Annotated in this window: 51 protein-coding genes (1 of these 51 cut by a window edge); 23 read left to right on the top strand and 28 right to left on the bottom strand. The window is 69.3% G+C overall.

Annotation, left to right across the window (positions count from 1 at the left end):
• The 11 genes from AC3WQM_RS26625 to AC3WQM_RS26575 form a co-directional block, all read right to left on the bottom strand.
• A protein-coding gene (locus AC3WQM_RS26625) for an alpha/beta hydrolase (RefSeq protein WP_492682971.1) crosses the window boundary here: on the bottom strand, positions 1 to 387 show its start. The gene continues 456 nt to the left of window position 1, outside the view; only the first 387 of its 843 coding nucleotides appear in the window; it begins with the start codon at positions 385 to 387; its stop codon lies beyond the left edge, outside the window.
• 6 nt (positions 388 to 393) lie between these two features.
• Positions 394 to 1,287 carry a 4-hydroxy-tetrahydrodipicolinate synthase gene (dapA, locus tag AC3WQM_RS26620; protein WP_492682969.1) on the bottom strand — a complete coding sequence of 298 codons (894 nt, stop codon included), beginning with the start codon at positions 1,285 to 1,287 and terminating at the stop codon, positions 394 to 396.
• A gap of 46 nt (positions 1,288 to 1,333) precedes the next feature.
• Positions 1,334 to 2,149, bottom strand: a complete 816-nt coding sequence (locus AC3WQM_RS26615; RefSeq protein ID WP_307590426.1) for an ABC transporter ATP-binding protein — start codon at positions 2,147 to 2,149, stop codon at positions 1,334 to 1,336.
• Entirely contained in the window at positions 2,146 to 2,547 is a 402-nt protein-coding gene (locus AC3WQM_RS26610) for a VOC family protein (protein WP_492682967.1), read from the bottom strand. The genes AC3WQM_RS26615 and AC3WQM_RS26610 overlap by 4 nt, the downstream gene beginning before the upstream one ends.
• A 56-nt stretch (positions 2,548 to 2,603) precedes the next feature.
• Entirely contained in the window at positions 2,604 to 3,374 is a 771-nt protein-coding gene (locus AC3WQM_RS26605; RefSeq protein ID WP_492682965.1) for an ABC transporter permease, read from the bottom strand.
• A gap of 58 nt (positions 3,375 to 3,432) precedes the next feature.
• The gene (locus tag AC3WQM_RS26600) at positions 3,433 to 4,005 is read right to left on the bottom strand and encodes a VOC family protein (RefSeq protein WP_492682963.1); all 573 of its coding nucleotides are present in this window, start codon (positions 4,003 to 4,005) and stop codon (positions 3,433 to 3,435) included.
• 17 nt (positions 4,006 to 4,022) lie between these two features.
• The gene (locus AC3WQM_RS26595; RefSeq protein WP_492682961.1) at positions 4,023 to 5,039 is read right to left on the bottom strand and encodes an ABC transporter substrate-binding protein; all 1,017 of its coding nucleotides are present in this window, start codon (positions 5,037 to 5,039) and stop codon (positions 4,023 to 4,025) included.
• A 68-nt stretch (positions 5,040 to 5,107) separates the two neighbouring features.
• Positions 5,108 to 6,046: a fumarylacetoacetate hydrolase family protein gene (locus AC3WQM_RS26590; protein ID WP_492682959.1), complete on the bottom strand. Its 939-nt coding sequence runs from the start codon at positions 6,044 to 6,046 to the stop codon at positions 5,108 to 5,110.
• A gap of 228 nt (positions 6,047 to 6,274) precedes the next feature.
• Positions 6,275 to 6,964 carry a GntR family transcriptional regulator gene (locus tag AC3WQM_RS26585; RefSeq protein WP_099793338.1) on the bottom strand — a complete coding sequence of 230 codons (690 nt, stop codon included), beginning with the start codon at positions 6,962 to 6,964 and terminating at the stop codon, positions 6,275 to 6,277.
• Positions 6,965 to 7,078: 114 nt separating this feature from the next.
• The gene (locus AC3WQM_RS26580; RefSeq protein ID WP_062478450.1) at positions 7,079 to 7,546 is read right to left on the bottom strand and encodes an Lrp/AsnC ligand binding domain-containing protein; all 468 of its coding nucleotides are present in this window, start codon (positions 7,544 to 7,546) and stop codon (positions 7,079 to 7,081) included.
• A gap of 143 nt (positions 7,547 to 7,689) precedes the next feature.
• Positions 7,690 to 8,145 carry a hypothetical protein gene (locus AC3WQM_RS26575; RefSeq protein WP_492682957.1) on the bottom strand — a complete coding sequence of 152 codons (456 nt, stop codon included), beginning with the start codon at positions 8,143 to 8,145 and terminating at the stop codon, positions 7,690 to 7,692.
• A 252-nt stretch (positions 8,146 to 8,397) separates the two neighbouring features.
• Here AC3WQM_RS26575 and AC3WQM_RS26570 point away from each other — a divergent pair, with 252 nt between their 5' ends.
• Positions 8,398 to 9,672, top strand: coding sequence for a Glu/Leu/Phe/Val family dehydrogenase (locus AC3WQM_RS26570; protein WP_070063824.1), 1,275 nt, complete (start codon positions 8,398 to 8,400; stop codon positions 9,670 to 9,672).
• 104 nt (positions 9,673 to 9,776) lie between these two features.
• Complete coding sequence (locus AC3WQM_RS26565) at positions 9,777 to 10,469, top strand: DUF2242 domain-containing protein (protein ID WP_492682955.1); 693 nt, start codon at positions 9,777 to 9,779, stop codon at positions 10,467 to 10,469.
• Positions 10,470 to 10,482: 13 nt separating this feature from the next.
• Here AC3WQM_RS26565 and rocF read toward each other — a convergent pair whose 3' ends face one another.
• Both rocF and AC3WQM_RS26555 read right to left on the bottom strand, forming a co-directional pair.
• A complete protein-coding gene (rocF, locus tag AC3WQM_RS26560) occupies positions 10,483 to 11,412 on the bottom strand; it encodes an arginase (RefSeq protein WP_487847372.1) in 930 nt (309 codons plus the stop codon).
• Positions 11,409 to 13,460 (bottom strand): prolyl oligopeptidase family serine peptidase, encoded by a 2,052-nt coding sequence (locus AC3WQM_RS26555; RefSeq protein ID WP_492682953.1) that lies wholly within the window; start codon positions 13,458 to 13,460, stop codon positions 11,409 to 11,411. The genes rocF and AC3WQM_RS26555 overlap by 4 nt, the downstream gene beginning before the upstream one ends.
• Before the next feature lie 246 nt (positions 13,461 to 13,706).
• Between AC3WQM_RS26555 and AC3WQM_RS26550 the strand changes: the two genes are divergently transcribed.
• The 5 genes from AC3WQM_RS26550 (at position 13,707) to AC3WQM_RS26530 (ending at position 18,191) form a co-directional block, all read left to right on the top strand.
• On the top strand, positions 13,707 to 15,401 hold the full coding sequence (locus AC3WQM_RS26550; RefSeq protein WP_492682951.1) for a WS/DGAT/MGAT family O-acyltransferase: 1,695 nt from the start codon (positions 13,707 to 13,709) through the stop codon (positions 15,399 to 15,401).
• Positions 15,402 to 15,546: 145 nt separating this feature from the next.
• On the top strand, positions 15,547 to 16,098 hold the full coding sequence (locus tag AC3WQM_RS26545; protein ID WP_159279676.1) for a hypothetical protein: 552 nt from the start codon (positions 15,547 to 15,549) through the stop codon (positions 16,096 to 16,098).
• 55 nt (positions 16,099 to 16,153) lie between these two features.
• Positions 16,154 to 16,666 carry a phasin family protein gene (locus tag AC3WQM_RS26540; RefSeq protein ID WP_492682949.1) on the top strand — a complete coding sequence of 171 codons (513 nt, stop codon included), beginning with the start codon at positions 16,154 to 16,156 and terminating at the stop codon, positions 16,664 to 16,666.
• A 30-nt stretch (positions 16,667 to 16,696) separates the two neighbouring features.
• A complete protein-coding gene (locus tag AC3WQM_RS26535) occupies positions 16,697 to 17,332 on the top strand; it encodes a TetR/AcrR family transcriptional regulator (protein ID WP_492682947.1) in 636 nt (211 codons plus the stop codon).
• Positions 17,333 to 17,417: 85 nt separating this feature from the next.
• Complete coding sequence (locus AC3WQM_RS26530) at positions 17,418 to 18,191, top strand: esterase/lipase family protein (RefSeq protein WP_095950078.1); 774 nt, start codon at positions 17,418 to 17,420, stop codon at positions 18,189 to 18,191.
• Positions 18,192 to 18,266: 75 nt separating this feature from the next.
• Here AC3WQM_RS26530 and AC3WQM_RS26525 read toward each other — a convergent pair whose 3' ends face one another.
• The 3 genes from AC3WQM_RS26525 to AC3WQM_RS26515 form a co-directional block, all read right to left on the bottom strand.
• Entirely contained in the window at positions 18,267 to 21,485 is a 3,219-nt protein-coding gene (locus tag AC3WQM_RS26525; RefSeq protein ID WP_492682945.1) for a bifunctional cytochrome P450/NADPH--P450 reductase, read from the bottom strand.
• A gap of 193 nt (positions 21,486 to 21,678) precedes the next feature.
• The gene (locus tag AC3WQM_RS26520) at positions 21,679 to 22,938 is read right to left on the bottom strand and encodes a branched-chain amino acid ABC transporter substrate-binding protein (RefSeq protein ID WP_492682943.1); all 1,260 of its coding nucleotides are present in this window, start codon (positions 22,936 to 22,938) and stop codon (positions 21,679 to 21,681) included.
• Between the two features lie 32 nt (positions 22,939 to 22,970).
• Entirely contained in the window at positions 22,971 to 23,660 is a 690-nt protein-coding gene (locus AC3WQM_RS26515) for a TetR/AcrR family transcriptional regulator (RefSeq protein ID WP_492682941.1), read from the bottom strand.
• Between the two features lie 85 nt (positions 23,661 to 23,745).
• Between AC3WQM_RS26515 and AC3WQM_RS26510 the strand changes: the two genes are divergently transcribed.
• The 4 genes from AC3WQM_RS26510 to AC3WQM_RS26495 all read left to right on the top strand — a co-directional run bounded on the left by AC3WQM_RS26510 (position 23,746) and on the right by AC3WQM_RS26495 (position 30,586).
• Positions 23,746 to 25,389 carry an AMP-binding protein gene (locus AC3WQM_RS26510; protein WP_492682939.1) on the top strand — a complete coding sequence of 548 codons (1,644 nt, stop codon included), beginning with the start codon at positions 23,746 to 23,748 and terminating at the stop codon, positions 25,387 to 25,389.
• Positions 25,390 to 25,402: 13 nt separating this feature from the next.
• Positions 25,403 to 28,699: a carboxyl transferase domain-containing protein gene (locus AC3WQM_RS26505; protein WP_492682937.1), complete on the top strand. Its 3,297-nt coding sequence runs from the start codon at positions 25,403 to 25,405 to the stop codon at positions 28,697 to 28,699.
• Positions 28,700 to 28,764: 65 nt separating this feature from the next.
• Positions 28,765 to 30,099, top strand: coding sequence for a GDSL-type esterase/lipase family protein (locus AC3WQM_RS26500; protein ID WP_492682935.1), 1,335 nt, complete (start codon positions 28,765 to 28,767; stop codon positions 30,097 to 30,099).
• Between the two features lie 112 nt (positions 30,100 to 30,211).
• Positions 30,212 to 30,586: a YXWGXW repeat-containing protein gene (locus tag AC3WQM_RS26495; protein WP_070063838.1), complete on the top strand. Its 375-nt coding sequence runs from the start codon at positions 30,212 to 30,214 to the stop codon at positions 30,584 to 30,586.
• 31 nt (positions 30,587 to 30,617) lie between these two features.
• On the opposite strand, the gene AC3WQM_RS26490 is transcribed toward AC3WQM_RS26495, so the two are convergent.
• Positions 30,618 to 31,859: a S1 family peptidase gene (locus tag AC3WQM_RS26490; protein WP_492682933.1), complete on the bottom strand. Its 1,242-nt coding sequence runs from the start codon at positions 31,857 to 31,859 to the stop codon at positions 30,618 to 30,620.
• Between the two features lie 29 nt (positions 31,860 to 31,888).
• Positions 31,889 to 32,746, bottom strand: a complete 858-nt coding sequence (gene purU, locus AC3WQM_RS26485) for a formyltetrahydrofolate deformylase (RefSeq protein WP_492682931.1) — start codon at positions 32,744 to 32,746, stop codon at positions 31,889 to 31,891.
• Between the two features lie 70 nt (positions 32,747 to 32,816).
• Here purU and aptA point away from each other — a divergent pair, with 70 nt between their 5' ends.
• Positions 32,817 to 34,151, top strand: coding sequence for an omega-aminotransferase AptA (gene aptA, locus AC3WQM_RS26480; RefSeq protein ID WP_492682929.1), 1,335 nt, complete (start codon positions 32,817 to 32,819; stop codon positions 34,149 to 34,151).
• A 19-nt stretch (positions 34,152 to 34,170) separates the two neighbouring features.
• Here aptA and AC3WQM_RS26475 read toward each other — a convergent pair whose 3' ends face one another.
• Positions 34,171 to 34,545 carry a VOC family protein gene (locus tag AC3WQM_RS26475; RefSeq protein ID WP_492682927.1) on the bottom strand — a complete coding sequence of 125 codons (375 nt, stop codon included), beginning with the start codon at positions 34,543 to 34,545 and terminating at the stop codon, positions 34,171 to 34,173.
• Position 34,546: 1 nt separating this feature from the next.
• Entirely contained in the window at positions 34,547 to 35,374 is an 828-nt protein-coding gene (locus AC3WQM_RS26470; RefSeq protein ID WP_492682925.1) for a ChaN family lipoprotein, read from the bottom strand.
• A 64-nt stretch (positions 35,375 to 35,438) separates the two neighbouring features.
• Between AC3WQM_RS26470 and AC3WQM_RS26465 the strand changes: the two genes are divergently transcribed.
• Positions 35,439 to 36,494 carry an AbrB family transcriptional regulator gene (locus AC3WQM_RS26465; protein WP_492682923.1) on the top strand — a complete coding sequence of 352 codons (1,056 nt, stop codon included), beginning with the start codon at positions 35,439 to 35,441 and terminating at the stop codon, positions 36,492 to 36,494.
• A gap of 69 nt (positions 36,495 to 36,563) precedes the next feature.
• On the opposite strand, the gene AC3WQM_RS26460 is transcribed toward AC3WQM_RS26465, so the two are convergent.
• Together AC3WQM_RS26460 and AC3WQM_RS26455 are read right to left on the bottom strand one after the other, a co-directional pair.
• Positions 36,564 to 36,845 (bottom strand): BTH_I0359 family protein, encoded by a 282-nt coding sequence (locus tag AC3WQM_RS26460; RefSeq protein WP_056577200.1) that lies wholly within the window; start codon positions 36,843 to 36,845, stop codon positions 36,564 to 36,566.
• A gap of 109 nt (positions 36,846 to 36,954) precedes the next feature.
• On the bottom strand, positions 36,955 to 38,127 hold the full coding sequence (locus AC3WQM_RS26455; RefSeq protein WP_492682921.1) for a DUF3108 domain-containing protein: 1,173 nt from the start codon (positions 38,125 to 38,127) through the stop codon (positions 36,955 to 36,957).
• Between the two features lie 118 nt (positions 38,128 to 38,245).
• Between AC3WQM_RS26455 and AC3WQM_RS26450 the strand changes: the two genes are divergently transcribed.
• From AC3WQM_RS26450 to AC3WQM_RS26440, 3 genes are all read left to right on the top strand, one after another.
• Positions 38,246 to 39,313 (top strand): fumarylacetoacetate hydrolase family protein, encoded by a 1,068-nt coding sequence (locus AC3WQM_RS26450; RefSeq protein WP_492682919.1) that lies wholly within the window; start codon positions 38,246 to 38,248, stop codon positions 39,311 to 39,313.
• Between the two features lie 167 nt (positions 39,314 to 39,480).
• Positions 39,481 to 39,744, top strand: a complete 264-nt coding sequence (locus tag AC3WQM_RS26445) for a helix-turn-helix domain-containing protein (protein ID WP_489062147.1) — start codon at positions 39,481 to 39,483, stop codon at positions 39,742 to 39,744.
• Positions 39,741 to 40,997: a HipA domain-containing protein gene (locus AC3WQM_RS26440; RefSeq protein WP_492682917.1), complete on the top strand. Its 1,257-nt coding sequence runs from the start codon at positions 39,741 to 39,743 to the stop codon at positions 40,995 to 40,997. Before AC3WQM_RS26445 ends, AC3WQM_RS26440 begins: the two co-directional genes overlap by 4 nt.
• 19 nt (positions 40,998 to 41,016) lie before the next feature.
• On the opposite strand, the gene AC3WQM_RS26435 is transcribed toward AC3WQM_RS26440, so the two are convergent.
• Positions 41,017 to 41,805, bottom strand: a complete 789-nt coding sequence (locus tag AC3WQM_RS26435) for a helix-turn-helix transcriptional regulator (protein WP_492682915.1) — start codon at positions 41,803 to 41,805, stop codon at positions 41,017 to 41,019.
• An 83-nt stretch (positions 41,806 to 41,888) separates the two neighbouring features.
• Between AC3WQM_RS26435 and AC3WQM_RS26430 the strand changes: the two genes are divergently transcribed.
• Genes AC3WQM_RS26430 through AC3WQM_RS26420 form a run of 3 tightly spaced genes read left to right on the top strand, consistent with a single transcriptional unit; the run spans position 41,889 to position 44,861 of the window.
• A complete protein-coding gene (locus AC3WQM_RS26430; RefSeq protein WP_492682913.1) occupies positions 41,889 to 43,649 on the top strand; it encodes an FAD-dependent monooxygenase in 1,761 nt (586 codons plus the stop codon).
• Positions 43,646 to 43,882 (top strand): hypothetical protein, encoded by a 237-nt coding sequence (locus tag AC3WQM_RS26425; protein WP_095746954.1) that lies wholly within the window; start codon positions 43,646 to 43,648, stop codon positions 43,880 to 43,882. Before AC3WQM_RS26430 ends, AC3WQM_RS26425 begins: the two co-directional genes overlap by 4 nt.
• Before the next feature lie 4 nt (positions 43,883 to 43,886).
• A complete protein-coding gene (locus AC3WQM_RS26420; protein WP_062482864.1) occupies positions 43,887 to 44,861 on the top strand; it encodes a Bug family tripartite tricarboxylate transporter substrate binding protein in 975 nt (324 codons plus the stop codon).
• A gap of 21 nt (positions 44,862 to 44,882) precedes the next feature.
• On the opposite strand, the gene AC3WQM_RS26415 is transcribed toward AC3WQM_RS26420, so the two are convergent.
• Positions 44,883 to 46,082, bottom strand: coding sequence for a toxin-antitoxin system YwqK family antitoxin (locus AC3WQM_RS26415; protein WP_492683112.1), 1,200 nt, complete (start codon positions 46,080 to 46,082; stop codon positions 44,883 to 44,885).
• A 2-nt stretch (positions 46,083 to 46,084) separates the two neighbouring features.
• Positions 46,085 to 46,498, bottom strand: coding sequence for a VOC family protein (locus tag AC3WQM_RS26410; RefSeq protein ID WP_062482861.1), 414 nt, complete (start codon positions 46,496 to 46,498; stop codon positions 46,085 to 46,087).
• 64 nt (positions 46,499 to 46,562) lie between these two features.
• On the opposite strand from AC3WQM_RS26410, the gene AC3WQM_RS26405 reads away from it, so the two are divergent.
• From AC3WQM_RS26405 to AC3WQM_RS26390, 4 genes are all read left to right on the top strand, one after another.
• Positions 46,563 to 47,819 (top strand): TraB/GumN family protein, encoded by a 1,257-nt coding sequence (locus AC3WQM_RS26405; protein ID WP_492682911.1) that lies wholly within the window; start codon positions 46,563 to 46,565, stop codon positions 47,817 to 47,819.
• An 11-nt stretch (positions 47,820 to 47,830) separates the two neighbouring features.
• Positions 47,831 to 48,202 carry a DUF2946 family protein gene (locus tag AC3WQM_RS26400; RefSeq protein WP_492682909.1) on the top strand — a complete coding sequence of 124 codons (372 nt, stop codon included), beginning with the start codon at positions 47,831 to 47,833 and terminating at the stop codon, positions 48,200 to 48,202.
• 120 nt (positions 48,203 to 48,322) lie between these two features.
• A complete protein-coding gene (locus AC3WQM_RS26395) occupies positions 48,323 to 50,611 on the top strand; it encodes a TonB-dependent receptor (protein WP_492683110.1) in 2,289 nt (762 codons plus the stop codon).
• Positions 50,612 to 50,643: 32 nt separating this feature from the next.
• Complete coding sequence (locus tag AC3WQM_RS26390; protein WP_492682907.1) at positions 50,644 to 51,573, top strand: copper chaperone PCu(A)C domain-containing protein; 930 nt, start codon at positions 50,644 to 50,646, stop codon at positions 51,571 to 51,573.
• Positions 51,574 to 51,591: 18 nt separating this feature from the next.
• Here AC3WQM_RS26390 and AC3WQM_RS26385 read toward each other — a convergent pair whose 3' ends face one another.
• The 3 genes from AC3WQM_RS26385 to AC3WQM_RS26375 form a co-directional block, all read right to left on the bottom strand.
• A complete protein-coding gene (locus tag AC3WQM_RS26385) occupies positions 51,592 to 53,313 on the bottom strand; it encodes a phospholipase D family protein (protein WP_492682905.1) in 1,722 nt (573 codons plus the stop codon).
• Between the two features lie 106 nt (positions 53,314 to 53,419).
• On the bottom strand, positions 53,420 to 55,327 hold the full coding sequence (locus AC3WQM_RS26380; protein WP_492682903.1) for an ATP-binding cassette domain-containing protein: 1,908 nt from the start codon (positions 55,325 to 55,327) through the stop codon (positions 53,420 to 53,422).
• Between the two features lie 261 nt (positions 55,328 to 55,588).
• The coding region (locus AC3WQM_RS26375) for a hypothetical protein (RefSeq protein WP_492682901.1) at positions 55,589 to 55,999 on the bottom strand (411 nt) is incomplete at its 5' end.

The following is a 55,999-nucleotide window of genomic DNA, read 5'->3' as shown; positions in this document are numbered from 1 at the left end:
CGCGGCGAGCCAGACTGCCGCGCTGCGCATCTGCGCGACGATGGTCTCCACGTCCACCGCCGGGCACAGCGCGTAGTTGACGACCGCGACCGCGTAGCCGGCCGCGGTGAAAGGCGGCGCGACCAGCGAGGCGTCCGACTTGTCGAGCGAGCGCCAGTAGCCGCCGTGGATGTACATCAGCGTGCCGCGCGGGCGGCCCTCGGGCAGGAACAGGTCGAGGCGCTCGGCCGCGTGCCGCCCGTAGGCGATGTCGAGCCGCGCGCGGGCGCGCTCGCGCACCGCGGCGGACGCGCGTGCCCAGCCGTCGAAGATGTCCTGGTAGTGCGGGACGGCCAGGCGCGCGTTGTAGCGGCGCTCGCCGTCGCCGGCCGTGGGGTTCGGCGGCATGGCGGGTTACGCGCTGGCGCCGATGCGCTCGACCACGGCCCGCAGGTCGGCGCGCACCTTCTCCGTCAGCGCGGCGACGGGCGGACGCGTCGGCCCGGCACTGCGGCCCGCGAGCGTCATCGCTTCCTTGATGACGACCGGGAACGAGCCCCAGGCCCAGGCCGCGCGCAGCGGCGCGAAGATGTTCGACACGCGCAGCGCCTCGTCGTGGCGGCCGGCGCGCAGCGCGTCGTACATGCGCACCATGAGCTCGGGGAACACGTTGGCGGCGGGCGAGATGGTGCCCTGCGCGCCGTGGAACATCATCGACAGCGCGATGGTGTCGCGGCCCGAGAACAGCAGCGCGGGGTGCGGCGCGGTCAGCAGGTACTCGATGGACTGCGTGAGGTCGCCGCCCGAGTCCTTCATGCCCACGATGTTGTCGGCCGCCTGCATGCAGCGCGCGAGCGTGGCGGGCAGCACGTTGACGGCGGTGCGCGGCGGGTTGTTGTAGAGCATCACCGGCAGCTTCGTCGCGCGCGCCACGGCGGTGTAGTGGGCCACCAGCTCGTCCTGCGTGGGCTGCACGAAGTACGGCGTGATCACCAGCGCCAGGTCGGCGCCCAGGGCTTCGGCGGCCTGCGTGAGCGCGATGGCGTCGCGCGTGGTGGCGCCGCCGGTGCCGGCGTACAACGGCACGCGGCCGTCGATGGCGCGCATCGACAGCTCCAGCAGGCGGATGTGCTCGTCGCGCTCCAGGGCAAAGAACTCGCCCTGGCTGCCGGCGACGGAAATGCCGTGCACGCCGGCGCGGATGTAGCTGTCGATCAGCTCGCCGACGCGGGCTTCGTCGAGCCGGTGGTCGGCGGTGAAAGGCGTGGCCATGGCGGGCACCACGCCGTGGAATTTCGAGAGGTTCAAGGCAGAGAGCTCCGGAAGAAGAACGAAGAGGGGGCGAAGGGCGGCGTCAGTCGACGCCCATCAGGTGGCCCAGCTGCACCACGTAGTGGCCGAAGGCGGCCGCTTCCTTGGTGGTGCGCGGGTCGCGCGGGCGCGGCAGGTCGATGCGGATGTCCTCGACGATGCGCCCCGGCCGCTCGGACATCACGAGCACGCGGTCCGAAAGAAAGACGGCCTCCGAGATGCTGTGGGTGATGAGGATCACCGTCTGGCGCATCTCCTGCCACAGGCGCAGCAGCTCGACGTTGAGCTGGTCGCGCGTGAGCGCGTCGAGCGCCCCGAAGGGCTCGTCGAGCAGCAGCACCTGGGGCCGCATCACGAGGATTTGCCCCAGCGCCGCGCGCTGGCGCATGCCGCCCGAGAGTTCGTGCGGGTAGTTGCGGCGGAACTTCTCCAGCTTGAGGATCGGCAGCAGCGCCTCCACGCGCTCGTCGATGTCCTTCTTCGGCAGCTTGCGCACCTCGGCCGCGAGGCGGATGTTGGCCTCCACGGTTTCCCACGGCAGCATGTTGTGGGTCTGGAACACCACGCCCACGTCGTCGGACATCCGCGTCTGCAGGTGGCCCAGCACGCGCACTTCGCCGCCCGCGTCGGGCTGGATCAGCCCGGCCACGATGCGCAGCAGGGTGCTCTTGCCGCAGCCGCTGGGCCCCAGGATCGAGACGAACTCGCCGCGCTGCACCGTGAAGTCGACCTGCTCCAGCGCGCGCACGCTGTGGCGCGCGTCGAAGGTCTTGGCGACGCGGCTGACGCCGATCGCTGTGTCGATGGCACCGGGGGCGCGCACCGTCGCCTCGCCGGTGGCCACGGTCCCAGGCTTCACTTGCGCGCTCCCACCCAGCCGCCTTCGGAGATGTCGAAGACCACGCCGTCGAGGTCGCGGAATTTCATCTCGTAGTACAGGCTCTTCTTGTCGTGCGGCAGGTCCATGAAGAAGGTGCCGCCGTGGTCCTCGATGGCCTTGCGCTGCGCGTCCAGGTCGTCGACCCAGAAGCCGAAGTGATGCGTGCCGATCCAGTCCTTGCCCCGCTCGAGGCCGGCGGCCTCGTCGGTCTTGTAGTTCAGCAGCGCCAGGCAGATGGTGCCGTCCGTGAGGTACACGCCGTCGGCGATGGGCGAGTGCGTGGGCTCGACGATGGTGAGGTCGAAGACCTCGCTGTAGAACTTGGCCGCCTTCTGGGGATCGGGAACGGCGAGGGCGATGTGACGCAGTTTGGCCATGGGGATGTCTCCTGAGTTGAAATCTTTGGAAAAGGCGAAAGAGAAAAGGAAAGGGCTCAGAGCCCGCGCCACCAGATGCGCTTGGCGGCCAGCTCGACCAGCAGGTACAGCAGGCCGGCGACCGCCGAGATCACCACCAGCGCGGCGAACAGGTAGTCGGTGCGCGCGTTGGCATTGGCCTCGAGGATGAGGTGGCCGAGCCCGCGCTCGGAGCCGACGAACTCGCCCACGATCGCGCCGATCACGGCCAGCGGCATGGCCGAGCGCAGGCCGTCCATGATCGACGGCAGGGCCGAGGGCACGTAGAGGCGGCGGAAGGTGGTCCACGACGAGGCACGGATGGCGCGAAAGTGCTCCACCAGGTGCGCCGGCGTGCCCGCCAGCCCGCCCATGGTGGCGATCACCACCGGGAAGAAGGCGAAGAGAAAGGCCATCAGCACCTTCGAGGTGTCGCCGTAGCCGAACCAGATCACCATGAGCGGCGCCAGCGCGATCTTGGGCAGGCCCTGGAACACCACGATGAGCGGGTACAGCGCCCGCCGCACCACCGGGATGGCGTGGATCGCGAGCCCGAGCAGCACGCCGCCGACGGCCGCCAGCGCGAAGCCGGCCAGCACCTCCTGCGTGGTGACCCACGACTGCACGAGCAGTGCCATGCGGTTCGTCCACAGGCTGTCGAGCACCTGCGACAGCGGCGGCAGCAGGTAGCGCTTGATGCCGAACACGTCGACCGACTTTTCCCACAGCAGGCCCAGTGCGAGGAACAGCAGGGCGGGGTCGGTGAAGCGGCGCCACGATTCGGCGCGCGAGGAAGGGGCGGGGTGCATGTGTCTTGTCTCCGGATCTTTTTTTGTGTCGTGTCTTGTCTTGTCGCGTGGTGGGCGTTCAGCGCTTCGGGTTGTCGCTGTCTTCGCCTTTGGTGTCCTGTGCCGTGCGCGGCCCCCACTCGGGCGGCGGCACCACGAACCGGTCGAAGTGCCACTGGTCGAAGGCCGCGAGGTCGTTCTTCCAGACGCGGGGCGTGTAGGGCTGCGCGGGCGTGATCTGCACCATCTCCGCGTAGAACTCGCAGTAGTTGCCGTCGGGGTCCTTGAACACGAGGAACAGGTTCTCGCCGGGCCCGTGCTTGCCGATGCCGCGCACGATGTCGATGCCCTGCGCCTGCAGGTAGCGCGCGGCGTCCTCGATCTCGGCCAGTGAGCCGAGCTGGTAGGCGAAGTGCTCCAGCCCGGGCCGCCCTGGCGTGTAGGTGGCCGCATGCTGCGGATCGCCGGGCGCAATCTGCGCCAGCGCCAGGTCGTGGTGGTCGTTCCCGCAGCGCAGGAAAGCCATCTGGTCCTCGATGTGGTCGGACACTTCCAGCCCGACGATCTCGGTGTAGAAGCGCACGGAGGCCTTCAGGTCGCGCACGTTGAGCACGACGTGCCCGAGGCGCTGGGGACGGGGGCGTTGAACCATCGGTGTTGCTCCCGCGCTCATGGTGCGAGCAGGTCGTTGCTGTACGCGTCCTGCGGCTTCACCTTGCCGCCCAGGCCGAAGGCCTTGTCGACGAACTGCACGGTGGCGCGCATGCGGTCCTCGCGCAGGTGGCCCAGCCCCTTGGCCTTGGCCGCGGGGTCGACCAGCAGGTCGTTCATGTCCTTGATCTGCGCCAGCGCCACGGCGCGGTCGGTGGTGGGGAACATCTTCACCATGAGGTCGGCCGCCTGCTCGGGGTTGGCCATGGCGAACTCGTAGCCGCGGTACGAGGCGCGCAGGAACTTCTTCACCACCTCGGGGCGCTTCCTGATCAGGTCTTCGCTGGCCGCGAAGCCGCTGCCGTAGGCGTCCAGGCCGAAGTCGCTGTACTCGATCCAGCCCAGCGTCACGCCCGCGGCCTGGGCCTGCTTCTGGGTGACGGCGCGGTTGCTCCCACGCCAGCACTCGGCCAGGTCGACCTTGCCTTCGATCAGCGAGGCGTCGACCACGGCGGGGTCCATGCGCAGCAGGCGGATGCTGTCCTTGGGCTGGCGGTTCAGCTCCAGCCAGGCGGGCACGACGTTGTGCACCGGCGAGGCCGAGCCGCCACCCAGGCGCAGGCCCTTCATATCGGCCGGCGTCTTCGGCTGGTGGCGCTTGGTGTCGAAGCAGATGCCCGCGGGCCAGCGTGTGTTGATGGCGCCGATCATGCGGATCTTGCCGCCGTTGGCGCGGTTGAGCACGAGGCTGATCGGGTCGACGTAGCCGAACTCGAACTGGCCCTGGTCGAGCTCGTTGGCGGTGCGGTTGCCGCCGTAGCCGCGCACGATGGCGGTGTCCAGGCCCAGCTCGCGGAAGTAGCCCTGCGCCTGCGCGACGATCACGCCCACCGAGCTGCCCTGCGGCAGCCAGGCCATGTTGTAGGTGACCTTCTCCTGGGCGAACGCGGGGGGCGCGCCGGCCAGCAGCGCGCTGCAGGCGAGGCCGGTCAGCGCGCGCGCGATCGCGGCGAATCCTCTGCGGGTGGGTTGCATGTCGTTGTCTCCATACCTTGTTGTTCGTGATTCGAAAGAACGGGGCCGTGGCCCCGCCGTGCGGACGCTCAGAGGCGCTCTGCTTGCACCTGGTTGGACAGCCGTCCGATGCCTTCGATGCTCGCCACCAGCCGGTCGCCTGCGTTCAGGTAGATACCCCGACCCATGCCCACGCCGGTCGGCGTGCCGGTGGCGATCACGTCGCCCGGTTCGAGCGTGACGATGGTCGACAGGTAGGCGATCTGCTCGCGCACCGTCCAGATCATGTTGGCCGTGCTGTCCTGCTGCATCGGCTCGTCGTTCACGTCCAGGCGCATCTGCACGGCCTGCGGGTCGGGGATCTGCCAGGCGGGCACCAGCCACGGGCCGATGGGGGCGAAGGTGTCGTGGCACTTGCCCTGGAACCAGTCGTGCTTGAACGGGTAGTCGCCGCGGATGTTGAGGTCGCGCGCCGAGATGTCGTTGACGATCGTGTAGCAGGCCACGGCGTCCAGTGCGTCTTCGACCGAGATGCGGCGGCAACGCTTGCCGATCACGGCGGCGAGTTCGACCTCCCAGTCGAGCTTGCTGGTCTCGGGCGGCATCTGGATCGTCTCGCCGTTGCCGATCACCGTGTTCGAGAGCTTCAGGAACATGTACGGCTTGCTCTGCGACTTGGCCGCCAGCACCGTGCCCATCTCGTTGGCGTGTGAGGCGTAGTTCGAGGCGGCGCAGAAGATGCGGCTCGGCACGAAGGGCGCAGCCACGGCCGCGGCGCCGTCGGCCACCGGCCGGATGGCGCCCGAGGCGGCCAGCGCGGCGGCGATGGGCGTGGCGTCGCGCAGCCAGGCCTGCGCGTTCGCCCAATCGCCCAGCATGGCTTCGACGCCTTGCGTGACCCAGGCTTCGGGCAGCGGCGGCAGGCCGGCCGCGCGGGCCGCCTCCAGGTCGTACAGCTGGTCGTCCAGCACCAGGGCGGGGGCAAGCCCGCCGGCGCGGCGGTAAGTGGCGAGCGCGATCCAAGACATTCGATTGACTCCTCTTTTGTAGGTGGGTTGGAATCCGCGACAGGTTTTTGCATTCAGTGTCTGCGAATTGTGTGCAATTTTATGTTTTGGTGTTCAAGAACGTCAAGGGCTTGTCGCGGCGTGACTGAAACGGGCGTGCAGACGCACGCCGCGGCCGGCCTGCGCCGGGAACGGCGGGCCGGGGCGGGCAGCGGAAACGGGAGGGAGGAAGAGGGCGCGGCAGCCGCGTCAGGCGGCGGCGCTGGAAGACGGAGTGCGGGAGGCGCTGCCGTCGAAGTGCTGCAGCACGTTCATCGCCGAGTTGGCTGCATGGCTGTGCATGGCGGCGGCGGCGGCGTCACCGTCGTGCGCCAGCAGGGCGGCAACGAGGGCTTCGTGCTCGACATGGGAATGCTGCAGGCGGTTTTCTGTCGTGAAGAAGCCTTGCGAGCGGAAGGGGGCGAGGCGCTGCCGCAGGCTCAGTGCGAGGTCCTGCAGCGTCTTGTTGCGGGCGCCGGCGTAGATCAGCGCGTGGAATTCCTCGTTCAGCGCGGCGTACGCTTTCGCGTCGCCCTCGGCCGCGGCGCGCCCGGCTTGCTGATGAACGAACTCGATGCGCTTGCGCTCCGACGGCGCGGCGCGCAGCGCACACAGCTTGGCGCACAGGGCTTCCAGTTCGCCGGAGGCTTCGAAGAGGCCGTCGAGGTCGGCGGGCGCCATCGTCGCCACCGAGAACCCGCGGCGCGGCAGGTGCTCGATCAGCCGGGTCGAGGCGAGCTGGCGCAGCGCATCGCGCACCGGGCTGCGCGAGACGCCGAAGCGCGTCGCGATCGTCTGTTCGTCCAGGCGCTCGCCCGGTTGGAAACGGCGCAACACGATTTCCTCGGCCAGGCGGTCCGAGATGGTCTGGGACAGCGTTTTTCCAGGCTCGTTTTCCATGGTTTGCTTCTTCGGGGGCGTGCCGCCCACGTGGCGTGGGACGACATATTGTCGACAAAATTTAATTGTCGCATGCAATAACGCCGACCCAAACGCCCCGGGCGGGCGTGCGCCTCAGACCCCCAGCGGCAGGCGCGCGCTGCTCTTGACCTCTTCCATCACCGCATAGGTCCGCGTCTCGCGCACCCCGGGCAACTGCCACAGCACGGTGCCGGCGAACTCGCGGTAGGCGGCCATGTCGGCCATGCGGGTCTTGAGGAGGTAGTCGAAGCCGCCGGCGACCATGTGGCATTCCATGATCTCGTCGCGCACCTGCACGGCGGCCTTGAACTGGTCGAAGACATTGGCGGTGGTGCGGTCGAGCAGGACCTCGACGAACACGGTGAAGCCGCGCCCCAGCTTGTAGGGGTCGAGGCGGGCCTCGTAGCCCAGGATGAAGCCGTCGCGCGTGAGGCGCTGCACGCGCGCCAGCACGGCGGTGGGGGACAGCGCGACCGCCTCCGCCAGCTTGAGGTTGGTGATGCGGCCGTCTTCCTGAAGGATCTTCAGCAGGCGCAGATCGATGCGGTCCAGATCAAGCATTCGAGAATTATCCGGCGCACGCACCGATCGACTGCAAGAAATGCGGCCTATTTGCCACGGCCATAGGAGATAGAACCAAGGAAATGCCGTTGGACTACCCTTTCGCAGTCATTTGGACTACCGAAAGCCGTGGGTCACCGCATTCAACGCACCGTGGTCGCGCCGGGTGCGGCAGCCTGGCGGCCCGAGAGCTGGTCGACCAGCGCGCCGTAGGCCGGGCCTTCGCGCAGCTTGGTGTAGGCGGCCTGGGCTTCGCGGTAGCCGGGGCGCGACGTGTCGGCGCCGGCTTCGCCCGACTGCTGGGCGGCCAGGCCCGAGCGGATCCACAGCTGGGTGTCGGCGGCCACGGCGGCGCGGCTGTTGGCCGAGACCACGACCGGCTCCTGGCCCATGTTCTCGTTGTAGCCCTGGGTGGGCGCAGTCTTCAGCCACTGCTGGGCGTCGGCCGTCACGGCGGCGCGCGTCGTCGACGACGCGAAGGGCGCGGGACGCGGATCGCCTTCGGCGTAGTTGCCGGCAAAGCTCGGCGCGGCCACGAGGCCGAGCAGGGCGGCGACGGCGGCGGTGTTCAGCAGGCGGGTGGTGGAAGAAAGCTTCATGTTCGTTCACTCCTTGAGGTGGTTGCTTGGTTGGTGAGAACGACTGTACGAAGCGCATCCACGCGACCGATAACGTCTGGATGACGGTTTTGTCATGTGCGTATCCACCTGCATCGGGCCGCGCCGAGAGGGACCGCAAGGGGCCTTCCAACTTCTCTTGCATAACCGCCATCGCGGCATGCATAAGCCATGGCGCGCGGCCCGCAGTCGGAATATCGTTGCGCCCATCCATTCCAACCAAGGGAATCTTCCATGAACGAGAAACTCTCCTTCGTCAATCCGACGGCCAACAGCCCCTGGGGCACCTACCTGTCGCAGGTCGATCGTGTCGTGCCGTACCTCGGCCCGCTGGCGCGCTGGGTCGAAACCCTCAAGCGCCCCAAGCGTGCGCTGATCGTCGACGTGCCGATCGAGATGGACAACGGCACCATCGCCCACTTCGAGGGCTACCGCGTGCAGCACAACATGAGCCGCGGTCCGGGCAAGGGCGGCGTGCGCTTCCACCCCGACGTCACGCTGGAAGAAGTGATGGCGCTGTCGGCCTGGATGACCATCAAGACCGCCGCCGTCAACCTGCCGTACGGCGGTGCCAAGGGCGGCATCCGCGTCGACCCGAAGAAGCTGTCGCTGCAAGAGCTGGAGAAGGTCACGCGCCGCTACACCAGCGAGATCGGCATCATCATCGGCCCGCACACCGACATCCCCGCGCCCGACGTGAACACCAACGCGCAGATCATGGCGTGGATGATGGACACCTACTCGATGAACGTCGGCGGCACCGCCACCGGCGTGGTCACCGGCAAGCCGCTGCACCTGGGCGGCTCGCTGGGCCGCGTGAAGGCCACCGGCCGCGGCGTGTTCGTCACCGGCCGTGAAGCGGCCCGCCGACTGGGCATGGACCTGCGCGGCGCGCGCATCGCGGTGCAGGGCTTCGGCAACGTGGGCTCGGTCGCGGCCGAACTGTTCGTCGAGGCGGGCGCCAAGATCGTCGCGGTGCAGGACCACACCGGCACCATCGTGAACACCAACGGCCTGGACCTGACCCAGCTCGTGCCCATCTCGCGCACCGACGGCGTGGTCGGCTTCAAGGCCGGCGGCGACATCGTGCCGAACGAAGACTTCTGGGACGTGACCTGCGACATCCTGATCCCGGCCGCCCTCGAAGGCCAGCTCACGGCCGAGCGCGCCAAGAAGACCACCGCCAAGCTGGTGCTCGAAGGCGCCAACGGCCCGACGGTGCCCGAGGCGGACGACATCCTGGCCGAGCGCGGCGTGCTGGTCGTGCCCGACGTGATCTGCAACGCCGGCGGCGTGACGGTCTCGTACTTCGAATGGGTGCAGGACTTCTCGTCCTTCTTCTGGGACGAGGACGAGATCAACGTGCGCCTCGATCGCATCATGATGAACGCGCTCAACCAGATCTGGGACACGGCCGACAAGCACAAGATCCCGCTGCGCACCGCCACCTACGCGGTGGCCTGCGAGCGCATCCTGATGGCGCGCCAGGAACGCGGTCTGTACCCCTGACGCGATCTCCGGGGCTTGCAGGGCCTTTCGGGAACCCCCGGCCTGCCGGGGGCTCGAAGCGAAGCCGCCGGTTGGTTAGCATCCGGTGTCCTTCCCGCCCTGCCATGCCCCCCACCTCTTCTGCTGCCTTCTTCTCTTCGCCGGCCCGCGTGCCGGCGTTTCTGTTCCCGAGCCTGCTGTCGGTGCTCGTGCTGGCCGGCTGCGGCACCTTGGGCACGCGCCAGACCTACGAGCCCGAAGACTTCGACTCGACCACCACCCACACGCGCAACTACGCCGCCAGCGAGGCCCAGACCTGCGAGGCGGCGCGCCGCGCGCTGCTGAGCCAGGGCTACATGGTCACGGCTGCCAACGCCGATCTGGTGACCGCGCGCAAGAGCTTCCAGCCCGCGGCCGAGACGCACGTCGAGGTCGAGTTCCGCGTGGTCTGCGCGCGAGAAATGGGTACTGGCAGCGCCTCGGCCGGACGCAGCACCGTGGCCTTCGCGACCGCGCTGCAGGACCGCTACGGCCTGAAGAAGGGCAGCAACTCGGCCAGCCTGGGCGTGGGCGCCATCGGCTCGCTTTCGCTGCCCTTCGGCGGCAGCAACGAGGCGATGGTCAAGGTGGCGAGCGAGACGCTGTCCGACGAGCGTTTCTACGACCGCTTCTTCACGCTGGTCGAGCGTTTCCTGCAGGGCGGCGGCCCCGACATGCCGGCCGATGCGGCACCCGCCGACGCCGACGACGCACCGAAGCCCGCCACGCGCCCCGCCGCCACCACCTTCCCGGTGGCGCCGTCGCCGAACCGCGGCTGAACAGGCCGGGCGCTCAGCGCACCAGCGTCGACTTGCCGAACAGGCTCTCGATCAGCTCCACCGCCACCTCGGCCGTCTGGTTGCGCACGTCGAGCGCGGGGTTGAGTTCCACCACGTCGACCGAGCCGAGCCGGCCGGTGTCGGCGATCATTTCCATGCACAGCTGCATCTCGCGGTAGGTCGGCCCGCCGCGCACGCCCGTGCCCACGCCGGGCGCATCGGCCGGGTCGAGGCAATCGAGGTCGAAGCTCACGTGCAGGTGGGTGTCTTCGTCCACATCTTGAAGCGCCTCGGTCATGGTGGTGCGCATGCCGTTCTCGTCGATGTGGCGCATGTCGAACACGTGCAGGCCGAGCGTGCGGATCGCTTCCTTCTCGTCGGCATCGACGCTGCGGATGCCGATGAAGCGGATGGCGTCGTGCGCCAGCGCCGCGGGCTCGCCGCTCCAGCCCGTGAGGTCCGCCGGCCCGTGGCCCAGCAGGCACGACACCGGCATGCCGTGCAGGTTGCCGCTGGGGCTCGTGGTCTCGGTGTTGACGTCGGAGTGCGCGTCCAGCCACAGCACGCGCAGCTTCTTGCCGCGTTTTCGCGCATGCCAGGCCACGGCGCTGATGGAGCCGATCGCCAGGCAGTGGTCGCCACCCAGCATCACCGGCACGTGGCCGGCGCCCAGTGCGGTGTCGACGGCGGCGTAGACCGAGCGGTTCCACGCGATCACCTCGGGGAGGTGGCGCAGCCCGTTGGCCGGCGGTGCCCACGGCGTGGCCGGGCCCGCGAGGTTGCCGCGGTCGAGCACCGTGAAGCCCTGGCCCGCCAGCGCCTCGGCCAGGCCGGCCACGCGCAGCGCGTCGGGGCCCATGCCCGCGCCGCGCACGCTGGCGCCGATGTCGGTCGGCGCGCCGATCAGTTCGAGGGTGGTGGTCCCGGTGCTGCTGCTGTTCATGTCGGTCTCCCGATGTGGTGCCAGAGGTAGGCGTAGCCGAGCGCATCCATGAAGGCGGACGCCTTGTTGTCCGCGGCGGCGCTGTGGCCGCCTTCCATGTTCTCGTAGAAGCTGCTGTCGTGCCCCTGCGCGAGCAGCTTCGCGTGCATCTTGCGCGCATGCACGGGCCCCACGCGGTCGTCGCGCGTGGAGGTGGTGAAAAGGGCGGGCGGGTAGGGCGTGTCGGCCTTGGCGTTCTCGTAGGGCGAGAAGGTCTGGATGAATTCCCACTCGTCGGGCAGTTCCGGGTCGCCGTACTCCGCGATCCACGAGGCGCCGGCCGACAGCTGCGTGTAGCGCTTCATGTCGAGCAGCGCCACCTCGCTCACGATGGCGCCGTACAGCTGCGGGTACAGCGTGAGCATGTTGCCCATGAGCAGGCCGCCGTTGCTGCCGCCCATGGCGCCCAGGTGCGCGGGCGAGGTGATGCCGCGCGCGAACAGGTCCTGCGACACGGCCGCGAAGTCTTCGCAGGTGCGCAGGCGGTTCTCCTGCAGCGCGGCCTGGTGCCAGCGCGGGCCGTACTCGCCGCCGCCGCGGATGTTCGCCACCACGTACACGCCGCCGCGTTCGAGCCAGGCGCGGCCGATGCCGCCGCTGTAGCTCGGCTCCAGCGAGATCTCGAAGCCGCCGTAGGCGTACTGCAGCGTGGGGTTCGTGCCGTCGGCCACGAGGTCTTTCGCGGCGATCTCGAAGTAGGGCACGCGCGTGCCGTCCGCCGAGGTCGCGAAATGCTGGCTCACGCGAAAGCGCGAGGCGTCGAAGAAGCCGGGGCTGTGCTTCAGCGGCTGGGGTTCGCCCTGGCCGAGGGTGCCGATGTACAGCGTGGTCGGCTGCAGGAAGCCGCTCACGGTCAGGAAGTAGTCGTCGTTCTCGGTCTCGTCGATGCCGCCGGCCGCCACGCACGAGAGCGCGGGCGCGCCGCCCAGGCTGTCGCGCGCCCAGTCGCCCAGGCCGTCCGCCGGCGGCGTGAGCACCTCCAGCCGGTTCACCACGTCGTGCATCACGTTGAGGATGAGGTGGTGGCGCGTCCACGAGTAGTCGTCGAGCGCGGTGGTGTCGTCGGGCTCGAACAGCAGCGTGAGCTCGCGCGCGCCGGCCATGTAGTCGTCGAAGCGCGCGGCCAGCAGCGAGCCGGCGGTGTAGGTGCGGCCGGCCACGGTCCAGTCTTCACGCGGCTCGATCAGCAGCCACTCGCGCGTGACGCCGGTGTTGGCGTCGTCGGGCACGTCGATCTTGGCCAGCGTGCCATCGGGGGCGCGCAGCCAGGTCTCGCTGTCGTAGAAGTCGATCTGGCGCGAGACGAAGTCGCGCTCGAAGCCGGGCGTGTGGTCGCTCCAGGCGCTCACCGACATGTCTTCGTGCGCGCCTTCGTACACGGTGACGGCCTCGGCCAGCGGCGTGCCGCGTTGCCATTGCTTCACCAGTCGCGGGTAGCTCGAGCTGGTCATGGAGCCGGGGCCGAAATCGGTGCCCACGTACAGGTGGTCGATGTCTTTCCAGGTGACGTGGTTCTTCGCCTCGGGCAGCGCGAAGCCGCCTTCGACGAACGTCAGGCTCACGAGGTCGAACTCGCGCACCACGTCGGCATCGGCGCCGCCGCGCGACAGCGAGATCAGGCAACGCTCGTACGCGGGCTCCAGGCAGTCGGCGCCGTGCCAGACCCAGTTCTCGCCGTCCTGCGCGGCCAGCGCGTCGAGGTCGAGCACGGTCTCCCACGCGGGCTCGGGCGTGCGGTATTCATCGAGCGTGGTGCGGCGCCACAGGCCCTTGGGGTGCGCCTTGTCGCGCCAGAAGTTGTAGTACAGCGCACCGATCTTGCTGACCATCGGAATGCGCGCGTCCGAGTCGAGCACCTCGAGCAGGCCCTGCTCGATCGCCTGGAAGGCCGGCGACTGCGCATAGGTGTGAACGGCGTGTGCATTCTGCTGGCGAGCCCAGTCCAGAGCGGCTTCGCCGTCGATGTCTTCGAGCCAGAGATGGGGGTCTTCGTTGTGCGCAGAGGTCATGCGGCACAGTGTACGAAGCCCCCGTGAATGCGGCGGCCTGTGAGCAGTTGTTGCGGCCCGGTTGCGGCCTGTAGGGCGCGTTGATTTTTTCATTACAAGTGGACGCGCACCCCCGCAAAGCTTGGGGCAAACCCCTGTCCCGCGCGTGCCTTCCCCCGGTGGAAACACTGAAGAAGCGAAGGCCCACGAACGCGATGCCCACGGTATCCTGCCGGACGGCGCATGCCCCAACGAGGAGAACCACACATGAAACACCTGAGCGGTCTTGATGCCACCTTCCTGCACCTGGAAACCCCCGAGATGCCGATGCATGTGGGTTCGCTCAACGTGCTGGACCTGCCCAAGGGCTACAAGGGCGACTTCTACGAAGACGCCAAGGCGTTCATGGCCAGCCGCATCCACCTGGCCGATGTGTTCACGCGCAAGCTCGCGCTGATGCCCTTCGACATGTCCAACCCCGTGTGGGTGGACGACGACGACATCGACATCGACTACCACGTGCGCCACATCACGCTGCCCAAGCCCGGCACCAACCGCCAGCTGCAGCAGTACGTGGCACGGCTGCATTCCACGCTCATCGACCGCAGCCGCCCGATGTGGGAGTTCTTCATCATCGACGGCCTGCAGAGCGGCCAGGTGGCGCTGTACACCAAGGTGCACCATGCGGGTATCGACGGACAGGCCGGTGTGGAAGTGGGCAAGGCCATCTTCGACCTGGAGGCCACGGGCCGCGTGATCAAGCCGCCGCGTGCGCGTCCGCGCAGCAGCGGCTACCAGCTGGGCATGGCCGAGCTCGCCACCGCCGCGCTGCGCAACACGGCGCAGCAGTACGTGAAGCTCTTCAAGATGGCGCCGGCCATCGCACGCGCCATCGGCGGCCTGGCCAAGCCCGACGAGAAGGCGGCCGACAAGGCGGTGGCCGCCGCGCCGAAGAAGTTCAACCTCTTCGCGCCGCGCACCTCGCTGAACGTGTCGATCACCAACCAGCGCACCTTCGCGGGCCGCACCATCTCGCTGGCCGAGACCAAGTACATCGCCAAGCACTTCGGCGTGTCGCTCAACGACGTGGTGCTGGGCACCGTGGCCGGCGCGCTGCGCCACTACCTGGCCGACAACAACGAGCTGCCGGCCAAGCCGCTGGTGGCCGGCGTGCCGGTGAGCCTGCGCGAGGCCGGCGACCAGACGGCCAACAACCAGGCCAGCATGATCCTCGTGAGCCTGGCCACCGACATCACCGACCCGGTGCAGCGGTTGAAGGCGATCAACACCTCGTCGAACAGCTCCAAGTCGACGATGAACCGCTTCAAGGCGGTGATCCTGGACGACTTCCCGACCTTTGCCGCGCCCTGGCTGATGTCGGGCATCGCCTCGATGGTGGGGCGCTCGGGCATCGTCAACCTGCTGCCACCGGCGGCCAACGTGGCCGTCTCGAACGTGGCGGGCGCGCCGTTCCCGATGTATTTCGCGGGCGCGCTGGTCACCTGCTACTACCCGGTGTCGATCGCCAGCCACGGCACGGCGCTCAACGTCACCGTGCAGAGCTACAACGGCCGCATGGACTACGGCCTGATCGCCTGCCGCCGCGCCGTGCCCGACATCACCGAGATCGGCGACTACCTGCTGGCCGAGCACAAGCTGCTGATGTCGCTCACCGAGAAGTACCCGGCCGCAGCCGGTGCGACGGCTGCGCCCAAGCCCGTGGCCGCGCCTGCGCCGGAAGAGAAAGAAGAAGCCAAGGCCGAAGCCCCCGCCCGCAAGCCGGCCGCGCGCAAGAAGGCGCCGGTGAAGGCCGTCGCAGCCAAGAAGAAGGCGCCTGCCAAGGCCGCACCGGTCAAGGCGGCAGCGAAGAAAGCCCCTGCGAAGAAGGCTGCAGCGAAGAAGGCCGCGCCCCGGCCCGCGGCCCGCAAGGCCGCCGCATCGCCCCGCGCCGCTGCGGCATGATCGACAGGCGGGCCCGGCCTGGGCAAAAAATTGGGGCAGTTGGACTAGTTTTCCGACCGTTCTAGTTTTCCAGGCCTAGGCCCTGCGGAAGATGATTGGCCCATCGCGATTCCCCGCGAGCCATTCAACTTCAAGGAAATCTCACATGTCCACGCAAACCAACATCGCTTCCGCCGCCATCCACGTCGTCGGCCAGTACAACGACGCCGGCAAGACCCTGGTCGGTGCCTACCGCACCGGCGTGCAACGCCTGCTGGGCGGTGCCGCTTCGCGCTACAGCGAGTTCCTGGGCAACCGCCAGATCCCGCTGGTGAGCGAGCAGATCAAGGCCAACCTGATCGGCGCGCAAGAGAAGGTGCATGGTTTCCTGGCCAACCGCCTGGACATCGACACCAGCCGCATCGTGAACGCGATGGACCGCGTCGCCGCCGGCACCACCAGCGGCATCGAAACCGTCGCCAACCGCGTCGCCCAGATCGAATCGCCCGCTGCCACCACCGTGCTGAACGCCCTGTCGGCCGTGAACCAGCCCTTCGCCACCGTGTCGGTGCAGATCGCCGACCGCATCGTCGCCGGCACCAAGCAGATCGAAGCCCGTGTGAGCGGCACCGAAGAAGCCGCCCCTGTGCGCACCGTGAAGGCCAAGGTCGCTGCGGCCAAGAAGCCGGTTCGCCGCGCTGCCCGCAAGGCGGCCTGATCCCGGGGCGCTGACTGCGCCCTTTTCATTTCTACCGCCCCTGGAGCACCACCGCATGGCGACCCGTCCCGATGACACTGCAAAGTTGAAGAAGAGGGCGGCGCCTGCGAAGAAGGCTCCGGCGGCGAAGAAGAAAGCCGCGCCCCGCAAGGCGGCGCCGGCTGCGAAAGCTCCGCCTGCAGACACTGCTGCGGCGGGCACCAACAAGGCCGAAGCGCTGCTGCGCGCCGGCCTCAAGGCGCTGGACAACGTGCGCAACGACGTCGCCAAGCGCCAGGCCAACGTGATCGAAGGCCTGCTCGGCATCGGGCACGGCAAGGCCGACGCAGCGGGTGCCAAGGCGGCGCTGACGCGCGGCTTCCCCAGCCTGGACACCTTCGGCATCCGCAAGTTCGAGGACGTGTTCGACCAGCGTGTCGCCACCGCCCTGCAACGCCTGGGCATGCCCAGCGCCGACGAGGTGCAGGCCCTGCGCGACGAGGTGGCGCAGTTGCGCGAACGCCTCGCGACACTCGAGAAACCGTCCGGCCCACGCGCCAGTTCAGGCGGCTCCGGCGGCAAGCGCTGAGCGGCACGCAACGCACGCAACACGCCGCTTGTGGCCAGCTCCAACACCACGCGCGATCGCATCCTGCAGACCAGCCTTGCGCTGTTCAACGCGGAAGGCCTTCCGGCCGTGTCCACGCACAAGATCGCGGCCGAGCTCGGCATGAGCCCGGGCAACCTGCACTACCACTTCAAGGCCAAGCGGCTGATCGTCGAATGGCTGTTCCGGCGCTTCGAGCAGCGGCTCGAGGTGCTCAACGGCTCGTCGGCGTCCATTGCCGCCATCGACGACCTGTGGCTCGCACTGCACCTGCGCTTCGAGGCCATCGACGAATACCGCTTCATCTACCGCGACATGGCCTTCCTGGCCAGCGAGTACCCGGCCCTGGGGCAGCGTGCCCAGGCCATGACCGCGCAGAACCTGCTGGCGGCCCAGACGCTGTGCGAAGGGCTGGTGGCTTCGGGCGTGATCGAGACCAGCGCCGAGCAGGCCCGCATCCTCGCGCTGCAGATGGTCTTCACCACCACCTGCTGGCTCTCGTTCGAACGGCTGGTGCCGGGACGCGACGCCCTGGCGCAAGCCGACCCCGGTTTGGCGGCTTTCTACACACTCACGCTGGTTTCTCCGTATGTTTCCAGCGAATCGAGGGCTTATCTTGATTACCTGAGGGGCAAATACCTCGGATAAATGAAGTCGTCGTCCGACGGGGAATGCAACTTCGCACCCCCATCGTCGTCCTACAGAAGAAAGAAACAGAAAGGAAGCCGCCATCATGACCACCGCCACCCACGAACCCATCGCACCGCCGTCGCGCCTGCTCTTGCTGGCCGAAGCGCGCGCTCTCTGGGAAACCGGCGCCGGCCTCGCCATGTGGCCGCTGCTGCAGCTCGCGCCGCGTGGCGACGGGCACCCCGTGCTCGTGCTGCCGGGCCTGGTGGCCAGCGACGTGTCCACGCTGCTGCTGCGCCGCTACCTGTGCAGCCGCGGCTACGACGCGCACGGCTGGGGCCAGGGCCGCAACCTGGGCCCGCGCGCCGGCGTCGAAGACGGCATGGTCGACCTGCTCAAGACCCTGGCCGACAAGAGCGGCCAGAAGGTCAGCGTGATCGGCTGGAGCCTGGGCGGCGTGTACGCGCGGCTGCTGGCCTCGGCGCAGAAGGACCTCATCCGCAATGTCATCACGCTGGGCAGCCCGTTCTCGGGCAGCCCGCGCGCCACCAACGCTTGGCGCGTGTACGAAGGCGTGAGCGGCCAGAGCTCGCACGACCCGCGCCGCATGAAGTTCGTCGAACCCACGCCGCCCGTGCCCACGACCTCGATCTTCAGCCGCACCGACGGTGTCGTGGCGTGGCGCTGCAGCCTCGAGAAGACCGGTCCGCAGTCCGAGAACATCGAGGTGGTCGCGAGCCACCTGGGGCTCGGCGCGCACCCGGCCGTGCTTTATGCGGTGGCCGACCGGCTGGCGCAGCCCGAGGGCGAGTGGAAGCCGTTCAACCGCGGCATGCTCGGGCCGCTGGTGTACCCGGACCCGGACCGCAACGTCTGACCCGGGGCGAACACTCCCAATGAAAAAAGACCGGCGAATGCCGGTCTTCTTCTTTGGGGCTCCAGACTGGGTTCTTCAGGCCCCGGCCCACACGTCGAGCACATAGCGCTGCTCGGCAATCATCCTGTCCATCCACGCCGCGCTGTCCTGCCCGTGCTCGCGCGCGAGGTCGCTGAGCGTGCGCCGCACGTCGGGTTCCATGCGCGAACCGTCGCCGCACACGTACACCACGGCGCCCGCTTCGAGCAGCTTCCACACGGCCGCGCCCTGTTCGCGGATCAGGTCCTGCACGTAGACCTTGCGGTCACCGGCGCGCGAGAAGGCCGTGTGCAGTTTCATCAGGCCGCGGTGCGACCAGGCCTGCAGTTCCTCGGCGTAGATGAAGTCCTGCTCGGGATGGCGGCAGCCGAAGAACAGCATCGCCTCGCCCAGCGCCTCGCCGCGCTCGACCTGCGCCGCGCGCGCCTGCAGGAAGCCGCGGAACGGCGCCAGGCCGGTGCCCGGGCCGATCATGATGAGCGGCCGGTTGGCATCCTCCGGCAGGCGGAAGCCCTCGGCCGTGGTCTCGCGGATCACGCCGTGCACCGTGTCGCCGGCCTCGGCGCGCGCCAGGAAGTTGGAGCACACGCCCTCGAAGGTGCCCTTGCCCGACATCGCGGGCGCGCTCACCACGCCCACCGTCACGCTGCAGCGCCCCGGCGTCATCGTCGGCGACGAGGAGATCGAGTAGTAGCGCGGCGACAGCGGCGACAGCATTTCCAGGAACACCGCGAACGGCACCTGGCAGGCGCGGTGCTCTTCGAGCAGCTCCAGCAGCGACTTGCGCTTGTGCAGCACCTCGGCCTTGTACGCGGCCTGCGAGGCCTCGTCGCTGCCCGACAGCGCCTGCAGCTTCGGCTTGGTGAACGGGCACTCGGTGTGCGCCGCCAGCGTGGCGATCTGCTTGCGCGTGGCCACGTCCTGCAGCTCGACGTAGTCGCCCAGCAAACGATCGACCGCGATCACCTGGTCCACCGGCAGCGCCGCCTTGCGCCCCGGCACGGCCGACAGGCGCACGTGCGCCGAGCGATCGAAGCCGAAGCGCGCCATCGCGCGCTCGACCTGCGCGGGGCTGTTGCGCGGCACCACGCTCAGGTGGTCGCCGGGCACGTAGTTCACGCCCTCGGGCAGCATCAGCTCGACGTGACGCGTGGAGCGCCCGGCCTCGCCGTTGGCGCCGGCGCTTTGCAGCTCGCGGTTCTCGATCACGCGCAGCGGCACGGCGCCCAGCGCATCGACCAGTGCGTTCTTCTGCGGCGGCGGCAGCTCTTCGAGCGTGTACAGCGGCTCGGCCTCGGCCGGCGTGTCGGCGCCGTTCTTGATGTCGAAGGTCTTCACCAGCGCGGGCCACAGCGCGTCGCTCCAGTCCTGGAAGGCGCCGTCCATGTCCTCGCGCGCATCGCCTTCGCCGCGCGCGTGCACGCGGTCGGCGCCCAGCGCCTCGAGCCGCTCGTCGATGCGGCGCGGCACCGCCTGGTAGGTGGCGGCCCAGTCGGTGTTGCCGCAGCCGAAGACGCTGAAGCGCACGCCGTTGAGCGAATCGTCGGCCTTGTCGAGCCAGCGGTGGAACTCCGCCGCGTTGTCGGGCGCCACGCCGTTGTACGAGGCGCAGACGATCGCCACCGCGCCGCTGGCCGGCAGCCGCTCGGCATAGTCGTCGAGCGAGGCCAGCTGGGTCGAGAAGCCGCGCAGCTCGCCGGCCTCGGCCAGCTGGCGCGCCAGGTCTTCGGCGGTGCCGAGGTTGGAGCCCTGCAGCACCAGCAGCGAGGTGCCGTGGCGCGCCGCCTGCGGCTTGCGCGCGGCGGGCTTCGTCGGCGTGGCGGGCGCGGCCGTCGCCTCTGCGTTGCCGCGCGGGCGCGAGGCCGGGTCGCGCAGCAGCGCCTTGATCTTGAAGTTCTCGGGCTTGATCGTCAGCGCTTCCTTGATTTTGAGCTTGTAGCCCGTGTGATCGACGAGGTTGAAGCGCTGCAGGATCATGCCCAGCGTGAGCACCGCTTCCTGCAGGGCGAACTGCCGCCCGATGCAGGCGCGCTGGCCGTTGCCGAAGGGCTTGAAGGCGTTCACGGGCCGCTCGCGCTCGGCCTCGCGGCTGAAGTGGTCGGGGTTGAACTGGTCGGCGTCCTCGCCCCAGATGCCCTTGTCACGGTGCAGCGCGAGCGCATGCATGATGACCATGTTGTTCTTCTTGATCGTGTACTGGCCGCCGATCTTGGTGTCTTCCTTCGCGCGCATCGAGATCGCGGGCGCGGTCGGGTACAGGCGCAGCGATTCCTTCAGCACCTGCATCACGTACTGCAGCCGGTTGACCTGCGCGTAGGTGGGCTTTTGCGTGGTGTCGCCGCCGAACACGCTGTCGACCTCGGCCTGCGCCTTGGCCATCGCCTCGGGGTTGTTCAGCAGGAAGTAGATGGCGAACGACAGCAGGCCGCTGGTGGTCTCGTGGCCCGCGATGAGGAATTCGATGCACTCGTCGCGGATCATCTTGTCGGTGAGTTTCTCGCCGCTCTTCTTGTCCACGCCCGCGATCATGTAGCTCAGCAGGTCGGGCTTGGTGGCGATGTCGGCGCCGCTGGCGCGCCGCTCCTCGATGATGTCTTCCACCATCTTGTGCATGTAGCGGATGTCCTTGCGCTGCTGCGCCAGCTCCTTCTTGAGCATCAGCTCCTCGAGCGGAATGCCGCGCCGGTTCTGCACCGTCTCCAGCGTGCGCACCATCGCATCGACGAAAGGATGGAAGCCCTCGCGGTAGAACGAGTTGAAGCGGTAGCCGAAGCCGCACAGGCCGATGGTGTCGAGCGTGAGCGCGGTCATGTCGCGCACCACGTCCACCTCTTCATCGAAATTGAGGCGCTCCCACTTGGTGACCAGTTGGCCCGCGATGTCCAGCATCATCGGGTGGTAGGCCTGCATCGCGCGCTGGCTGAAGTTGGCCAACAGGATGTTGTGCGGCTTCGACCACGTCTCCTCGTGCGTGTCGGACGTGAAGAGGCCGTGCGACGCGGCACGCAACCGGCGCAGCGCGCCGCGCGTGCTCTTGTCGAAGCGCGGCTCTTCGCACAGCTCGTCGACCAGCGCGGGCGACGACACCACGATCACCGGCATGCCCGGCATGTCGAGCCAGTAGATGCCGCCGAGGTCCTGCGCGATCTTCCACATGTCGAGCACCGGCGAGTCGGAGCCGATGGACAGCAGATTGCCGACGAAGGGTTTCTTCGCCGGATGGGGGATCGGATGGAGCGAGTTCTTTCCTGCCATGGTGTACCTTGTTGTGCCTTCGGTATGGACCCGCTTCGGATGTCCGGGATGCGAATCCGGAGTATCCCGATGGCACAGGGGGTGGGCAGGACGGGGTTTCCCTAGGAAACAATGACGCGGCGCAGGGGGCGATCACGCCGTCAGCGTGATCGTCATTCACAGTGGCCCGGGCACGTCCCCCGAAAGAACTCAGTCAGGGTCGGACCATCTTGCAGTCGGTCCCTTGCGCCAGCTCGTTCCCGGTATAGACCGCATCGGTGCGGAAGCCGTAGTTGGTGCCTTCCCAGCCCGTCTTCACCGCCTTGCCGTCCACCGGCGCGATGGTGTTCACCACCTGCGGCAGCAGCAGCTGGTGGTCTTCGCCGCGCATGCGCACCGGGCCCACCACCGAGTCGAAGCTCAGGTCTTCGAGGGCGCGCGCCACCTTCACCGTGTCGGCGCTGCCGGCCTTGGCGATGGCGGCGGCCAGCAGGCGCGGCGTCATATCGATGCGCGGCGCGAGGAAGTCCTTGCCGGTCTTGGCCTTGTAGGCCTTGGCCAGCGCGTCGACCTTCGGCGTGTCGGCCTGGCCCGGGTGCCATTCGGCCACCCAGGTGAGTTGCCCCGTCTTGGCCTGCGACACGGCGGTGACGGTGCCCGGCACCGAGCCCGCGCTGTGGTTGAAGTAGCGCAGGTTGTAACCCGCGTCGCCCGCGGCCTTCTGCAGCAGCGTCATGTCCTGGCCCCAGTTGCCGGTGATGACCGAGTCGGCGCCGCTTTGCTTGATGTTGGCGATGTAGGGCGCGAAGTCCTTCACGCGGCCGATGGGGTGCAGCGTCTCGCCGACGAACTGGATGTCGGGGCGCGCCAGGCCCACCAGCTGGCGGCCGTAGCTGGCCCACTGCTTGCCGTGGGCATAGTCCTGGTTGAGCAGGTACACCTTCTTCACGTCCGGCGTCTTCTTGATGTAGTTGGCCAGCGCCTTCATCTTCATCGCCGTGTTGGCCTCGGTCTGGAAGTGCCAGAAGCTGCAGCCCTTGCCGGTCATCTCGGGGTCGATCGACGAGTGGTTCAGCACGATCAGCTCCTTGCCCGGGTTGCGCTGGTTCCAGCGCGCCACGGCCAGCACCAGCGCCGTCACCACCGACGAGCCCGAACCGCCCGTGACGATCGCCTTGGCGCCCTGGTCGATGGCCGCCTGCAGCGCGCTCTGGCTTTCCTGCGCCGAGAGCTTGCTGTCGAACTGCAGCAGCTGCAGCTTCATGCCGCCGAGCACGCCGCCCTTGGCGTTGATGTCCTCGATGGCGTACTGCGTGTGCATCAGCATCAGCTCGCCCACGTTGGCAAAAGGCCCCGACAGCGGATCGATGTAGGCGATCTTGTAGGTCGGCTGCTGTGCCTGTGCCGCGGTGCCGGCGATGGCAAACAAGGAGGCAAGGGCGATCCGCGCCAGGGGCGCATGCGTGAGCTTCATGGGTGTCTCCGGAGGGTGTGTGAAAGACGGAATCAGTGCGTCGCGCGCAGCCCGATCACGCGGCTGGCCAGCTTCGTGAGCTGCGCCACCACCTCGTCGGGCGAGAGGCGCCCGTTGGGGCGGTACCAGCTGTAGAGAAAGCCCGGCAGGCTGCAGGCCGCGAGCGCGGTGATCTTGGTCTCGTCGAAGTCGAGGTCGCCGTCGCGCCGGGCTTCTTCGAGCAGCGGGCACAGCAGGTCGTAGAAGTGGTACGCGAGCTTCTTCTGCGCTTCGAGGTACTCGGGGCGGTACACCTGCGGCTCGCGGTACGCGAAGAAGGCCACCGGGTGGTGCGAGATGGTGGCGCGGATCAGCCGCTCGATGCCTTCCATCACCTTCTCGCTCGCGCGGCGCGGGTCGGCGGCGGCGAAGTCGAGCGCGGTGAAGCAGTCGACCGCGGGGCGCCACGACAGCGTCTCGAAGATCTCCTGCTTGTCGCGGAAGTAGTAGTACACGAAAGGCTTGGTCACGCCCAGCTCGCGCACGATCTGCGCCATGGTCGTGTTGGCGTAGCCCTGCGCGGCAAACAGCTGCGCCGCGGCCTGCAGGATGCGCTCGCGCTGCAGGTCGGTGCCCTGCGTGGCCGCGCGCTGGCGGCCCGTACCCTGCGGCAGGTGCGGCTGTGCCGCCAGTGCCGTGTGCGTGGCAGAGGGTTTGTTCGGTGTCGCGGAAGTTATACCCATGGGTAGGATTGTTCGTGCACGATGCCGCATTGGCAAGCGCCGGCCCTGTGCAGGCGGCTATCGATAACCCTGAGAAAGTGACGCCATGGAGACAACGCCCGCCACCCCCGCACGTCTGAAGGAGCTGCCGCCTCGCGTGCAGCAGCCCCTGCACGCCTACCTGCGCGACCACGCACGCACGCGCGGCGACGCCACCGCCTGCCTCTGGTACGGCCAGGCCCTGAGCTGGGCCGAGCTCGACCGCGCGAGCGACGCCTTCGCCGCGCGCCTGCAGGCCCTGGGCGTGGCCAAGGGCGAACCCGTGGTGCTGTTCCTCAACAACTGCCCGCAGTACCTGGTGGCGCACTTCGGCATCCAGAAGATCGGCGCCATCGTCTGCCCGAGCGGCCCGCTCAACAAGGAGCACGAGCTGGCCTACCAGGTCAACGACCTGAAGGCGCGCGTGATCGTCGCGGCCGCGCCGCTCATGCCGGTGGTGCGCAAGGTGCAGGCCGAAAGCGCACTCGCGCATGTGTTCGTGGTGCACTACGCCGACCTGCTGCCCGCCGAGCCCACGCTCGACCTGCCGGCCGAACTGGCCGCCGAGCGCACGGCCGAACGCAGCGTGCCCGAAGGCTGCGAAGACTTCCTCACCGTGATGCGCAGCGGCGCCACGCCGCAGCCCGTCGCCATCGACATGGACGACATCGCGCTCATGACCTACACCTCGGGCACCACCGGCCTGCCCAAGGGCGCGATGCTCAGCTACGGCAACGCGCTCTTCAAGACGCGCGCCGCGGCCGACTGCAACGGCGTGGGGCCGGACGACGTGCTGCTGTCGATCGCGCCGCTGTACCACATCGCCGGCATGCTGATGGGCGTCAACGTGCCCGTGCTCAGCGGCGCCGCTTCGGTGTTGATGCACCGCTTCGATCCGCGCGCCGTGCTGCAGGCCATCGATCGCTACGACGTCAGCTGGTGGTACAGCATCGCGCCGATGAACGTGGCCTGCATGCAGGTGCCCGACATCGCCCGCTTCGACCTGTCGAGCCTGAAGATGAACCCGGTCACCAGCTTCGGCATCGCCTTCACCGAACCGCTGGCCGCGCAGTGGCGCTCGCACGCCAACCACTGCAGCTCGTTCGAGGCCGCCTACGGCCTGAGCGAAACCCACACCTGCGACACCTACACGCCGCACGTGGCGCCGCGCTGGGGCACGCAGGGCGTGCCGGTGCCGGGCGTGACCATCCGCATCATCGACACCGAGACGCAGGCCGACATGCCCACGGGCGAGGTCGGCGAGATCGTGCTCACCAGCGCCGGCTCGTTCAAGGGCTACTGGAACAAGCCCGAAGCCACGGCCGCCACGCTGCGCAACGGCTGGGTGCACACGGGCGACATGGGCAAGCTCGACGCCGACGGCTACCTCACCTTCATCGGCCGCTTCAAGGAAATGATCAAGGTCTCGGGCTACAGCGTGTTCCCCGAAGAGGTCGAGACCATCCTCATCAAGCACCCGGCGGTGGCGCAGGCGGCGGTCATCGCGCAGCCCGACCCCGAGAAGGGCGAGGTCGTGAAGGCCTTCATCGTGCGCAAGCCCGGCGCCGCGCTCGAGGCCGACGCGCTCGTGGCCTGGGCGCGCGAGAACATGGCGAGCTACAAGGCGCCGCGCGCCGTGAGCTTCATCGATGCATTGCCGACCACCGGCGCGGGCAAGGTGCTGCGTCGCCTGCTCAAAGACAAGACCTGAAAGGCTTCCTCGCGTGTTTTCCAAAGTTCTGATTGCCAACCGCGGCGAGATCGCCGTGCGCCTGGTGCGCGCGTTGCGCGACCTGGGCATTGCCAGCGTGGCGGTGCATGCGCGCGACGATGCCGCCGCGCTGCATGTGCAGCTGGCCGACGTGGCGGTGGCGCTCGACGCGACCGGCCCTTCGGCCTACCTCGACGTGGCCGCGTTGATCGCGGTGGCGAAGGCACAAGGCTGCGATGCGGTGCATCCCGGCTACGGCTTCCTCAGCGAGCGCGCCGACTTCGCACAGGCCTGCGCCGACGCGGGCCTGGTCTTCATCGGCCCCACGCCCGAGCAGCTGGGCCTGTTCGGCGACAAGGCCCGCGCCCGCGAACTGGCCGCGCAGTGCGACGTGCCCGTGATGCCCGGCAGCGCCGGTGCGGTGACGCTCGCGCAGGCGCAGGCCTTCTTCGCCGAGCAGCATGCGCAGGGCGCGGGCGTGATGGTCAAGGCCATCGGCGGCGGCGGCGGGCGCGGCATGCGCGCGGTGCTGAACGCCGAAGAGTTGCCCGAGGCGCATGCGCGCTGCATGTCCGAAGCCAAGGCGGCGTTCGGCATCGAGGGCGTGTACGTCGAGCGCCTGATGCGCAACGCACGGCACATCGAGGTGCAGGTGCTCGGCGACGGCAGCGCCGTGGCCAGCCTCGGCGAGCGCGAATGCACGCTGCAGCGCCGCTTCCAGAAGCTGGTCGAAATCGCGCCGAGCCCCTCGCTGCCCGAGCCGCTGCGCGCGCAGGTCACGCAGGCCGCGCTGCGCATGGCCAAGGCCGTGGGCTATCGCGGTCTCGGCACCTTCGAATTCCTGGTCGATGCCGCGTCGACCACTTTGCCTTTCGTCTTCATCGAGGCGAACCCGCGCCTGCAGGTCGAGCACACGGTGACAGAAGCCGTGACGGGGCTGGACCTCGTGCAGCTGCAGATCGCCGTCGCCTCGGGCGACACGCTGGACGCGCTCGGCGTGGAGGCCGGCCGCACGGCGCCGCAGCGCGGCTTCGCGGTGCAGTGGCGCATCAACGCCGAGACGCTCGACGCGCAAGGCAACGCACGCCCCGCGGGCGGCACGCTCGCGCGCTTCGACCTGCCGGCCGGCCCCGGCGTGCGCGTCGACACGCACGGCTATGCGGGCCTGGCACCTTCGCCGCACTACGACACGCTGCTGGCCAAGCTCATCGTGCATTCGCCGTCGCCGCGTTTTGCGGACGCGCTGCGTCGCTCGCTGCGCGCGCTCGACGAATGCCACATCGACGGCATCGCCACCAACCTGCCGCTGCTGTGCGCCATTGCCGCGCGGCCCGAGTTCGCGACGCAGGCGGTGCACACGCGCTTCGTGGAAGCGCACCTGGGCGACCTGCTCGCCGACGCGAAGGCGTTCGAGAAGCACACGAAGAAGGTCACCGCGCCCGCAGCGGTGAGCGCACCGGTGCAGGAAGAGGGCGAAGACGACGGCCTCACCGTCAAGGCGCCGATGCCCGCGAAGCTGGTGCAGTTCGAAGTCGCGGTGGGCGACGTGCTGCCCGCCGGTGCGCAGCTCGGCGTGCTCGAGGCCATGAAGATGGAGCACCTGCTGCACGCGCCTGTGGCCGGCCGTGTGCTGGCGCTGCTGGCCGCACCGGGCGACTACCTCGTCGAAGGCCAGTCGCTGGTGCGGCTGGAGGCCGTCGATGCGCAGGGTGTCGAGGCGCAGGCGCGCGTCGCGCATGACCTCGACGCGATCCGTCCCGACCTGCAGAAGGTCATCGACCGCCATGCGCCCACGCTGGATGCGAACCGCAAGGCGGCCGTCGACAAGCGGCATGCGCAGGGCGGGCGCACCGCGCGTGAGAACATCGCCGACCTGTGCGACATGGCCGGCGACCCGGGCAACTTCATCGAGTACGGCGCGCTCGCCATCGCGGCGCAGACGCGCCGCCGCGCGCTCGAAGACCTCATCGCCAACACGCCGGCCGACGGCATGGTGACGGGGCTGGGCAGCGTCAACGCAAAACAGTTCGGCCCAGAGAAATCGCGCTGCGCCGTGCTCGCCTACGACTACACCGTGCTGGCCGGCACGCAGGGCATGCGCAACCACCACAAGACCGACCGGCTGCTCGCGGTGGCGCACCAGCTCAAGCTGCCGGTCGTGCTGTTCGCCGAGGGCGGGGGCGGGCGGCCGGGCGACACCGACATGCCGATCGTCGCGGGCCTGAACAACCACACCTTCAGCCGGTTCGCGGCGCTGTCGGGCAAGGTGCCCGTCGTCGGCATCGTGCATGGCCGCTGCTTCGCGGGCAACGCGGCGCTGCTGGGCTGCGCCGACGTGATCATTGCCACCAAGGGCAGCAACATCGGCATGAGCGGCCCCGCGATGATCGAGGGCGGCGGCCTGGGCACCTTCGCGCCCGAGCAGATCGGGCCGAGCAGCGTGCAGTCGCGCAACGGCGTGATCGACATCCTGGTGGAAGACGAAGCTGCGGCCGTGGCGGCTGCGAAGCAGTACCTGTCGTACTTCCAGGGTCCGGTGAGCGACTGGCAATGCGCCGATCCGCGCACGCTGCGCCACGTGGTGCCCGAGAACCGGCTGCGCGTGTACGACGTGCGCGCCGCGATGCGCGGCGTGGCCGACACCGGCTCGCTGCTCGAGTTGCGCGCGGGCTTCGGCGCGGGCATCGTCACCGCGCTCGCACGCATCGAGGGCAAGCCGGTCGGCCTGATGGCGAACAACCCGCACCACCTGGGCGGCGCGATCGACGTGGAGGCGGCCGACAAATCCGCACGCTTCATGCAACTGTGCAATGCCCACGGGTTACCGATCGTGTCGTTGTGCGACACGCCCGGCTTCATGGTCGGGCCCGAGGTCGAGGCGCAGGCGCAGGTGCGCCACGTGTGCCGCATGTTCATGGTGGCCTCGCACCTGCGCGTGCCTTTCTTCGCGGTGGTGCTGCGCAAGGGCTACGGCCTGGGTGCGCAGGCCATGACCGCCGGCGGCTTCGATGCGCCCGTGTTCACCGTGGCCTGGCCCACCGGCGAGTTCGGTGCGATGGGCCTCGAAGGCGCGGTGCGACTGGGCTTTCGCAAGGAACTCGCGGCCGTGCCCGAGGGCGCCGAGCGCGACGCGCTGTTCAAGCAGCTGGTGGCGCAGCAGTACGCGAACGGCGAGGCGATCCACATGGCGCAGACGCTGGAGATCGATGCCGTGATCGACCCGGCCGACACGCGCAGCTGGCTGGTGCGCGGGCTGGCGTCGGCCACGCGGCCGACCGAGGCGGTCTCGGCCTACGTCGACACTTGGTAACGCAGGCTTAGACCTCGTCACCTGCGCGGGCAAGGCGGCTCCGTACACTGGGGCGCTTTGCACGCATGAACCCTTCCGCCCGCTGGCGCGCGCGTCTGCGCGATGCCGCTGTCTCCCCCGCACACTGGCTGGCCGTTCTCGGCCTGGCGGTGCTGCTCGTGGGCATGCAGGCGGTGTGGGCCGAGAAGGTCGAGCCGCCCGCGCGCCAGCCGGCCGAGGCCCGCTGGGTGGCGAGCTGGGCCGTGGCGCCGCTCGATTTCGCCGAGCTGGATGCGAACCCCGCCACGAACGCCATCGGCGGGCCGGGCGACCACATCTTCCGCGGCCAGACGCTGCGCCAAATGATGCGCCCCACGCTCGACGGCGAGCGCATCCGCGTGCGCGTGTCCAACCGCTTCGGCAAGGCGCCGCTGCGCATCGCCGCCGCCACCGTGGCACTGGGCACGGGCGGCGATGCCGTCTCGCCGGCCTCGTTGCGCACGCTGCGTTTCGGCGGTCGCGCCAGCGTCACCGTGGCGCCGGGCGCGGAAGCCTGGAGCGACGGCGTGGCGCTGAACGTCGCGGCGGGCCAGGGCGTGGCCGTGAGCCTTTTTCTCGACCGCGCGACCCCCTTCGCCACGATGTACCTGCTGTCCACCGACACGGGCTGGCTGGCCCATGGCAACGCCGTGGCGTCGCCCCGGCTGCCGAAAGCGACGACGCTGCCGATGAGCCACATCGTGACCGGGCTCGACGTGCTCACCACGAAGCCCGTGCGCACCGTGGTGGCGTTCGGCGATTCGATCACCGCGGGCGGTGGCGAGTCGGGCGATGGCGCCTATCCCGACATGCTCGCCACGCGGCTGCGCGACAGCCCGCAGGCCGCGCATGCGGTGTCGGTGATCAACGCCGGCATCGGCGGCAACCGGCTGCTGGTGGACGGCATCGGTCCCGACGGCCTGTCGCGCTTTGCGCGCGATGCGCTGGGCCAGAGCGGCGTGACGCACGTCATCGTGCTGCTGGGCACCAACGACATCGGCCGCGCCATCTTCGCGGGCATCCCCGGCCTGAAGGTGCCGCCGCACGACGTGCCCACGGCCGAGCGCATCACCGAGGGCCTGGGGCAGCTCGTCAAGCAGGCGCGCGCCAAGGGCGTGAAGGTGCTGCTGGGCACCGTGCCGCCCTTCGGCAACACCCTCTACGGCACCGACGCCAACGAGGCCATGCGCGAGGCCGTGAACCGCTGGGTGCGCAGCCGCCAGGACGTGGACGGCGTGATCGACTTCGATGCCGTGCTGCGCGACCCCGCTGCGCCGCGTCAGCTGAATCCGACATTCGACAGCGGCGATCACCTGCATCCCAACCGCGCCGGCCACGCGGCCATGGCCGCGGCCATCGACCTGCGCGAATTGCAGGAATAAAGCGCGGCCATCGCGGCGAAACAGCTCTACACAAGATTTCGCGCAGCGCTTACAGGCGCTTCACACGGTCCCGGCAGCATGAAGGCTCCTCCAACAACCATGGGGCTTTCTCATGAAAACACTCGCAGTCGCTCTTTCCATCGGTGCCGCTTCGCTGCTGTCGGTGGGCGCCCTGACCGTTCCCACGGCCGCGCAGGCGCAGGCGGTGATCACCATCCAGGGGCCGCCGCCCCCACCGCGCTACGAGCGCATGCCGCCGCCGCGTCGCGGCTATGTGTGGTCGCCGGGCCACTATGAGTGGCGTGGCGGTCGCCATGTGTGGGTGCGCGGCATGTACGTGCGTGCCCGCCCGGGCTATGCCTACCGCGCGCCGGAGTGGCGCGAGAACAATGGCCGCTGGGAATACAACCGCGGCCGCTGGGACCGCGACGGCGACGGCGTGCCGAACCGCCAGGACCGGCGTCCGGACAACCCGTACCGCAATTGATCGATAGAGAGCGCGCGGCGCGCGCCCGGGGCTAGCGGATGCTCACCAGCTCGAGCACTTCGCTGACCTGGAACGCGCCGCCGCTCGCACCGCCGCGCGTCTGCACTTCGAAGCGGACGACGCGGCCCAGCTCCGGCGAGAACCACACGCTGGCGCGGTAGGTGCCGTACTGGTTGCCACTCCAGGCGCCCGCGTTCGCGAAGCGCTGGGTGTGGCCGCGGTAATCGATCTTCACCACCTTGAGCTCGCGGCCGTCGAACGGCAGCGTGGCGGCGTCGTCCACCACGGTGGCGCGCAGGTCCATCTTGATCCGCGTGCCGCCCATGGTGGTGTCGTACTCGGAGGCCCAGGCCGCATCGGGCTCCAGGCTCGGCCGGGCCCAACCGCCCGGCGGCATGACGCTGTCGAACTCGCCGGCCACGGCCGTCGTGACGCCGATCACCTCGCCGCCCGGCTTCTCGATCCAACCGCCGTTGTTGAAACTGAGGCGATCGTCGGTGGTGGTGGCCGTGTCCGCGCGGTAGATCACCTTGCGGTGCGTGTTGGTGAGCCGGTCGTGCAGCTGGTACTCCACGAGGTTCGGGCGCAGCAGCGACGTCGGAGCCGGCTGGGCGGCGAGGCGCTCGATGGCGCGTTGGCCGCGCGTCGGCAGCTCTGCGATCCACGCGGCCGGCATGGCGAGGGTTGCCGGGGCCGAGCCGGCGACGAGGCCCACCAGGCGACCTTGCGCATCGAACAGGCCGGCACCGGCCAGGCCCGCTTCGGTCGGCGTGGCCAGCTGCAGCGACTCGAGCGCGCCCGCGGCATTGCGGCGCACACCGCCGAGCATGGAAATGCCGAGCGTCAGTTCGCGCCCGCGTGGCGCGCCGATGACGTACAGCGGCATCCCGACCTGCAACGCCCCCGCGGGCACGACGCCCAGGGTGGGCGACACGAGGTTCGCGATGCGTAGCTGGCATAGGTCGCGTTCGACGTCCGGGTGCTCCAGCGCGGCGCCGTAGCTCACGTTGTCGCGGCGCAGCGCCACGGCGCTGGCCTTGGCCAGCAGCTTGCAGCTGGTGACGGCCGTGCCCGGGCCGGTGGCGACCGCGCTGCCGGTGGCCAGGACCTTGCCCTGGGCGTCGCTGGCCTGCACCAGCCAGACGCTGGGCGAGACGCGCGCGAACAGCGCGTCGGGCGCCAGCGGGGCGCTGCCGGCGCGTGCGTCCTGGGCGAAGGTGGCGGGCGCTGCCAGAGCGGCAGCGAGGGCGAAAAGCGGAAGCTGCAGGCGCATCTGGGAGCGGCGGTGAGGAGGGTTGAGGGTTAGCGGAACACGACCGTGCGGTGGCCGTTCAGCAGCACGCGGTGCTCGCTGTGCCACTTCACGGCGCGGGCCAGCACCTGGCTTTCAGTGTCGCGGCCACGGGCCGTGAGGTCTTCGACCGTGTCGGTGTGGTCGGCGCGGGCCACGTCCTGCTCGATGATCGGGCCTTCGTCGAGGTCGGCCGTCACGTAGTGGGCGGTGGCGCCGATCAGCTTCACGCCGCGGTCGTGCGCCTGGTAGTAGGGCTTGGCACCCTTGAAGCTGGGCAGGAACGAGTGGTGGATGTTGATCGCGCGGCCGGCCAGGCTCTTGCACAGGTCGTTGCTCAGGATCTGCATGTAGCGCGCGAGCACCACGAGTTCGGCGCCTTCGGCCTCGATGATCTCCAGCTGCTTCGCCTCGGCCTGCGCCTTGGTCGCGGCCGTCACCGGGATGTGGTGGAAGGGCACGTTGTAGCTGGCAGCCAGCTGGTAGAAGTCGCGGTGGTTCGAGATGATGGCGCGCACGTCGATCGACAGCAGGCCGCTCTTCCAGCGGAACAGCAGGTCGTTCAGGCAGTGGCCTTCCTTGCTGACCAGGATCACGGTCTTCATCGGGTCGGCGGCGGCGTGCAGCTGCAGGCTCATGCCGAAGCCGGTGGCGAAGGCCTTCAGCTCCTCGCGCAGCACGGCTTCGCTGTGCTCGCCGCAGGCGAAGCGCACGCGCATGAAGAACAGGCCGGTGCCGTGGTCGTTGTATTGGGCGGCCTCTTCGATGTTGGCGCCGCGCTCGAGCAGGAAGCCCGACACGGCGTGCACGATGCCCGTCCGGTCGGGACAGGAGAGGTTCAGGATGTAGGCAGGCGTAGTGGTCGTCATCAGGGGCAGGATTGTGGCAGGGGTGCCAGAATCGCGATTTTCCCTCCATACATAACCGCAGGAGCGAGACATGGCCTTCCAGGACTTCAACATGGACAACCAGTGGTTGCCCTTCACGCCCAACCGCCATTTCAAGAAAGACCCGCGGGTGTTCGTGGCGGCCGACGGCATGACGTTCACCACGCACGACGGCAAGAAGGTGGTCGACGGCATCTCCTCGCTGTGGTGCGTGGGCGCGGGCCACAACCGCAAGCCGATCAACGAGGCGATCAAGAAGCAGCTGGACACGCTGGACTACGCCACCGCCTTCCAGGTCAGCAACGACAAGGCCTTCAAGGCGGCCGAGATGATCGCCGCGCTGGCGCCGGGCGACCTGAACAAGGTGCTGTTCTGCAACTCGGGCTCCGAGGCCGCCGACACCTCGATGAAGGTGGCACTGGCCTACCACCGCGCGCGCGGCGAGGGCCACCGCAACGTGTTCATCGGCCGTGAGAAGGGCTACCACGGCGTGGGCTTCGGCGGCATGTCGGTGGGCGGCATTCCAGGCAACCGCAAGGTGTTCGGCTCGGCCTTCCTGCCGCGCGTGGACCACATGCGCTTCATTCACGACCCGGTGAACCATGCCTACATCCACAACCAGGAGCCGGTGTGGGCCGAAGACCCGCTGGTCGAACTTGAGACGCGCATCCTGCCGCTGCACGACCCGAGCAACATCGCCGCGATCATCGTGGAGCCGGTGGCCGGTTCGGCCGGCTGGTACCTGGGGCCGCAGGGCTACCTGAAGCGCCTGCGCGAGATCTGCGACAAGCACGGCATCCTGCTGATCTTCGACGAGGTGATCACCGGCTTCGGGCGCATGGGCACCAACTTCGCGTCCGACTTCTTCGGCGTGGTGCCCGACATGCTGAACTTCGCCAAGTGCGTGACCAACGGCGTGATTCCGCTGGGCGGCGTGATCTGCCGCGACAAGCTCTACGACGCGATGATGAAGACCGACGCGCCCGAGCACGTGGTCGAATTCTTCCACGGCTACACCTACTCGGGCCACCCGGTGGCCTGCGCGGCGGCGGTGGCCACGCTCGATCTCTACAAGGAAGAAAACCTGTTCGCGCGCGCCGGCGAGATGGGCAAGGTGCTGGGCGATGCCTTCCACAGCACCTTCAAGGGCCTGCCGAACGTGATCGGCATCCGCAGCCTGGGCCTGGCGGCGGCGGTGGAGCTGGCGCCCATTGCCGGCTCACCGGGCAAGCGGGCGTACGAGGTGTTCCTCGACTGCTTCCACAAGGGCACGCTGGTGCGGGCCGCGGGCGACGTGCTGGTGATTGCGCCGCCTTACATCGTGGAGAAGCAGCACATCGACACGCTGGTCAACACGCTGGCGGATTCGATCAAGAAGCACGCCTGAGCGGCGGCCGGTAGCCGGTTCATCGCGCTGCGGTGTGCAGCGCGAGCGCGATGCAGTTGCCTTCCAGGTCTTCGATCTCCGCCACGGAGCCGAAGCTGCCCGCCTCGGTTTCCGGGAACAGCACGGTGCCGCCGGCCTCGATGGCCTTGGCCAGCGTGGCCTGGATGTCGGGCACGCTGAAGTACAGGCGTGCGCCGGATTTCCCCGGAACGTAGCTGTCGCCCTGGGCCAGGGCGCCGCTCGCACCGCGACCGCCTTCGGCGTATGGGAAGAACGCCATGTCGTTGCCATGGACGGTCGCGCGCTCGAAGGCACAGCCGAAGACCGCGCCGTAGAAGCGCAGGGCCCGCGCCATGTCCTGGACCGGGATTTCGAAGTAGGAGACGGGGTTCATCTCAGGGCCGCTTGGCGGGCGGTTGCCTGAGTTCGGCGCAGTAGTCTTTCTCGGGCAGCGCCGGCGTGCGCCAGGTGGCGTCGTAGGCGGCGGTGTCGTCTTCAGTCGAACCACCGGCCTGCAGGTGGACGGTCTTCACCGACACATCGGTCGGCAGGTGCTGCGGCACGCCCAGCACCTTGGTGACGTGGCCGGCACCGGCGATCAACACCACCGTCTTGCCGGGTTGGCGGGCCTTCACCAGCGCCTGCGCCATGGCGCGGTCGCGCCCGACCTGGATGCGCGTCATCGGGCCGATCTGCGATTCGGGCAGCAGCTTGCAGTGGCCCTCGCGCACGGCCTCCTGCTGCATGGCGTAGGCCTCGCCGTTGAGTTGCACGTCGAGCGAGACGTCGGCCATCGCGTCCTTCATGCGCGCACGCGGCAGGTTGGCGCCGACCACCGGCACGCCGGCGCGCACGGCGGCCATCACGGACGGGCCGTAGCGCGTCCAGGGCCAGGCCTTGTCGTTCCAGCCGAGGGCGGCCTGCACCTGCGCGTCGGTCGCATCGGTGGGCAGGCGGGCGCTGCTGCGGCCTTCTTCGGCCATCTCGAGCGCCAGGGCGGCGAGCTGGCCGCGCTCGGCCAGGGCCTGCACGGTCTCGCGCTCGAGCGTGTGGTGTTCGGGGGCGTCGTGCTGCTCGCCGAGCAGCAGGGCATCGGCCGGCAGCAGGGCCGCCACGCGGCGCGCGACGGGCGCCTCGGCGGACAGCGCGGCGCAGCCGGCGAGCAGGGCGGCGGCGACCAGGGGCGCGAGGAACCGGGAAGCACGGGAAGGGCGAGGAGGCATCCCGCCATACTATGCCCGGCGCCCCGCACCGGGCTGTCGTCCTTTTCCGCTGCTTTCTCTGCCCGTGTCCTTTCGTTTTCCCCTTCGCGTGCTGGCCACGCTGCTGCTGGCGCTGGCCGCCGCACTCGCCTGTGTCGCGCTGCACACCCCGCTGCCCTGGATGATCGGCCCGCTGTTCGCGGTGTCGCTGGCCTCGATCGCGGGCCTGCCGACCGCGAGCCACACGCCGCTGCGCAACATGGGCCAATGGGCCATCGGCACGGCGCTGGGTCTGTATTTCACGCCGCAGGTGGTGACGCTGGTGGCCGGCGTGTGGTGGGCGATCCTGCTGGCCATCGGCTGGGCGCTGCTGCTGGGCTGGGGTTTCGGCCGCTGGCTGCACCGCGTGCATGCGGCGCGCATGCCGCATGTGCCGGCGAAATCCATGAGAGCCACGACTTACTTCGCTGGTGCCATCGGCGGGGCTTCGGAGATGACGCTGCTGGCCGAATCGGCCGGTGCGCGCACCGACCTGGTGGCCGCCGCGCACAGCCTGCGCCTGATGGTGGTGACGGTGACGATCCCGTTCGCGATGCAGTGGAGCGGGCTGCACGGCCTGGAGATCAACCCGCCCGGCGTGCGCGAGGTGAACCCGGCCGGGCTGGCCCTGCTGGTGCTGGCCACCGGCGTGGGCGGGCTCGTGATGCGGGCGTTGGGTCGCACGAATCCGTGGTTCATGGGGCCGCTGCTGGTGGCGATGGGCTTCACTGTGGCGGGGCAGTCGCTGTCGGCCGTGCCGACCTGGCTGTCGAACACCGCACAGCTGGTGATCGCCGTGAGCCTGGGCGTGCGCTTCAGCCGCGAGTTCCTGCACACGGCGCCGCGCTGGCTCGGCTCGGTGGCGCTGGGCACGGTCGGCATGCTGGTGCTGTGCGCCGGCGCGGCCTGGCTGCTGGCGGGGGCGACGGGGCTGCATCCAGCCACGATGATCCTGGGCACCTCGCCCGGCGGCATCGCCGAGATGTCGATCACGGCCAAGGTGCTGCAGCTGGGCGTGCCGGTGGTCACGGCCTTCCAGGTGTGCCGGCTGGTGGCGGTGTTGCTGATCGTGGGGCCGATGTACCGCTGGACCGAGCGCTGACGGCCTGGGAGACAGGCAAAGAAAAAGCGCCCCGCGGGGCGCTTTTTTCGTTCGGGCGGGGCAGGCCGCTCAGTGCACCAGCACCGGCGTGTGCGCCAGCTCGGCGTAGCCCTCGAGCGTGTCTTCGACCTCTTCCTGCGTGGGCGTGTTGAGCTGCCAGGCGGCGATCTGCTGCTGGAACAGTTCGGCCCAGGAGCCGTCGAGGTACACCTCCTTGCCCGATCGCTTGTCGACGATCTCGAAGCCGTGGCGTTCCAGCACGGGGCCGTTGGGCTTCGTGCTGGGCTCGTCGCCGTCGTTCGGCTGCACGTGCACGACGACGAAGGACTCGGAGTCGTAAAGCATGTTCATGGCGGGCCCTGTGAGGATGTCGATGGCGTTCATGGGGGTTAGATAGCAATCAACGCGCCAGTTTCAAGAACAGTTGTCGTCGCGCCGTTGATATGTGAACCTTTTTGCCTCAATTGGCGGGCGCCTGGGGTAGGGGTTTGCGCAATTGGGCGTCAGCAAAATCACCATTTGCCTCGGTTTGCCGGATGCGCACGGGCAGATAGCCGTACTGCGGCGCCAGCCAGAGCTCCAGTTTCCGGTCGAACTCCTTGCGGGGCGTGCGGGTGAGCTTGCGCGTGGTGAAGTCGCCGGCCGGGAGGCTCAGCTGCTCCTCGTCGCCCACCTCGAAGACCCAGACCTCGGCGTCGCGCACGCCCACGGTCTGGACCGAGATCCGGGTGCCCGCCGGGTAGCGCGCCGGGCTGGCCGCCAGCAGGCCGCCCAGCTGCATCATGACGCTCATGCGGTCCTGCGCGCCGGGCTGCAGGGGCACGCTGGGGGCGTTGTTGCTGAAGATGATCTGCCCCTGGTCGCGCGCGAAATGCGAGGCCACCTCGGCCTTGCGGCTTTCCGAATAGCGCTCGGGTTCCAGGCCGGAAGGGCCGATCTTGCCGGTGCTGTGCCAGTTCAGCAGGGTGAAGAACACCGCCTTGAGCGTGAGCCGCCCGTCGTAGCGGGTGCCGTCCTGCAGCCAGACCAGTTCGCCGAACACGCCGCGCTGCGGCGAGGCGCCTTTCTGGCCCGTGGCTTCGAAATCGAGCGTGACCGAGCCCGGAATCCGCAGCGCCTGGGTGCCGGCGATGGTGCCCGAGGCGCCGCTGCCGGCCGTCGTCGTGCCGCCCTGCGTGCCACCGGCCGTGGTGCCGGTGGCGGCGGCCGGGGCGCTGGCCGGTGCCTCGGGGGCGGTTGCTCCTGAATCTGTAGCGGCTTGCGCGGTCTGGTCGGGCGTTTCCGGGGGAGGCGTCTGGGCCGGCGCGTCCGGCACGGGCGCCGGGGCTGGCTTGGGGCGGGGCACCGACGCCTCGCGCGGACGCCGGGGCTTGGCCGGTGGCGGCGGCTTGGCCGCGACCGGCGCGGCGGCCGGTGCCGCGGGGGCTTCCGCCGCGGGCGGCGCGATCACGATCGTGCGCGTGATGAACTTGCTGGCCAGCGGCGAAGGCTCCGGCCCGATGGCCATCGGCGCCAGCCCGAGCAGCAGCAGGTGCGCCAGCGCCACCATCAGTGTCAGCCCCGCGAGCGCGCGCCAGGACGGGCGCCCGGGCAGGCCGAGGGACAGCGGTGGGGGCGCGACGTGCGTCGACATGGGTAGGTGGAGTGGGCCGCGGCGCCGAGGTTCACGAAGTCCACTCGGTACACTGCCGCCCGTTCAACCAGTTTAGTGGGCGCGGCGCCGCGCCCTTTTTCTTGCTCACGCCCGCACCATGAAACTCGCCACCCTGAAGGACGGCTCGCGCGACGGCCAGTTGGTCGTCGTCTCGCGCGACCTCACGCTCGCCCACTACGCCACCGGCATCGCGAGCCGGCTGCAGCAGGTGCTGGACGACTGGGGCTTCATGAGCCCGCAGCTGCAGGACCTGTACGACGCCCTCAACCACGGCCGCGCGCGCCACGCCTTTCCCTTCGACCCCGCCCAGTGCATGGCGCCGCTGCCGCGCGCCTACCAGTGGGCCGACGGCTCGGCCTATCTGAACCACGTCGAGCTGGTGCGCCAGGCGCGCAACGCCGAGGTGCCCGAGAGCTTCTACACCGACCCCCTCATGTACCAGGGCGGCAGCGACGACTTCCTGGGCCCGGTCGACGACGTGATCGTGCCCAGCGAGGCCATGGGCATCGACTTCGAGGCCGAGATCGCCGTCGTCACCGGCGACGTGAAGATGGGGTCCACGCCCGAGCAGGCGCTGGACGGCATCCGCCTCGTGATGCTGGCCAACGACGTGAGCCTGCGCAACCTCATCCCGGCCGAACTGGCCAAGGGCTTCGGCTTCTTCCAGAGCAAGCCCGCCACCGCCTTCAGCCCCGTGGCCGTCACGCTCGACGAGCTCGGCGAGGCCTGGCAGGACGGGCGCGTGCACCTGGCGCTGCAAAGCAGCTGGAACGGCCGCAAGGTCGGCCTGTGCGACGCCGGCCCCGAGATGACCTTCCACTTCGGCCAGCTCATCGCCCACATCGCCAAGACCCGCAACGTGCGCGCCGGCAGCATCGTCGGCAGCGGCACCGTGAGCAACAAGGGCGTCGAGAAGAGCGGCCGCATGGAATGGCCCAAGGGCTACTCGTGCATCGCCGAGAAGCGCTGCATCGAGACCATCCAGGACGGCGCGCCCGCCACCGACTTCATGAAGTTCGGCGACACCATCCGCATCGAGATGAAGGGCCTGGACGGGCGCTCGCTGTTCGGCGCGATCGACCAGGAGATCGTGTCGACGGCGGGGCGGCCGGTGGAGGCGCCGGTGTCGCTGGTGAAGGCGGGCGAGGAGTCCACTGGAGACTGAAATTTTGATCCCATGGGGTCAAATGCTATTGATCTGCCAAGTTTTTGATCAAAAGTATCCTCATGAGGACAAAAAAAGACCGCAGGCGCATCAATTTGATCTCAGCGGGTCAAATTTGACGGATTTGCCTATTCCGTGAGCTAATGTGCTCTCCTGAGGTCAAATTCATGAAGCTCACCCCCGACAGCCTTCCAGCGCTGGCCTTGCGCCTCAAGGCGGAGCGCAGGCGCCAAGGCCTGTCCCGTGCGCAAGCTGCCGCGGTCTGCGGTGTCAGCACTTCGTTCATCCGCGATGCCGAAAGCGATCCCGGACGCTGTTCCCTGTTGAAGCTGCTGCTTCTCGGCTCCGGCCTGGGCTTGCAGGCGAGTTTCGACGGATGGCTCACAGACCCCGGCGGTGACGCCGCGTCGCTGGACGGGAACGCCGAATGATCCGGCTGCGCGTCTGGGCCAACGCCCGTCCCATGGGATGGTTCGGTCACGCCGCCGCGGACTACTTCTTCGAATACGACGCACAGTGGCTCGAACAGCCGGGCCGCCATGTGCTGGCGCCGCAGTTTCCACTGGGCGCCGACCGGTACACGGGCAACGCGGTGCGCGTCTTCTTCGAGAACCTGCTCCCGGAAGGCGAAGTGCTCGAGGACATCGTCAGTGCGATCCACCTGCGAGGCGCGTCGTCCTTCGAGCTGCTGGGGCGCCTGGGGGCTGAACTGCCGGGGGTGCTGTCGCTGCTGCCGGCCGATGCCCGGCCCGCACCCGCACAGGCGTACCGGCCATTGCCACTCGAAGTGCTCAGCCGCCGGCTGGCGGACCGCGACCGCACGCCGTTGCTGGTGTCGAACGCCGAGGCGACCATGTCGCTGCCCGGCGCGCAGGACAAGATCGGGCTGCGGTTCGATGCGAAGCAGATGCGGTTCAGCGACAGCGTGGGCGCATCGCCGACCACGCACATCCTCAAGCCCGACACCCGGCAGGCGCGCTACCGGCCGAGCGCCATCAACGAGCTGGCGTGCATGCAACTGGCGCGTGCGCTCAAACTGCCGGTGCCCGATGTCTGGATGCTGCGCATCCCGGAAGCCGCTTACGTCGTCGCGCGCTACGACCGCGTGCGGGTCGCCGGCAACATCGTGAGCCTGCACCAGATCGACGGTTGCCAGCTGCTGGGGCACGGGCCCGCCTGGAAGTACGAGCGAAGCGGCGGGCTCGTGAGCTTGCCGTTGCTGGTCGGTGCGTTGCGCGGGCTTCGCGTGCGGGGCGCCGACCTGCTGCAGTTCCAGCGCTGGGTCATGTTCAATTACCTGATCGGCAATGCCGACGCGCATGCGAAGAACGTGTCGGTGATCGTCGACGACCAGGGCTTTCGCCTCGCGCCGTTCTACGACCTGCTGTGCGTGCGCGCCTATGGCGACACCGGGCTGGCCCTTTTCATCGGCGATGACAAGACCTTCGACGCCGTCGGCCGTCACTCCTGGGAGGCGCTGTGCCAGGACTGCGGCTTTCGTCCGGCGGAAACGCTCGAAGAGCTGCGAAAGATGGCGCGTGCGTTGCTGCCCGCGTGGAAGAAAGTCCGGGCCGCCATCGATCGTGCGCACTCGCCTGTCGAGGCGGAAGTGCGGGTGCTCGACAAGATGACGCAGGTGTTCGAGCTGCACGTGGGCCACGTGGCGTCGATGCTGGGCGACTGAGCGTCATCGACGACACCGGTCAGGCGGCCGCAGGCATCGCACCCCGCAGCAACTCCTTCTGCGTCCGAATCCCCAACCGCCGGAACGCCCGGTACTGATGCGTGCGCACCGTGCTGAGCTCCACGCCCAGCACGCGCGCCGTTTCCTTCGCCGTGCGGCCCGCCATCAGGTGGCCGATCACCTCGCGCTCGCGCAGGCTCAGCGTCAACAGCCGCGAGGCGAGGGTGGGCGCGGCCGCCTCGTGCACGGCCGCCGCGCTGCGGCTGTGGGCGCTGGCGGCGTCGGCCAGCAGGGTGGCGTGGGCGGCGATGACGCCGAAGTCGGTCTCGCCGAACTCGGGTTGCGCCAGGCTGCGGTAGAAGCTCACGGCCACGCGCTGGCCGCTCGGGCGCAGCAGCAGCACCGAACTGCGCTCGCGGATGCCCACGTCGCCGTAGCAGGCGGCGCGGTAGGCGGGGTCGGCCACCTCGTCGCCGTGCTGGTGGCCCATCCACAGCTGCGCGCGCTTCGGCAGCTTGCGCGCGGCCAGCCAGGCCATGTGGGGGTCGAGCCGGTCGTAGCGCTGCGCCACGTAGCGCTCGGCGGTGCGCTCGGCCGTGTGGCCGTAGCTGCTGGCGGCCGAGACGGTCTCGATACGGCCGGTGGCGTCGACGCCGAACACGGTGCAGAAGGTGACGGGCATCACGCGGTGCATCGCCGCCAGGCAGCTGGCCGCCAGGTGCGGCGTGCCGATGCCCGCCAGCACGTCGCCGACGACGGCCGCCGACAACAGCGCGTCGGCGGCGGGGTGGAGGCGCCAGCGTTTCATGGGTGTCGAAGGGAGACTAGGGTAAATACCTCCTACGAAGTTATGACATTGGCGCGGGCGGTGCATCGGGACAATCCCGTTCCATGACCACCACCCGTACCGCCGACGCCGCCACCGGCCCCGTGCCGCCGTCGTCCTCCGCGACCGCGCTGCCGCCTTCGGTCGGCGCCTTCCACTACACGCGCTTCGCGCCCCGGCTGCCGTCGCTCGGCGCCGACGGCATGGAGCCCGGCCGCCACCCCGTCGTGATCGCGGGCGGCGGCCCGGTGGGCATGGCGCTGGCGCTGGGGCTCGCCAACCACGGCGTGCGCTGCGTGGTGCTCGAGGCCGACGACACGGTCTGCGTGGGCAGCCGCGCGGCCTGCATCTCGCGCCGCAGCCTGGAGATCGTCGAGCGCCTGGGCGCGCTGCCGGCCTTCATGGGCAAGGGCCTGCCGTGGAGCGTGGGGCGCAGCTTCTACAAGACGGCCGAGGTGTTCCGCTTCGAGATGCCGCAGGCCGCGCAGCAGAAGCTGCCGCCGATGATCAACCTGGAGCAGTACTACATCGAGCAGTACCTGCTGGACGAGATCGAACGCCGCAACGCTCTGACGCCGGGGCTCGTGGACATCCGCTGGGGCACCGAGCTCACCGCGCTCGCGCAGGACGAGGACGGCGAGGGCGTGACGCTCGACGTGCGCAACGCCGAGGGCGCCTACCGCCTGCGCGGCCAGTGGCTCGCGGCCTGCGACGGCGGCCAGAGCTTCGTGCGCAAGTCGCTCGGGCTGGCGCTGGAGGGCACGGGCTACGAAGGCCGCTACGTGATCATCGACATCGAACTGCACAGCGACCACCCGACCGAGCGCCGCGCCTGGTTCGACCCGCCGTGGAACCCCGGCTCGACCGTGCTGATGCACCGCCAGCCCGACGACATCTGGCGCATCGACTACCAGCTGCGCGCCGGCCAGAGCACCGAAGACGCGCTGCAGCCCGCGGCGGTGGCCGAGTTCGTGCAGCGCCACCTCGACGCCATCGGCGAAGGCCACCTGCCGTGGAAGACGGTGTGGACCTCGGTGTACCGCGCCGGCGCGATGACGCTCGAGCGCTACCGCCACGGCCGCGTCGTGTTCGCGGGCAACGCGGCGCATGCGATGCCGATCTTCGGCGTGCGCGGCCTCAACTCGGGCTTCGACGACGCCGACAACCTGGCCTGGAAACTGGCCTTCGTGGCCCAGGGCCTGTCGGGCCCGGCGCTGCTGGATTCGTACTCGCAGGAGCGCATCGCGGCCTTCCACATCAACGCCGAGAGCGCGATGCGCAGCACCGAGTTCATGTCCCCGCCCTCGCGCGGCTTCGACCTGCTGCGCGAGGCGGCGCTGTCGCTGTCCGAGGTGCACCGCGGCATCGCGCAGCTCATCAACCCGCGCCAGACGCAGGCCGTGCGCTACGACGGTTCGGCGCTGTCGAGCACGGGCGATGCGCTGCCCGCCGGGCCGCTGCCGGGCGAGGCGATGCCCGAGCAGCCGCTCGCGCAAGGCCATCTGACCGACTGGATCGGACCCGTGTTCACGCTGCTGGTGCTGCAGCCGGACCTGGCGCCGCTGCCCGACGCCGACATCGCGCAGGCCCGGCAAGGCGCCTTGCCTTTCGCGGTGCGCACCATCGGCAGCCTGGGGAGCAACGACCGCACCGATGCGCAGGCATCCCCCGCCGTTTTCGCAGCGCTTGGCGCGCAAGACGGTGCGGTCTACCTGCTGCGCCCCGACGGCCACGTGGCCGCGCGCTGGCACCGCCTGCCGGCCGGCGCGCTGCCCGCCGCGCTGGCGCGCGCGGCCGTCGCCACTTCACAGGACATCCCCGCATGACGACCTCCGCCCCCTCGCTCCATCCCGACGCCCGCGACCGCCTGTATGCCGAGTGCGCGCGCGCCATCACCGAGGCCGGCGCCGAGCGCGAATCGCTGTTCCTCGCGCGGCTCGCGCTGCTGCTGTTCGAGCAGGTCGGCGACGAGGCGCGCTGCCGCGCCGCGCTGGCCGACGCGTTGCGCGCGCTGCCCGTACCATCGCTGTCCGCTTCCGAACAAAAAACAGGAGATTGATCTCATGGATCGCCGCACCCTTCTCGCCACGCTCGCCTCCGGCGCCGCCGTGGCCGCAGCCCCCTTCGCCCACGCCCAGGACTACCCCGCGCAGCTCATCAAGTGGGTCGTGCCGTACCCCGCGGGCGGCGGCACCGACGTGATCGCGCGTGTGCTGGCCGAGGCCATGCGCCAGACGCTGGGCCAGCAGATCGTGGTCGACAACCGCCCCGGCGCGTCGACCAACATCGGCGCCGACCTGGTCGCCAAGAGCAAGCCCGACGGCTACACGGTGCTGTCGGCCGACAACGCCGTGCTGGCCTTCAACGAGCACCTGTTCAGCAAGCTGCCGTTCAACCCCGAGAAAGACTTCACCTACATCGGCGCCATCGGCAAGTTCCCGCTCGCGCTGGTGGTGCACCCGGACTTCCCGGCCAAGACCTTCAAGGAGTTCCTGGCCTACGTGAAGGCCAACCCCGGCAAGGTCAACTACGCCTCGCCGGGCAACGGTTCGCCGCACCACCTGGCGATGGAAATGTTCAAGGCGCGCACCGGCACCTTCATCACCCACATCCCGTACCGCGGCGCGGCGCCGGCCATGGCCGACGTGATGGGCGGCCAGGTGCCGTGCATGTTCCTGGACCTGGCCTCGGGCCTGCCGATCATGCAGGGCAACAAGGTGCGCGTGCTGGCCATCGGCTCGGGCGCGCGCAGCAAGCGCCTGCCCGACGTGCCGACGCTGGCCGAAGTGGGCGTGCCCAACACCGAGGTGTTCGCGTTCCAGGGCATCCTCGGCCCGGCCGGCCTGCCCGCCGCGGTGGTGAACAAGCTCAACAGCGACCTGAACAAGGCCTTCAGCACGCCGGCCGTGCAAAAGCGCTTCGACGACTTCGGCATGGAAGCGATGCCCGGCACGCCGGCGCAGTTCGCGGCGCTGTCGCGCGCCGAGTCGAAGCGCTGGGGCCCGATCATCAAGCAGGCCGGCATCAAGCTGGACTGATGCCGTCAGGGGGCGTTCACCTCAACGGGTGAATGCCTTTCTGGAGCCGTCCTCGAAGACTTCGTCGTCGCGCTGCAGCTCGCCGTTCTCGTCCCAGCTGCGTTCGCGCGTCACGCGGCCCTTGTCGTCGAAGCTCGACTCGGCCAGCAGCTCGCCCTTTTCATTGAAGCGCTGGTGCGTGCCCACGGGCACCTGCCGGCCGCGCCCCGGCGCGAGGTAGCGGCCCTGCGCGGCGCGCTGGCCGCTGTCGTAGAACTCGGTCACGTCGACCATGCGCTCGCTGCCGGCACCGCTGTAGACGGCCTTGCTGCGCGGCTGGCCGTTGAGGTGGTAGCTGTCGTCGCTCACGGGCTCGCCCGCGGCGTTCCAGCGCTGGTCGCGCACCAGCGAGCCGCGGTCGGAAAACTCCTGCTCGCGCTGGCGGATCGACGAGCGCCCGACCAGCAGCCACACGGTTTCGCGCCGCTTCACGCCTTCTGACGAAAAACTGCGCTCCACGCGCCGGTTGCCGGCGGTCTCGTCGACCACCGAGGGCTTGCCGTTGTCGTAGAACTCCTGCGTGCGCACGCGCTTGCCCGCCTGGTACGAGAGCTTCGAGCGCAGGGTGCCACGCGCGTCGAACAGGTCGACGTTCGACGGCCCGCCCGTGAAGCCGCACAGCTTGGCGTCGTCGGCCACCGGCGCCAGCACGGGCGCCTCGGCGCAGCGCAGCATCGACATCTGGCCGCGCTCGGTGAACTCGACCATGGCGCGCTCGGTGCCGCGGTCGGGGTAGAAGGTGGCGCGCCGCAGCTGGCCGCCGGGGTAGAAGCTGCGCACCAGGCCGCGCTCCTGGCCGTCGTCGTACATGGCGTCGCGCAGCACCTGGCCGCCGGGCGCGAACTCGCGCGCGCGGCCGTGCATGTTGCCCTTGGCGTTGACGGTGTGCTCGCGCGCGAGCTTGCCCTTTTCATAGAAGCGCACCAGGCCCATGAAGACGCCGTTCTGCACCTGCTGCTCGCGCTGCAGCTCGCCGGTGCCGCGGTCCTTGCAGCGCATCAGGCCGGTCTTGCCGGCGGTGCTGTTGCCGTCGGCCGGGCTCACGCGCTGGCCGTTCAGCTCGCACTCCTGCTGCGCGTGGACCGTCGGGGTACCCAGCAGCGCAGCCAATGCGATCGCGGCCGGGCCGAGGAGGGACGCGGCCGCCCGGGGCGCCCGAAAAGCGGGAGCGGGCGGGCGCAGGGTCACTTGTCGTAAAGCGTGTCGAGCGAACGGAAGCCCTTGACCTCGATCGGGTTGCCGAAGGGGTCGCAGAAGAACATCGTCCACTGCTCGCCCGGCTGGCCTTCGAAGCGCACCTGCGGCTTCAGCACGAACTCGGTGCCGGCGGCCTCGAGGCGCCCGGCCAGTGCCTGCCAGTCGGGCAGCGCGAGCACGATGCCGAAGTGCGGCATGGGCACCATCGCATCGCCGACGCGGCCGGTGCGGGTGGTGGCGAAGGGTTCACCGAGATGCAGCGAGATCTGGTGGCCGAAGAAGTCGAAGTCGACCCAGGTGTCGGTGCTGCGGCCTTCGGCGCAGCCGAGCACGTCGCCGTAGAAGCGGCGGGCGCCGTCCAGGTCGCGCACGTGGAAGGCAAGGTGAAAGATGCTTTGCATGGTTTTGGATTATGGGCAGCGGTGCTGTGAGAATGCCGGACTTTCTTTAATCATGGAGCTCGCCTTGCGGATACTCCGAGCCCTCGTCACACCGCTGCGCCTGCTGTCGCGCGGCACCGACCGGCCGGCGCCCCAGCGCCTTCTTGCACGTCTGACCCGCCAGGCCTTCGCGGCTGTCGGTGGTTGTTTCATCGCGGTCGCGGCGCATGCCGCCGCTTGCCCGCCCTCGGCCATCGCCAGCCTCGAGAAGCCCGGCATCGGCCTGCGCAACGGCATCGACCGCGGCCTGCTGTGGCGCATCGAGCGCGACGGCCGCACCTCGTGGCTCTACGGCACCCTGCACCTGGGGCGCGGCGAATGGGTGCGCCCCGGCCCCACCGTGCAGAGGGCAATGGCGCAGAGCGACACGCTCGCGCTGGAACTCGACTCGCGCGACGACGCCACGGTGCGCGCCCTGAGCCAGCCTGCGGACCCGGCCGCGGTGGCGCGCGTGCTCAGCGGCGAACGCGCCCGCCGGCTCGAGCGCCAGAACGCCGAGGCCTGTGTGCCGCCGGGCTCGACCGCCCGGCTGCCGCCCATCCTGCAGGTCACGGCGCTGACCGCGCTGGCGGCGCGCGCCGACGGCCTGTACGCGGAGTTCGGCGTCGACGAGACGCTGGCCGTCTCGGCCCGCAACAGCAACAAGCCGATCGTCGCGCTCGAGAACGCCGCCGACCAACTGCGTTGGCTCACCGGCGGCTCCGAAGCCGAAGAGGCCGAGCAGATCGACGCCATGCTCGACGAGCTGGAGTCGGGCCGGCTGCGCGGCCAGCTCAAGACGCTGGCCGACATCTGGGCGCGCAGCGACGCGGCCCGGCTGGCGCGCTACCCCGAGTGGTGCGAGTGCCTGAACACGCCGGCCGAGCAGCGCCTCATGAAGCGCCTGCTCGAGGACCGCAACCCCGGCCTGGCCGACGGCATCGAGCGCCTGCATGCGGGCGGGCGCAGCGCGTTCGCCGCGGTCGGCGCGCTGCACATGGTCGGCGCGCAGGGGCTGCCCACGCTGATGGCGGCGCGCGGCTTCACCGTGACGCCGGTGCTCACCGAGGCGCAAGCGCAGCAGGCGCTGCCGATGCCGGCGCTCGCCGCGCCCGAGCCGCCGGCCCGCAAGGCGGTGCGCGGTGGCAAGAACGTGAAGGGGCAGAAGGCAGTCAAGGGCGCCGGCCAGAAGGCGACCGCGAAGGGCGGGGCCAAGCCGGCGGCGAAGGCTGCCGCCGCGCCCAAGGGAAAGGCCGCACCCCGTGCCGCCCCCAAGGCCGCGAACAGCAAAGTGCGCCGATAATCGCGACCGCCATGCACACGCTGCGTCCTCACCCCCGCCTGATCGGCCGCCTCGGCCGGTGGGTGCTGCTGTGGTTCGTGCTGTCGCTGGGCGTGGCGGTGGCGTCGCCGGTGGTGCATCCGCAGGCGATGGAGCTGGTGTGTTCCGGCGCCGGCACCATCAAGGTGGTGGTGCACACCGAAGACGGCGTGCAGGACATGGGCGCCACGCACATGGACTGCCCGCTGTGCGTGCTGACCGGCGCACCGCCCCCGCCGCCCGTGGCGGCCGCGTTCGATGCGCCACTGCCGCTGGGGCGCGTGCTCCAACCCATTCCTGCCGCGCGCCATGCTGCGGCCACCGCCGCGCCGCTGCCGGCGCGCGGGCCCCCGAACTTCGCCTGAGCGATCCGCCCATCGCCGTCTGTCGGCGCACCCCGGTGCGCGCGGGCAGCCCCCTTGGCTTGATGAAGTTCGTGGAGCCGGTTCCCCTTGAAAAAGAACACCCTCGCCCTGGCGATCGCCATGGCATTTCCCTTCAGCGCGCCGGTGTGGGCGCAGCAGCAGCCACCGCCGCCTGAGGCCACGGCCGCCCCGGGCCGCGCGCTGGGCACCGTCACCATCAGCGGCGGCCGGCCGACCTCGCTGCCGACGCAGATTCCCACCACCATCGAAGGCGTGACCGCCGAGCAGATCGCCGAGACGGTCAACGCGACCGACGCCGAAGACGCGCTCAAGTACCTGCCGAGCCTGCTGGTGCGCAAGCGCTACATCGGCGACTTCAACCACGCGGTGCTCGCCACGCGCGCCTCGGGCACGGGCAACAGCGCCCGCGCGATGGTCTACGCCGACGGCATCATGCTGTCGAACCCGCTGGGCAACGGCGCCACCTTCGCGCCGCGCTGGGGCATGGTGTCGCCCGACGAGATCGAGCGCGTCGACGTGCTCTACGGCCCGTTCTCGGCCGCCTACCCGGGCAACTCGGTGGGCGCCGTGGTCGACTACGTGACGCGCATGCCCACGCAGCTCGAGGCGCACGTCAAGCTCAGCGGCTTCGCCTCGAACTTCGACCTGTACAACAGCCATGCGTCGCCGGGCGGCCAGCAACTCGACCTGTCGCTGGGCAGCCGCAGCGGCGACTGGTCGTGGTGGCTCGGTGCCTCGCGCACGCACAGCAAGGGGCAGTCGCTGTCGTTCGCCAACCGGCTCGTGAGCGCCGGCACCGTGGGCAGCGCGGGCACGCCCGTCACCGGCGCGGTGCTCGGGCTGAACCCGTCGAACCAGCCGTGGTGGCTGCTGGGCGGCATCACCGCCTACGACACCACCCAGGAGCAGGCCAAGCTCAAGCTGGCCTACGACTTCTCGCCCACCGTGCGCGCCACCTACACGCTGGGCGCCTGGCACAACACCACGCACGGCCGCACCGACACCTACCTGCGCGATGCGCTCGGCCAGCCGGTGTACGGCGGGCGCGTGAACCTCGGCGGACGCACCTACAACCTCGACGCACCGGCGGCGGCCTTCGCGCCGACCGAGACGGCGCTCACGCACTACATGCACGGCCTCTCGGTGAAGAGCCACACCGGCGGGGTGTTCGACTGGGAGGTGGCGGCGAGCCTGTTCGACTACGCGAAAGACACCTCGCGCACGCCGACCACGGCGCTGCCCGGCGCCTTCTACGGCGGCCCCGGCCGCACCACCGACATGGGCGGCACCGGCTGGCACACCCTCAAGGCCGCGGGCACCTGGCGGCCCACCGGCTCGGCCGAAGGCGTGGGCGCGCACGTGGTCGACTTCGGCGTCCAGCAGGACACCGCACGGCTGCGCAGCGCCATCGGCAACACGCGTGACTGGATCGGCGGGCCGGCCGTGTCGCCGTTCTCCGCCTTCAACGGCAACACGCGGCTGCGCTCGCTCTTCGTGCAGGACACCTGGCGCTTCGCGCAGGACTGGAAAACCACGCTGGGCCTGCGCCACGAGCGCTGGGAGGCCTACGGCGGCCAGCTCGGCAACGCGGCGCGGCTGCTCGACTTCGCGCCGCGCAAGAACAGCTTCGTCTCGCCCAAGGCCGCGCTCGCCTGGCAGGCCACGCCCGACTGGCACTTCAAGGCCTCGGTCGGCCGCGCTGTGCGCATGCCCACCGTGAGCGAGCTCTACCAGGGCTCGATCGAGGGCAACCGCATCGTCAACACCAACCCCGAGCTGCGTCCCGAGCGCTCGTGGACCGCCGAGCTGAGCGCCGAGCGCGACCTCAAGCGCTGGGGCGTCGACGGCGTGCTGCGCACCACGCTGTTCTTCGAGCACACGAAGGACGCGCTCTACACCCAGGCGCTCACCAACCTCGTGAGCACGGTGCAGAACGTCGACGCCATCCGCACGCGCGGGCTGGAGGTGGCGATCAACACGGTCGACGCGGGCATCCAGGGGCTGGACCTGGGCGGCAGCCTCACGCTGACCGATTCGAAGATCACCGCCAACCGCGGCTTCCCGGCCAGCGTGGGGCGCGACCAGCCGCGCGTGCCCAAGGTGCGCGCCTCGCTGCTCGCCACCTACCGGCCCGACGCCAAGTGGAGCTACACCGTCGGCGCGCGCTACAGCGGGCGGCAGTACGGCACGCTCGACAACAGTGACCCGAATGGCATGGCCTACATGGGCTTCTCGAAGTTCTTCGTGGTCGATGCGCGCATCCGCTACCGCATCGACCGCCAGTGGAGCGCTGCCGTCGGCATCGACAACCTGAACAACCGCACCTACTGGGCCTTCCACCCGTACCCGCAACGCACCTTCGTGGCCGAACTCAAGTTCGACCTTTGACCCTCACTTTTTCCTCTCCAAGGACACACGCCATGACGAAGCCTTCGACCTCCACCTTCCACACCCTCGCCGCCTGCGCGCTGCTGGCCGGTGCCGGCGCCGCCAGCGCCCACGTGAGCCTGCCCCCGGGCGGCGCCACCGTCGGCAGCGAGTACAACGCCGCCTTCCGCGTCGGCCACGCCTGCGAAGGCGCCAAGGCCACGACCGGCCTCGCGGTGCGCCTGCCCAAGGGCTTCGTGCTCACCGACGCGCAGGCGCGCAAGGGCTGGAAGCTCGACGCGCCCAAGGCCGGCAGCGCCGAAGGCGAAGTGCGCTGGACGGCAGAGACGCCGCAGAACGCGCTGCCCGGCAGCGAGCGCGGCGAGTTCGTGCTGCGCGGCAAGGTGCCCGCCACGCCGGGCCCGCTGTGGTTCAAGGTGCGCCAGGACTGCGACGTCGGCAGCGTCGACTGGGCCGAAGTGCCCGCGTCGGGCAGCGCCACGGCCGGCCTGAAGACGCCGGCGCCCAAGCTCGACGTGGTCGCGCAGGGCGTGGCCACGGTCGACGTGCGCGACGCCTGGGTGCGCCAGTCGGTGCCGGGCCAGAGCGGCACGGGCGCCTTCATGAAGCTCACCGCGCCCACGGGCACGAAGCTGGTCGGCATCTCGACGCCCGCCGCCGGCGTGGCCGAGGTGCACGAGATGAAGATGGAAGGCGACACCATGCGCATGCGCGAACTCGCGGGCGGCCTCGAGCTGCCGGCCGGCAAGACCGTCGAGCTCAAGCCCGGCGGCTACCACGTGATGCTGATGGACCTGAAGGGTGCGATGACCAAGGGCGCGACCGTGCCCATGACCCTGAAGTTCGAGGACGTCAAGGGCGCGAAGACGACGCTTGAGCTGAAGCTGCCGGTCGGTGCGCCCGAAGGCGCCGCCGCCGCTGCTGCGCCCGCGGCGGGCGGTGCGCACCAGCACAAGCACTGAACTGGTCGAGCCGGACCCTCAGAGCAACTGGTCCGGCGCCAGCGGCCCGAACAGCCGCAGCAGGAAGCGCAGCGTGGCGCTCGCGTCGGGCTCGGTGTCCGTGTCCTGCAGGCCGCTGCCTTCGGGCGCCTGCCACACCAGCGCGCCCTTCACCAGCTCGACATGCCACGAGCGTTCGCGCATGCCGCGCTCGATCTGTTCGGCCGCCATGCGCGAGAGCTCGCCGCTGCGGATCAGCAGCGCGATCTCGGTGTTCTGCAGCTGCGAGCGCAGGTCCAGGTTCATCGAGCCGACCACCAGCAGCCGGCCGTCCATCACCAGCACCTTGGAGTGCAGCATCGCGCGCGATTCGCCGCCCACGCCGCTGCCGCCCGAGGAGCCGAACACATTGCCGAAGTCGGTCTGTTCGCTGCGCAGCTCGTACAGCTCGACGCCTGCGGCGAGCAGCGCCTTGCGGTGGCGCGCGTAGCCCACGTGGGCGATGGGGGCGTCGTTCGAGGCCAGTGAATTCGTCAGCACCCGGATGCGCACGCCCCGCGCGCGCGCGGCGGCAAAGGCCTGCTGCATGTCGGGGCCGGGCACGAAGTAGGGCGAGATGATCAGCAGGTCGGTGCGCGCCTGGCCGATCAGCTGCAGCAGGCCCTCGACCACCGTATCGGCGCTGGACGCCAGGTCGGCCAGGGCGGTGGCGCTGCGCGAGGGCAGTTCGGGCTGGCTCACCACGAGGTCGGGGTTGCGCACCGCGCCGGGGCCGCTGTCGGCCGGGATCTTGCCGGGCGCATCGGCCAGCATCAGCGCCGGGGCCCAGACGAAGGCGGCGCTGCGCAGGTCGAGCGGTTTCTCGTCCCAGGCGCGGGCGCGTTGCTCGGCCGTGGGCGCCGCGCCAGGCCGGGGCTTGTCGTCGGCCGGCTCCGAACGGTTGCGGGCCTCGGCCGCTTCGTCGTCGAGTTCCTTGTCGACCCGGCGGGCGCGCTCACGGATGTGCTGGAACTCTTCGCGCGAGACCAGCGACTGCACGGGGTAGGCGCGCTCGTTGTTCCAGTAGCTGTCGAAGCTGCGCGAGAGGTCCTGCACGATCGGGCCGGCCGCCAGCACGTCGACGTCGACGAAGTTGCCGGTGGTGGCATTGCCGAAGTAGGCGTCGCCCAGGTTGCGCCCGCCCGTCACGCCCATCACGTTGTCGGCCAGGAACAGCTTGTTGTGCATGCGCTGCTGGATGCGCGAGACCTCGCCGATGGCGTTGAGCATGCGGTTGAAGCCCGTGCCGCGCGAGCCCGCGAGCGGGTTGAACAGGCGCATCTCGATGTTCGGAATGAAGGCCAGGCCGAGCACCAGCGCGTCGCGGCCGATGGTGTGGAAGTCGTCCAGCAGGATGCGCACCCGCACGCCGCGCTCGGCCGCCGCCTGCAGCCCGCGCACCAGCCGGCCGGTGCTGGCGTCGGCGTGGATGGCGTAGTACTGCAGGTCCAGCGTTTTCTGTGCGTTCTCGATCAGCGCCAGCCGGCTGCCGTAGGCGGCCTGCGGGCCGCCGAGCAAGAGGAAGCCCGAGTCGAAGCGCGCCTTGTCGGCCTGCCGCCGCTCTTGCAGCAGCGTGGCCAGCGCCGTGCCGTCGGACGAGGCGAGCGCGGTCGAGACGGGGCGGTCCACCTCCTTCGGCAGCTGCGCGCAGGCGCCGAGCACCAGGATCGCCAGCAGCGCGACGCTGCGGCGGACCAACGCGTGGAAGGAAGAAGAAGGCATGCGGCGGGGTCTTTCCGGGGGCTTGGGAAGGCGGTGCCGCATGTATAGCCGAGTTGGCGTCCGTCGTGGGTGGGACGGACGGCCAACCGGCGCAGGAAGACGGCGCTCAGCGCCCGGCGCCGAGCTCTTCCTGGCGTTCCAGCGCGGCGAGCAGCTCGTCGTCGATCTTGGCGTGGCGCTCGCTCAGCTCGACCGCGCGCGAGGCGTCGCTCGCGTAGATGGCGCCGCCGTCGAGCTCGAGCATCTCGCTGATGCGCTTCTGCTCGGTTTCGAGGGCTTCGATCTGCGCGGGCAGGGCTTCGAGTTCGCGCTGCTCCTTGTAAGAGAGCTTCTTGCGGGGCCCGCCGGTAGGGGCTGCGGCGGGTGCAGCCGCGGGCGCCGGGGCCGGGGCGGCGGCTGGAGGCGGCGGTGGTGCCGACGCGAGGCGCTGCTCGGCGATCTCGCGTGCGCGCTTGGACTGGATCAGCCAGTCTTCCACGCTGCCTTCGTACTCGCGCCAGCGGCCGTCGCCCTCGAAGGCGATCGTGCTGGTCACCACGTTGTCCAGGAAGGTGCGGTCGTGGCTCACGAGGAACACGGTGCCGTCGTAGTCCTGCAGCAGGCCTTCGAGCAGCTCGAGCGTGTCGATGTCCAGGTCGTTGGTCGGCTCGTCGAGCACCAGCACGTTGGCCGGGCGCGCGAACAGGCGCGCCAGCAGCAGGCGGTTGCGTTCGCCGCCGCTGAGCGAGCGCACGGGGGAGTTGGCGCGCGCGGGCGAGAACAGGAAGTCCGACAGGTAGCTCTTGACGTGCTTCTTCTGGCTGCCGATTTCGATCCACTCGCTGCCGGGGCTGATGAAGTCTTCCAGCGTGGCGTCGAGGTCGAGCTTGTCGCGCATCTGGTCGAAGTACGCCACCTGCTGGTTGGTGCCGCGGCGGATCTTGCCGCTGTCGGGCTCGAGTTCGCCCAGGATCAGCTTGAGCAGCGTCGTCTTGCCGGCGCCGTTCGGGCCCAGCAGGCCGATCTTGTCGCCGCGCAGGATGGTGCCGCTGAAACCGCGGATCACGGTCTTCTCGCCGAAGGACTTGGTGGCGTCGGTGAGTTCGGCCACGATCTTGCCGCTGGACTGGCCCGAGGCCACGTCCATGTTGACGCTGCCCTGCACCTCGCGGCGCGCAGCGCGGCTGGCGCGCAGTTCCTGCAGCCGCGTGATGCGGCTCTGGCTGCGCGTGCGGCGCGCCTCGACGCCCTTGCGGATCCAGATCTCTTCCTGCGCCAGCAGCTTGTCGGCCTTGGCGCTGATGATCGCTTCCTGGGCGAGCTGTTCTTCCTTCTGCAGGAGGTACTGCTCGAAGTTGCCCGGGTAGGAACCCAGCTTGCCCCGGTCGAGCTCCACGATGCGGGTGGCGACGCGGTTCAGGAAGCTACGGTCGTGGGTGATGGTGACGACGCTGCCCTTGAAGTCGATCAGCAGCTGCTCCAGCCACTCGATGGAGTCGAGGTCCAGGTGGTTGGTGGGTTCATCTAATAGAAGGACGTCCGGCGCGGCTACCAGGGCCTGGGCCAGCGCGACCCGCTTGCGCGTGCCGCCCGAGAGCGAGCCGACGCGCGCGGTGGGGTCGAGGTGGAGGCGGTGCAGCGTCTCTTCGACACGCTGCTCCCAGTTCCAGGCGTCATAGGCTTCGATCTTGGACTGCAGGGCGTCCAGGTCGAGGCCGTCCGCGCCGGAGAGGTACAGGTCGCGGATGGCGATGACTTCGCCCAGGCCCTGGCTGGCGGCGGTGAAGACGTCCGCATCCATGTCGAGCGCGGGTTCCTGCGCCACGTAGGCCACGCGCAGGTTCTGCTGCAGCTGCAGCGTGCCGTCGTCGGGCTTTTCCAGCCCGCCCAGTATCTTGAGCATCGACGACTTGCCGGCGCCGTTGCGGCCGATCAGGCCGATGCGTTCCGATTCGAGAAGAGAGAAGTCCGCATGATCCAGCAGCGGGACGTGACCGAACGCGAGCTGCGCGTCGAGGAGTGTGATGAGTGCCATGTGGCACGGATTATCGGAGGGGCGGGTTACGGCGCCTGGCGGCTGGGGGAGAAGGCTTCTTTATGGCTCTCTATATAGAAGGGACTGGAGTCCCCTGGGAGAGACGCCGGCAGCCTGGGAAGAGACTCGAAGTGGGCGGCGAGCGGGGCGGCAAAGGTCTTCTTCAAGTTTCTTTCGGTTTGGCTTGCACGAGCCGAAATCTGTCATATACTCGTGGGCTTCGCTGCTGAATACCTCTGGTTTTCGAAGCGACCGGTGCTCTCAGGGGTGTTGGTTGTGAGTGGTGAAGAAAGTCTTCGAAAGTTGACGCGGTTTGAAAAAACAGTGCATAATCGAAGGCTTCGCTGAAACGGCTTCAGCGACTTGAACTGGAAGGTTCGGGTTGCAAGAAAGAAGAAGTGGAAAGCGAAAAAAGTCTTCGAAAGTTGACGCGGTGTTGAAAAACAGTGCATAATCGAAGGCTCCGCTGAAAACAACTTCAGCAGCTTGAATTGAAAGATTCGGGATGCGAAAAAAGAAGTTGAAGAAAGCGAAAAAAGTTTGACGATACTTAAAAAATCGTGCTAGACTACAAGGCTTCGCTGATCGCAGCAAAGCAAAACGAAGTAAACGATAAGTTGCTTCGGTGATCGTTAAAAAATTACAGCCGATAAGCGTGGGCGTTTGAAGGTA

The sequence above is a fragment of the Variovorax sp. FW301-JW7 genome, assembly GCF_058788795.1.
This window is presented reverse-complemented; position numbering and strand designations above follow the sequence as displayed.

Coding starts and splice junctions, on each gene's coding strand:
- AC3WQM_RS26510 (WP_492682939.1), top strand. CDS start 23,746: ATGGAGACAACGCCCGCCACCCCCGCACGTCTGAAGGAGCTGCCGCCT.
- AC3WQM_RS26585 (WP_099793338.1), bottom strand. CDS start 6,964: ATGGAAAACGAGCCTGGAAAAACGCTGTCCCAGACCATCTCGGACCGC.
- AC3WQM_RS26525 (WP_492682945.1), bottom strand. CDS start 21,485: ATGGCAGGAAAGAACTCGCTCCATCCGATCCCCCATCCGGCGAAGAAA.
- AC3WQM_RS26520 (WP_492682943.1), bottom strand. CDS start 22,938: ATGAAGCTCACGCATGCGCCCCTGGCGCGGATCGCCCTTGCCTCCTTG.
- AC3WQM_RS26420 (WP_062482864.1), top strand. CDS start 43,887: ATGGATCGCCGCACCCTTCTCGCCACGCTCGCCTCCGGCGCCGCCGTG.
- AC3WQM_RS26380 (WP_492682903.1), bottom strand. CDS start 55,327: ATGGCACTCATCACACTCCTCGACGCGCAGCTCGCGTTCGGTCACGTC.
- AC3WQM_RS26425 (WP_095746954.1), top strand. CDS start 43,646: ATGACGACCTCCGCCCCCTCGCTCCATCCCGACGCCCGCGACCGCCTG.
- AC3WQM_RS26440 (WP_492682917.1), top strand. CDS start 39,741: ATGATCCGGCTGCGCGTCTGGGCCAACGCCCGTCCCATGGGATGGTTC.
- AC3WQM_RS26540 (WP_492682949.1), top strand. CDS start 16,154: ATGGCGACCCGTCCCGATGACACTGCAAAGTTGAAGAAGAGGGCGGCG.
- AC3WQM_RS26555 (WP_492682953.1), bottom strand. CDS start 13,460: ATGACCTCTGCGCACAACGAAGACCCCCATCTCTGGCTCGAAGACATC.
- AC3WQM_RS26545 (WP_159279676.1), top strand. CDS start 15,547: ATGTCCACGCAAACCAACATCGCTTCCGCCGCCATCCACGTCGTCGGC.
- AC3WQM_RS26410 (WP_062482861.1), bottom strand. CDS start 46,498: ATGCAAAGCATCTTTCACCTTGCCTTCCACGTGCGCGACCTGGACGGC.
- AC3WQM_RS26570 (WP_070063824.1), top strand. CDS start 8,398: ATGAACGAGAAACTCTCCTTCGTCAATCCGACGGCCAACAGCCCCTGG.
- AC3WQM_RS26595 (WP_492682961.1), bottom strand. CDS start 5,039: ATGCAACCCACCCGCAGAGGATTCGCCGCGATCGCGCGCGCGCTGACC.
- AC3WQM_RS26395 (WP_492683110.1), top strand. CDS start 48,323: ATGGCATTTCCCTTCAGCGCGCCGGTGTGGGCGCAGCAGCAGCCACCG.
- AC3WQM_RS26460 (WP_056577200.1), bottom strand. CDS start 36,845: ATGAACATGCTTTACGACTCCGAGTCCTTCGTCGTCGTGCACGTGCAG.
- AC3WQM_RS26610 (WP_492682967.1), bottom strand. CDS start 2,547: ATGGCCAAACTGCGTCACATCGCCCTCGCCGTTCCCGATCCCCAGAAG.
- AC3WQM_RS26600 (WP_492682963.1), bottom strand. CDS start 4,005: ATGGTTCAACGCCCCCGTCCCCAGCGCCTCGGGCACGTCGTGCTCAAC.
- AC3WQM_RS26430 (WP_492682913.1), top strand. CDS start 41,889: ATGACCACCACCCGTACCGCCGACGCCGCCACCGGCCCCGTGCCGCCG.
- AC3WQM_RS26445 (WP_489062147.1), top strand. CDS start 39,481: ATGAAGCTCACCCCCGACAGCCTTCCAGCGCTGGCCTTGCGCCTCAAG.
- AC3WQM_RS26400 (WP_492682909.1), top strand. CDS start 47,831: ATGCACACGCTGCGTCCTCACCCCCGCCTGATCGGCCGCCTCGGCCGG.
- AC3WQM_RS26500 (WP_492682935.1), top strand. CDS start 28,765: ATGAACCCTTCCGCCCGCTGGCGCGCGCGTCTGCGCGATGCCGCTGTC.
- aptA (WP_492682929.1), top strand. CDS start 32,817: ATGGCCTTCCAGGACTTCAACATGGACAACCAGTGGTTGCCCTTCACG.
- purU (WP_492682931.1), bottom strand. CDS start 32,746: ATGACGACCACTACGCCTGCCTACATCCTGAACCTCTCCTGTCCCGAC.
- AC3WQM_RS26590 (WP_492682959.1), bottom strand. CDS start 6,046: ATGTCTTGGATCGCGCTCGCCACTTACCGCCGCGCCGGCGGGCTTGCC.
- AC3WQM_RS26550 (WP_492682951.1), top strand. CDS start 13,707: ATGAAACACCTGAGCGGTCTTGATGCCACCTTCCTGCACCTGGAAACC.
- AC3WQM_RS26565 (WP_492682955.1), top strand. CDS start 9,777: ATGCCCCCCACCTCTTCTGCTGCCTTCTTCTCTTCGCCGGCCCGCGTG.
- AC3WQM_RS26490 (WP_492682933.1), bottom strand. CDS start 31,859: ATGCGCCTGCAGCTTCCGCTTTTCGCCCTCGCTGCCGCTCTGGCAGCG.
- AC3WQM_RS26580 (WP_062478450.1), bottom strand. CDS start 7,546: ATGCTTGATCTGGACCGCATCGATCTGCGCCTGCTGAAGATCCTTCAG.
- AC3WQM_RS26450 (WP_492682919.1), top strand. CDS start 38,246: ATGAAACTCGCCACCCTGAAGGACGGCTCGCGCGACGGCCAGTTGGTC.
- AC3WQM_RS26575 (WP_492682957.1), bottom strand. CDS start 8,145: ATGAAGCTTTCTTCCACCACCCGCCTGCTGAACACCGCCGCCGTCGCC.
- AC3WQM_RS26385 (WP_492682905.1), bottom strand. CDS start 53,313: ATGCCTTCTTCTTCCTTCCACGCGTTGGTCCGCCGCAGCGTCGCGCTG.
- AC3WQM_RS26390 (WP_492682907.1), top strand. CDS start 50,644: ATGACGAAGCCTTCGACCTCCACCTTCCACACCCTCGCCGCCTGCGCG.
- AC3WQM_RS26470 (WP_492682925.1), bottom strand. CDS start 35,374: ATGCCTCCTCGCCCTTCCCGTGCTTCCCGGTTCCTCGCGCCCCTGGTC.
- AC3WQM_RS26495 (WP_070063838.1), top strand. CDS start 30,212: ATGAAAACACTCGCAGTCGCTCTTTCCATCGGTGCCGCTTCGCTGCTG.
- AC3WQM_RS26530 (WP_095950078.1), top strand. CDS start 17,418: ATGACCACCGCCACCCACGAACCCATCGCACCGCCGTCGCGCCTGCTC.
- AC3WQM_RS26455 (WP_492682921.1), bottom strand. CDS start 38,127: ATGTCGACGCACGTCGCGCCCCCACCGCTGTCCCTCGGCCTGCCCGGG.
- AC3WQM_RS26605 (WP_492682965.1), bottom strand. CDS start 3,374: ATGCACCCCGCCCCTTCCTCGCGCGCCGAATCGTGGCGCCGCTTCACC.
- AC3WQM_RS26475 (WP_492682927.1), bottom strand. CDS start 34,545: ATGAACCCCGTCTCCTACTTCGAAATCCCGGTCCAGGACATGGCGCGG.
- rocF (WP_487847372.1), bottom strand. CDS start 11,412: ATGAACAGCAGCAGCACCGGGACCACCACCCTCGAACTGATCGGCGCG.
- AC3WQM_RS26515 (WP_492682941.1), bottom strand. CDS start 23,660: ATGGGTATAACTTCCGCGACACCGAACAAACCCTCTGCCACGCACACG.
- AC3WQM_RS26435 (WP_492682915.1), bottom strand. CDS start 41,805: ATGAAACGCTGGCGCCTCCACCCCGCCGCCGACGCGCTGTTGTCGGCG.